This is a genomic window from Labilibaculum manganireducens, assembly GCF_963665805.2.
GTDB lineage: Bacteria > Bacteroidota > Bacteroidia > Bacteroidales > Marinifilaceae > Labilibaculum > Labilibaculum manganireducens.
On record NZ_CAXXEE010000003.1, the window covers coordinates 4,844,408 to 4,902,078 of the forward strand.

Below are 57,671 nucleotides of genomic sequence, written 5' to 3' on the forward strand. Positions count from 1 at the left end.
AAACTATTGTCTATTGGATTGTATTTCTTGAATTTTGTCATTAAGCTCTGATATTAATGGGAATAATTTATTAAGCATATATTTATCAAAATCTCGATCACTCCCATGCTTTCTTAATAATTGTTGAAAATCATCATTAATCTTATCAATACTAATGCCTTTGCGCTCAGATAATATCTCACCATTTTTTTTTAATTGCTTCTCATATTTATTCTGGAAAATATGAGAAGCATTATGTCTTCTATATTCAATGTAGTCTAATTCTTCACGTGTGAAAATAGATTTCATCTTATTCAAACTCGTTTCTATTGTATTATAGAAGTTTATTTTCTCAGTATTGGTACTGTTCTTAAGAGCCAACATGACATCATTTGTATAATTAAGGCCAGATGTAATTAGCTCATAAAATACAATGTGAAAAGTTCCGTGATATATCACATCATATTTCTTCATGAGTTCTTGTCCCATAAAAATAAACTTAGTCACCCATTGTGAAAATTGGTATTCTTGCACTAAAATTTTCAAACAATAATCTGCTTTGAACTTTTTATATTCTTGCTCTGTTAAATCCATAATTTAAGATCGTGATTAATTTACCTTTAAATACTCTCTCCAATATTTCATGTTAATCTCCCATAACAAATATGAGAGTGAAATTAACCCATTCTCATATAAGGAAAAGAAATCTTTCTCATAGTGAAATCCAAGAATCTCTTCTGACAAATCATCATCCCATTGATCTTTAGTAAGAGGATGATCTATATTTTGATTTATCTTTTCAAGGAAACTAAATAATCCATCGTTTTCAATTTGATTATCAATATCATCATTACTTACGATTTCGCCTTTGTCTATTAGCTGAAGAATAAATCTAAACTTATTCATCACATTACACTGTTTGTCTAAAATATCACTCATTATTAATATTTAAATTAACCTATAAAGTACTAAATAGTCAGGAACGAACAAAAATGGTTAAAAACATAACTATCAGCAATCTAACAAAAACGAATACTTGTAAACGGTATTTTTGGACGTCATATTTAATATAAATTTGAGAAAGTAAAGATTATTTAGCCTTAAGTAGACGTAGTTATCTCGATAACTGGATAAGCTAAATATTGAGCCAAGAAACAATGTATTTCTATTCGGGAATAAAAAACCACATCAGTTGATTAATTGGTGCACACGAGAATGAAACCTATAAATAAAGCTATTGTAAAGGGTTCTTAAGAGTTATTTATCCCAATCTCAGCGACTTTCTAACTAGATTACTTATACCGCTTCTATCCCAATCGTTTATCCTACTTAAACGATCTTTCTGATAGCAAAACAAATCAATTTGGTAGCTAAATAACGGAATGAAAATTAAGCGGGTTTTATGCAATCCTAAAAAACTTTCAGGATGAATCTATAAATTGTAAGGATTTGGCATATTTAGGCCGTCAACTAGGTGCAACATGCCTAAATTGCTTTCTAAGGAAATAATATTTTTTCGAGAAATTTGCTTGTTCAGAATGGGACTGAGACAGCATTAAAATAAAAATACCGATAATCATTTTATTATCAGTATTTTAGTAGCCCCAACAGGACTCGAACCTGTATCTAGTGTTTAGGAAACACTTGTTCTATCCCTTGAACTATGGGGCCAAAAGACATGCAAAAATATTCAAATCTTGCTAATCAACAAAACAATTGCAGAAAGCTTTTAAATAAATAAAAATTAGGTACAGATTATTCCTCTTCCAAGAACAGTTCATGGAGAACTGATAAGGACTTTAAATTGCTGAAACCATCGATTTGAAGGGCGTAAAAGTTCAAAATTGCGCGCAAAAGTACATTCACATCTTCTTTGCTCATTTTTAACTCCTTAACAAGATCAATTGAAGTAGAGAATAAAGAATAAAGCTTTCTGCTTAGGTCCTTTTCAAGACAATGCGCATGTGTCCTGTCTTCCTCCACAAAAAAGCCATTATCCATATCAAAAAAAGCTTTTCGATCCGACCAATTGAGTTGAGGGTAAAAACCAAGGAAGCGTGTCAGCTTACTTAAAAAATACAAATGAAATCGTCCAATAGATTCTTCAGTAAGATCAAGATAACGTATACTATTGTACAGAAATACAAATAGTTCCTGATTCTGTTCTTCCTCCCGAAGCACTTTAGAACACACTTCGGTAAGAAAGAGAACCATTGTGCTTTTGTAAACGTCAAAAACTAAATTGTTTAGATTCTCGCAAAGCCGAACCTCTTTTATCGACTGAATATTCTTTCCTTCTCGATGATAAACTTCCATTTCCAAAAGAAAAAACGGACGAAACAGGTTACTTTTCATACTTGATTTTTTGGATCTTCCACCTTTCACCATGTACGACTGACGACCAAACTTTTCGGTATACACCTGAACAATCAAGCTGGTTTCGCCATACTTAATCTGATTCAGAACAATTCCCTTGGTCTTATAAATCATCAGAATTTAATTTAATGAATGAATAGCAATTTAATCACCTTCGATTTAGATCCATCGGAATTGGAACAGAAAATAAGATATACGCCTGTATGAACTCGCGATCCATTGAAATTTTTTCCATCCCAAATGAACTGTCCTCCACCCGATTTTCCTTCCATCACCAAATTACCGCTAATATCAGTAATTTTTACAGTCGATTCTGCAATTAAACCGCTCACCACAACATCTCCGTGGTAGGTTTCCCGAACAGGATTCGGATAAACATAGAGATTGTTATACGATTCTGTTCCTGCTGTCACTGCACCTTTGTAAGAAACCATTCCCTTATCAGTCACAAAAAAGACTTCTCCTGTTCCTTGGTTTACCGATATTTTCTGAATTGTATTCGAAGGCAAAGGGCTGTTTTCATTTGTAAAGTGTGCCAATTGTTCATTTCCGTTCTCTGAAATCAGGAAAACGCCGGAATTCGCTGTTCCCAACCATTTTTGATTGGCTCCGTTCAAAGCAATTGTATTCACACTTTCCGTTCCTAACAAAAACTGAGTGGAACCATCAATGGTAATTATAGGCTGATAAGCAAAAAAGTTCCCTGTTCTGAAAATATTCCCCGGATTCGAATAAACAGCTATTCCGCTCGATGTTCCTACCCAAACATCCCCTTTCTCATCTTCAATTAAATCGTAAACCTTCGAACCAATGCTTGAATTGTTTTCATCCCGAACAAAGAAAGAAGCCAGCGCATCATCATCCGTATTGGAAAGAGTCTCATTCTCATTGAATGCGAAAAGAGCTTGTCCAGGCGAATTTAAAACCCATTTATCGCCATTTTTAAGACACACAATCTTTTGCATATCTGCCCGATTGGCTAAGGTCGAATAACTTAATGAAGTCCATTCTCCGGCAGTTGAAAGAATTTTTACCGGGGCAGAGGAACCTGCATCTAAAATCCAAAGCTTTCCATCCTCATCCGAATCCATTCCACTAATTCCTTTCGTGCCAAGCGGTGAATTTTCAAAATTCCAGTTGGCCTGATATTCCCTGTCTTTAAATACAAATATTCCATCGCCCCAGCTGGCTGCGTAAATTAGCGATTGATCTCTTTTATTGTTTGTGAGTCTCAACAAATCAGACTTGTTGCTGAACGAAGGGATATTTTCATTTGAATAATTAGTCCATTTCTGATTTTCGAACAAAAACAATTCGGCTTTCTCTCCTGAACCATCATAAGAAGCTGTTACATCTCCGGCCACAGCCCACGTTTGTTCTGCTGCCGAAAAAATATTGGATATATTGCGACTCTGCGGACCATCCGGTTTAATTTGATTCGGACTGCTCCCAATTATCTCCTGCAGTGATTTCTGATAATCAGCAACAAATGTTCGTCCATCAACAACCAAAGCATCGTGCATTTCAGTAATACCCGAGTATTGCAAAACTTCGTTTTCAATCCCGTTCGAATTAAAAATCCGGATTTTGTCGGCTTGTATTACCCAAAGGCTATTGTTGATATTTTGAATAGAATAAATACGATCAAAACTTCCGGAAAAGTTAGACCAGATGCCACTGCGGTAACTATACAACTCACTTGCTGTTTCGGACACAAAACGACTTACAATCACATCACCATCAATAACTTCCAGATGTCCGCATTTTCTTTGATATTCAGGAATACCCTGCTCTTGCTCCCAATTATTAAAATCGGCCAAATTACCCGAAGATAAATCTGCTTTAAAAATGCCTTGATCAGTTGCCGCCCATATTGCAGATGAATTTATTTTGATGTCATTAACAACTAACTTTTCACCTCCTGCACCAATAAAATAGGTATCAGCGACTTCCATTTTATCCAAATTAATAACCACTATTCCAAAATCAGTTCCCAAATAGACAAGCTTACCCTTTGCAGTCATTGAATTGATGGACTTGTTCTCCACCAAGTTGAAATTTTTGATATCTGAAATACTATGAATGTTTCCATCTGAAATTACATCCAAATTTCCGCTTTCATATCCAATCAAAAGACTTTGAGAACTTTCTAACCAAGCGACTGCTGAAATTTCCGATTCCGACAAGCCTTTTGTTTTACTGTAAGCTGCTATTTCATTATCGCTTAAGGAATAAGAAAACAAACCCGACTCAGTCAGGCAATACAAATTTTCACCACCAGTAATCAGGCTTTTCGCTTTTTGATATGGCAAATGTTCCCTCCATTCACCAATCTTTATCTGGCTTTGAGCACTCAAAGCAAAAATGACGAATAAAAAAGAGTAAACATATCGGATTCGCAGCTTCATACAATACTTTTATTAGCAAGAAAGTATACTTGAAATTTTTAATTAAAAGAGCAGACTTTATCTCTTATGGCTCAACAGATAATCTACCAGTTTACGCACAGCCAAACCTCTGTGGCTGATTTTGTTTTTCTCTGTCATATCCATCTCGGCAAATGAAATATCATATCCCTCCGGTTCAAAAATTGGATCGTAACCAAAACCATCAATTCCACGTTCTTTTTCAAGGATATTTCCTTCAACTATACCTTCAAACTGAATCTCCTTACCATCAATTAATAAAGAAATTACCGTTCTAAATCTTGATTTTCTATTTTCGACTCCTTTTAGGTTCTCAAGAACCTTTTTCATGTTGGATTTAGCATCCCGTTCTTCACCTGCATACCGGGCAGAATAAACACCTGGTTCATTATTTAATGATTCTATTTCCAATCCCGTATCATCGGCAAAGCAATTCACATTAAATTTATTGAAAATATACTGAGCTTTTTGACTTGCATTTTCTTCGAGAGTTTCATGATCTTCCGGAATCTCTTCGTCACAATTAATATCTGCCAGACTTAACAATTCTATTTCTTCTCCTAAAAGATTTTGCAGTTCTTTTAGTTTGTTTTGGTTATTGGTTGCAAAAACAAGCTTCATATTTACTTCTTTATCAATTCAAGGATATAAAAAAACAACGGTCATACAACCGTTGTTCAAATATATAAATTTCAAATTCATACTTTAATAAAAACTGCCGTATTTAGCCAGATCAGTTCTCGGATTCACACACATTACAGGAATATGAGCTGAATTGGCAATCACAAACTGCTCATGTGCTCCTAACATATAGTCCTGAAACGATATGTTCTTGGTAGTCATGATTAAAATGATATCTGCATCAATTTTTTTCGCAAAATCGACTGTCTCCATTGCAAAATCATTGCCACCATCAGCTGTATCAATTTCATAATCGATACCTCTGTTTTCCAAATACTTTTTCGCAAAAACAAGATTTGCCTTTGTTCTCTGAAGCATTTGACCTTCAGGAATCTTAGGAGTAATAATCCTCATTTTTGCTTTAAAGAATTTACCTAAAAATTCAGCCCAGCTTAATTTCTCCTTATTTTCCTTTTTAAAGTCGACAGGCAATACTACCGATGAATATTTCTTTTGAACAGGAGGAGCCTGCACCACAACAAAAGGTACGCGTGACCCGACAATAACCTTCAGCGCCCAGCTACCGGTAAGTTTTTGCATTCCTTTAATACCATGAGTACCCATAAGCACCAACATGGAATTCATTTCTTTAGCAATATCATTAATCGATGTAAAAATACTACCCTCGCGAACAATCACCTCAGGGCGAACTCCCCTCTCTTTTTCGATTTGCATAACTGCTTCGGCCATTTTTGCATTGGCTTCATCAAGCTGAGAACCTTTTTTGACAATGTGCAGTAATGTAACATTTGCATCAACATTTTCAGCAAATATCAAAGCGTGTTCCAATGCGTACTCTGCGACAGTCGAAAAATCCCACGCCACAAGTATTGATCTCTTAGTGTTTTCCATAGTTTATAGTAAAAGAGGATAGTCGTAAATAGTTTTAACATAACCGTGTTACAATTTAGCCATTTTCTACTAAACTAGCAAATTTTAACCAAGTCTGATATTATTCCGTATTAATTTAAGCTTAAGACGATTATTTAAAAATTCTTGGCTATTTTTATTACCATTGTTTACCGTGTATTTTAATTTCCAGCTAATGATTCAAATCTCTCTTAATGTAATGTTTTTATATTCAGTTAATTACATATCAGGATTACTTATAACTTTAAGGGAAAATGCGTTGAATTTTATTTCTGAGAACATGATTGTATTAGCTGTTTTACAGCTATTTCTTCTTGCTTTGATGTATTTATGGTACAAAAGAAAACTTAAAAAACAGAAAAAAGAGATTGAAAATGAATTTTACGATAAAAATCAAGAGATAATTCTGCAAAAAGACAAAGCGGAAAAACTTCTTTCCAACCTATTGCCTCAACAAACAGCAGAAGAATTACAATCAACCGGAAAAGTAAGCTCCAGAAGATTCCGGATGGTTACCGTTTTGTTCTCGGATATTCATGGATTCACAAAAATTGTTGAACAAATGAATCCCGAAGATCTGATTGATGAGTTAGACAAGTTTTTTATGCACTTCGATACAATCGTAGAGAAATTCAATATCGAAAAAATAAAAACAGTTGGTGATGCCTACATGTGTGCCGGCGGTATTCCCAATAAAAACAGAACAAACCCTATTGAGGTAATTTTGGCTGCTATGGAGATTCAGCAATACATGAAAAGTATGAAAATAAACTCTAAAGCAGGTAAAAAAGGCATTTGGGGATTGCGGATTGGAGTTCATACAGGTCCTGTAATTGCAGGTGTTGTTGGTACTAAAAAGGTAAGTTACGATATTTGGGGCGACACTGTAAATACGGCCAGCAGAATGGAGTCGTCAGGATCGGTTAGCGAAATAAATATTTCGGGCATGACCTATATGCTCATTAAAGATTTCTTTATCTGCGAATACAGAGGTAGGATGCCTGTGAAATACAAAGGAAATATTGATATGTACTTTGTTAAAGGATTCAAGCCCAACATGTCAGGCGATTTAAAAGGATTGGTTCCTAACCAGCATTTCCAGACTCAGTTTCAGATGCTTCGCTATGATGATTTGGAAGAAGCCATTCTTACCAAACTGGAAAATGAGCTGCCCAAGAACCTTTACTATCACAATTTAAAACATACTATTGATGTTATTACCGAAGTTGAAATAATTGGCCGGAAAGAGGGGCTTTCCGATGCTGAAATGCTTATTATTAAGACTGCCGCATTGTTTCATGACACCGGTTTTATTCTTTCCTATAATGAACATGAAGAGTGCAGTGTAAAAATGGCACGGCACATACTTCCAAAATATTCCTATTCTGAGCAGCAAATCAATGAAATTTCCAATCTGATCATGCATACCAAATTTCCGCCACAGCCTAAAACAAATCTGGAAATGATTATCTGTGACGCTGATTTGGATTACCTTGGTCGTACCGACTTTATTCCTGTTTCGGGTAATCTGTATCGGGAGCTAAAAGAGCATGGTAAAATTAAAAGCATTGATGACTGGAACCGTCTTCAGATAAAATTTATTGAAAATCATCAATATTTTACCGAAACTGCCCGCAACATGAGAGATGTAAATAAAATACGACAGCTCGATAAACTTCGGGAATTGATCTAATTAATTTTCTTCTTTTCAGACATATTGATTATAAATTACAATCAAAAAAGCCTTTTTTGTTTTCGATTTAATTGCTTTTCCCCTTAAAAAACGTAAATTTAATAGTGCGATACTCCTTGAGTATTTCATCAAATAAAACCATTTTAAAAAGGGGAAATAATGATTACAAATCTTGAAGACATTCTTTCTGATAGTGCGAAAAGCATGAAACGATCTGTTATCAGAGAATTGTTAAAGTTGACACAGAAACCGGAAATTATCTCTTTTGCCGGGGGACTTCCTGCTCCCAACACCTTTCCTATCGAAGAATTAAAACAAATAAGCAATGAAGTTTTAGAAGAAGATGGAGATGCCGCCCTGCAATATGGAGCTACCGAAGGAGATACAAAACTTCGTGAAATTTTAACTGAAAGATATCAGAAGCAAGGATTATCTATCTCTTCAGATAATCTGGTGATTCTTACCTCTTCTCAGCAAGGACTCGACTTGGCAGGTAAAATTTTTCTGAACCGAGGAGATCATTTTATTTGCGGATTACCTAGCTATCTGGGTGGACTGGGTGCCTTTTCGAGCTACGGAGCCACTCCCGTCGGAATCAAATTCGATGAATTTGGAATGCGTTCCGATTTATTAGAGAAAACTCTGGCAAAAATGCTGGAAGAAGGTGAACTACCAAAATTCATATATGTAATTCCTGATTTTCAAAACCCTGCAGGAATCACAATGCCTGAATTCAGAAGACTTGAAATCATTACAATAGCTAAAAAATACAATATCCTTATAATTGAAGATAGTCCCTACAGAGAATTACGATTCGAAGGAAAAGATCAGAAAATGATGTTCGAGCTTGATAATTCGGGACATGTAATTGCACTTGGAACCTTCTCTAAAATATTCGTTCCCGGATTTAGAATTGGCTGGGTAATCGCTCATGAGGCAATCATCGACAAATTTGTAAAAGCAAAACAATCTACAGATTTGTGCACGTCTCCTTTTGTTCAAAAAATTGCGGCTAAATATCTTGAAAAAGGACTGTTTGATAAGAATTTAAAAACTATAATTGAGATGTATCACCGCAAACGTGATGTTATGCTTAACGCTTTCGAAGAATTTATGCCGAAAGGTGTTACCTGGACAAAACCTGAGGGTGGTTTGTTTCTTTTTCTTAACTTACCGGAAAATATGGATGCCCAAGATCTGTTCGAAATTGCCATTCAGAAAAATGTTGCCTTTGTATTGGGATCTGCCTTTCACTGCGATGGCAGTGGAAAGAATACAATGAGAATTAACTTTTCGTATGTTGATGAAGAGCGCAGTAGAATTGGAGTGCAGCGTTTGGCTGAATCAATTAAAATGTTGATGAATAACAAAGTGAATGCGTAACCGTTTGATCTTTTTTGAAAGATTAAACACTTTTTTATAATAATTATAAATCCTAAATTCTCACCTTACAATGAGAAAAGAGGGAGTTCTAAATTAGAACTCCCTCTTTGTATAAAATCTGGAATAAAGCCATTTGCATTGCTTAGAATTCGATAATTGTATTCCAGTTGTGTTTGTCTTCAACAGTTCCGTACTGAATTCCACGAAGTGTATTATATAATTTAAAGCTGGTCTCTCCGGCCTCATCACCATAAAAATAGTCAACCTTATTATCGGCATCAACAATTTTACGAATTGGAGAAATTACAGCTGCTGTACCACAAGCACCTGCCTCGGTAAAATCAGCTAATTCTTCAACCGTAACTTTTCTACGCTCAACAGTCATTCCCATATCTTCGGCAATCTGGCACAAACTTTTGTTTGTAATTGATGGCAAAATAGAGTTCGATTTTGGAGTTACGTAAGTGTTGTCCTTTATTCCGAAGAAGTTGGCCGGACCACATTCGTCGATGTATTTTTTTTCTTTTGCATCCAAAAATAATACAGCCGAAAATCCTTCTTTGTGCGCGCGGGTTCCTCCTCTTAACGAAGAAGCATAGTTACCACCAACTTTAATGGTTCCTGTTCCTTGTGGAGCCGCACGATCGTATTCACGATAGATTACGTAATCAGTTGGTTTGAATCCTTCTTTAAAGTAAGGACCAACCGGCATTACAAATATGGCAAACGTATATTCAGGAGCTGGATTTACACCTACCTGCGCTCCATTTCCGAAAAGTACCGGACGGATATATAAAGAGGCTCCCGATTCGTATGGCGGAATCCATCTCTCGTTTAATTTGATGGTTTTAATTACTGCTTCTTCGAATAAATCGACAGGCATTTCAGCCATCATGATGCCATGAGATGACGATTGCATACGTTTCGCATTTTCGTCAATACGAAATACTCTCACTTTCCCATCAGGACCTTTAAACGCCTTTAAACCTTCGAATGCCTGCTGTCCGTAATGCAAACCGGTAGCTGCAATGTGCACATTTACCTGATCTGAAGAAGAAATTTCCAATTCTCCCCATTTTCCATCACGAAAGTGACAACGAACATTGTAATCGGTTTTAGTATAACCGAAACCAAATTGTTTCCAGTCTATGTTTTCCATCTTTAATTAAGAATTTTACGATTAGTAAAGAATATATAGTTGTGTTTATTGTTTTTAATCTTCTACTGAAATTTCAATCAAGTAACCGTTGTGTTTCCTGATATTAAGAACTTTTCCGTCTTCAAAGATAAGATATTGTCCTTTAATTCCTTTCAAAATTCCCGAGTATTCTTTCTCCTTTTCGAACCCAAAACTAACTATCTTTTCCGGTTGCGAACTCATAGGATAAATCATTTCAAACACCTCATCCTCATCAGAAATATATTGCTGCAATTCAGGATGCAATAAGCCTCCGGCTTTTTTCTTTTCGGATAATAAATCAACGCCTTCAGTGTGTTCCAACTTTAGCATTGCACGCCAGTTGGTTTTATCCGAGAAATGGTCTTTTAGAGCTACTTCAATAATACCGGCAATGTGACGATTGGGCGTTTTTGCCAATTTAACGGCTTTGCTCGCTCCCTGATCCATCCAACGGGTAGGCACCTGCGATTCCCGGGTAACTCCCACTTTCAGATTTCCGGAGTAAGCCAGATACACAAAATGAGGTTGAAGTGAATTCTTTTTTGCCCATTCCATATCGCGGGAAATTCCCAAATAGGAAAGATCCAGCTCCGGACGAAGAATACTTTCATCAGTCTGCGGAAGCGTAGTAAAACAAGAATAGCAATATCCCTGCGAGAAAGATGTCTTCGTTTTCTTTCCACAATGAATACAATTGATCTGTCCTAAATAAGTAAATTTTAACCTCTTACCTATCAAAAGATTCATTTGAACTACATCTTCGCCTATTGGCAGCTGATACTCAACGATCTCTTTAAGATCAGTTCTCATTTTTCTGATGTTTCCCTGCTTCTGCATTCAATTCTCTATTTATAAATTCTCTTGAATCACTTTCATCATATGCTCGAGTTCTTCCTGACTAAAGCCAACTCCCTGCCATACAATTTTACCTGTTTTATCAACAATAAAGTTACGGGGAATGTACTGACTCGCAAATTTAGCATACACCTCCCGTTTAGGATCGGGAGCGATAGGAAATGTAAAGCCTTTTTTCTCGTTGAATGCTTCCAATTGTTCCTTTGTGTGCTCTCGTCCAATAGAAACCATTGCAAAATTTTCATTTTTAAATTTAGGCCACAACTGACTTTCAACTTCCGGCAGTTCTTTCATGCAGGGTCCACACCAGGTAGCAAAAAAGTTAACCAAAACAACCTTACCCTTTAAATCACTGATAGCAAATTCTTTTCCATCCAGAGTAAGAACCGAAAAATTGGGCACCTGATCGCCGGTTTTTACCAGTGATCCTTGTTGATCCTGTGCAAAAAGATTTGCTGTAGCAACAATGGCCAATAGTGTAATGAATATTTTTTTCATGTGTTTATAATTGTAAGTTTTTGTCACATGGAACTTACCATGCCGGGATAATCATCTTCCTGTGTGCCATAATTACCTGGCATGGACGTTTCATGTTTGATTTTGTTTACATCAATACTATATTCTTTCTTATTCCGTCGCGAATAACGATATCTCATCTGTTTAAATAAAACCGCGCGACAGTTTACAACTATTACAATCACACAGGGCATTGCCCTGTGCTATATTACTTGTCCCTTTCAGGGCAAATTTTCAAACTCTTCAAAACGTTATTGACTTCAGACTTTAGACTCTCTACTGAATTAAGTCGTTGGTCACCTCTACAATCTTATACAATTTATCCGACCGGCGAATCATTGTATCCATTGAAATGGAAAAGCTATCGCCTTTAACGGCTTTTTCGACTGATTTCAGATCAACCCGAATTTCTTTTACGGTTGTTTCAATTACTCCGGTTGTTGGCCCGGTTATCAAAATCTGATCACCCACCTTTAATTCCTGCGATTCCAATAAAAATTCTGCCACTTTAATCTTGGCAAAGTAATTGGTTCCCTTACCAATCAACATCTTGCGCTTGGTTGCCCGGTTGCCGTACTCCTCACTCCATTCTCCAATCTTTTGTCCGAGATAATAACCATCCCAAAAACCACGATTAAAAACTGTTGCCAGATTCTCCATCCATTGGTCGATTTTATCACGGGTATAAGCACCTTCCAAATACGCATCAACAGCTTCGTTATAATTTGAAACCACTGTTTTTACATATTCCGGAGAGCGGGCCCGGCCTTCAAATTTCAAGACACGAACTCCTGCATCGAGCATTTTATTTAGAAAACCAATGGTGCACAAATCTTTTGGCGACATGATGTATTCATTATCGATCTCCAGCTGATTTCCAGATTCTTTTTCGGTAACTGTATAGGCTTTTCGGCATGTTTGCATGCAGGCACCACGATTCGCCGATGAATTTTTCTCATGCAGACTCAAATAGCATTTTCCTGAAACTGCCATACACAATGCTCCGTGGGCAAACATTTCAATCTGAATCAACTCCCCTTTTGGCCCGCGGATTTCCTCATCAACAATTTGCTTGTAGATAGCTGCTACCTGATTCAAATTCAATTCCCGAGCCAGAACTACCACATCGGCAAACTGAGCATAAAACTTCACTGCCTCGATGTTGGTAATGTTGCATTGGGTGGAAATGTGAACTTCCACATCAATTGTTCGGGCATACATGATTGCAGAAACATCGGCAGCAATAATTGCTGTTACGCCACCTTCTTTTGCCGCATCTACAATTTTGTGCATTACTTTGATATCATGATCGAACAAAACAGTGTTCACCGTTAGGTACGATTTGATATTGTTCTCCTGACAAATAGAAGCAATATTGTGCAAATCTTCGATGGTAAAGTTGTTCGAAGATCTTGATCTCATATTCAACTGCTCAATGCCAAAATAGATAGAATTGGCTCCTCCCTGTATGGCAGCCATCAATGATTCGTACGAACCAACCGGCGCCATTAATTCAATTTCACTTCTATTCATCTAAAAAATCCCCTTATCTGGAAAAATAAAAAATTCACTATTTAGAATGATTTCTGCTTTTTCAGGCAAAAACACCTTCTTTCTGATACTCAGCAAAAGTACTCTTTATGAGCCATTCCTGCAAAATAAATAGAACATCAAAATTGTTTTGGGTTAGCAATTAAGGCTGGTTTCCGCGAATCAATTTTATGTATTAAAAAGCATCCATTTTCTAATCCGCAAAAAAACCCACTCGCAAGAGTGGGCTCATCTAGTAAATTAGGTTCTGCTAAAAATTGAATACTGTTATTCCAAATCCTATAATCAATAATAGGAAGAATGTCTTTTCCATTTTTGATTGTAAAATATTCAATCTTATTGAAGATCTCACAATAAAGGTCATTATTTCATATTTCAATTATAAAAATATAGCAAATGGATAACCTAACCAGTTACTCTGATTATCCTTGAACATTACTTCACTTGTAGTCTTATTATTCAAATTCGCTTTGAACATTCTTTCTGTTCCATCAATATAATCACTATCATATTCTAAAAAGAAAACAATTTCATTTCCTGTTTTACAATAGCAAGCATTAGCATACCACTCTTCACCATCCTCAAATTGAATAAATAATTCATCTGTTCCTTTTTCAAGATCAATTTTCAAAAGACTTTCCTTGTTATTATCAGAACTGACACAAAAAACCTGATCCTCACCATTAGTAATTATACGGCATAAGTGTTTAGGGTAGTTTAAAGAAATCATTTTTACCGTTTTCTCTGAAAAATTCAAACTCATCAATTTATAATCATCACCATCACTTTTTCCATTTAGAAACAGCATCTTCTTTCCACCATCATAAATATCAGCACCATAAGGCATATATCCTTCAACCGTTGCTAGTAATTCAAGTTTCTTTGCGTCCATATCCACCTTATTAATAGTTGAGTATAAACCTTTATCTGTCGTAGATTCATATTTCTTCACAAGATAAACTTCACTAATACCATCCGAGATTACATCTAGATCCTCAAGCTCATCAATTTTTCCAAAGTCATATTCTTTAAGTTCCTTTGTTTCAACATTGATTTTAAGAATTTTGTATTGATCCACAGGATACTCAGGACGAACTGCAACCAATAATTCTTTCGTCTTGCTCAAATAACATAACGAAGTATACATCATGTCTACATCATTTGCAATCTTAGGTAACTCCATAAAAGGTGTTTCTTCTCCCGATACCGGATCAATGGTCACGATAAAATCACCGCCATTATCGCATATGCTTTTCATAAGAAACATCTTTTCTTCCAACACCTTAAAAACACCAAAATCAATACTTTTTTCATCGACTGCTACAGAAAGGATTCCTGTTTTAGCTTCTTTGGGAAGAATAAGCTTAAGCTGAGAAGCTGTTGCTTCTGCAACAGGAATAATCAGGTCATTCAATTTTACCAGGTTTTCTTCTTTTACAGTGCTGAATCCTTCACCCGTAATTATCAACTCATCGCCTGCTTTGGCTTCAGTAACATTAAGTTTTCCTGCTACCAATTCAATTGTATCATCACTATCGGAACAAGAGAGGTTAAGTGCTCCTGCCAAGCACATCATTAAAAATAATTTTATTTTCATAAGTTTCTTTTGTAAAAGTTAAAAAGCCTATTCTTTTGAATAAACTATGTTTTTTTAAACATTCACGAATGTAAAATAATTTGCTTAACATTAGTAACTTAACAAGCTGAAATAATACTGTTTATAATGAATTTAAGAAATGATAAACACTGCGATATAAACACAACTATTTATTTAACAGACGAATAGCCTCATCGTAGGAATATGGCAACTTTTTGTTCAGCACTTTCCCATTTCTGTCAACCAGAAAGAAAACGGGAATAGCCCGGGTAAATATCCCAGCCTTCGGAAAGGTTTTTTCCAACAGGAACTGAATGCCCAAATTCTGGAACACACCTTTGTCGGGACCAGTGAAATCGAGAAACCAGGAATTTATTTGTAAGCCCGAAGCGGAAACTAAAGAATCAACTTCTTCTTTGTTTTTACTTGCTGCAATTAGCAGTATCTGATATTCGGAAGTATCGATAGTTTCCTGAAGTCTGGGCAGCGTTTCGGCCAATGTTTTGCGGCAGCCACTGCACCATGTGGTCCAAACATATACCAAGGTTTTATCCTTTTGGGAAATGAGTTGGCTTAGTTTTTTGGAATTGATCATCCGCCCCTTTTCGGCAGAGTTTGAGCAGGATAATGTGATAAGGAATAAACAAATGGCTAGTAAGTATCTCATGGCAAGTGTTTTTGTAAAGCAGAAGATACAAATTTTATTATTGTCTTTGTTTAAATTACAACACGATTCAATCGTGTGGCCACGGGGAGTTAACCCACAGTACCTATTGGGCAGTTCCTGCCACACGAACGCTTAGTTGTTATGGGCTGGGTTTGTTATTCAAAAAAATCTGAGTAAGCGGCATTACTATCAAAATATTGTTTTGGTGTGAATCCAGTATGAATTTTAAATTCATTAATGAAATGTGCTTGGTCGTAATGTCCGCTTTCATAAGCTAAATCTGTTATATTTAGATTTTCATTCCTGCTTTTCAAATATAATGACAGTTGCAATCTTACTGTTCTTAAATATTTCTTAGGTGTTGTACCTATTAAATAAGAGAACTTTCTTTCAAATTGCTTTCTACTAAGGCAAGTTTCAGAAGCAAGATTTTCGATTGAAACTTTACCTTGCGACAGCCTGATCATATTTATTGCGTGATTAATCCTCGCAAATTCAAACCTATTATACTCTTCCTTTAGTAATTCAATGAAATAGCTTTCTATGATTTGAATTCTTTTTTCAAAAGAGTGTTCATTTGTCAACTTTGACAAAATTTCTTGCTCTAATTTTTCGTTCAGGTATTTTAATGGAATGCTCTCATTATACAACTCGGTTAACGGCAATCGAAAAAAAACCATTAATCCTTGTGGTTGAAATACAATTGAAAAAACTGACAATTTATTTTCAATTTGCAAATCATAAAATCCTTTCTGGTGTCCGCTTAGTATGAGATTGTCTTCAAAATCATTTTTGTACCCAATGATTTTAGGTCTATTACCCAGATACAATGTCAATTCTGGCAAACCACTAGGAATTACTCGCTGAATATGATGTTCTCCATTGAGCAAAACATTCTCAATACACCAATATTGTTTAATGTATGGCTGCAAAATTTGTGACGGTTTTGCTATTTCTATTGACATATACATTGCAATTTTAAAGAGGATGTCCGAAAAAGTAAAGTTTCACTCGAAAACGTCATGTTGAGCGAAGTTGAAACATCTGTTTTTCAAAGATAAAGATTCTTCGACAAGCTCAGAATGACAATAAGATTGAACTTTTTGGACATCCTCTGTTTAATCTATTTACCGTAAATGCCGATTTTGTTACCTTCTATATCGATGCAAATAGCAAAATAATCTCGTCCTTCTACTTCAATTTTTGTTTTGGGCTGTAAAACTTTTCCGCCATTGGTTTCAATCCTTTGAATTGTTGTTTCAATATTGTCAGGTGCAGTAAAGCTGACCATCACGCCATTTTCAGACGGTTTGAAATTCGGAGCATAGCTAATAGCTCCTTCATCATTAGGAAAACAAGCCATTTTTTCTTGTCCAAAATCAACTTTCGGTAAATTAAGTTTAAACACAGTATTGTAAAATTTTACAGCTCTGTCGAAATCAACTGAGGGTATCTCTACCCATGAAATTAACTTTTGCATTTTGATTGTTTTTTAATTTGAAATTAATATTATCTCTGCAAAAGTAAGTTCTCATTCATTCGCAAAATTGGAGAAATGAGACATCTTTGGGTTATGCTGTTCAACCTTGCCCAGAACGTAAGTCTGTCAAGAAACTAATTTGACTACCCATTTAGGATTTAAATATCGCGGTTTTAAGCATACATAAAAATTGAAAATACTTTTGGTTCTTGTTTGAGTTCGTTTCAACCATAAATTAACTGATATCAGAGATGGGGAAGTAACTTTCATGGCCAAAGAAATCCAAAACAAAAGAAAGCTGCAGACGGATCTACAACTTTCTATTATTCTTTGGAATTACGGCATGTAAAAGATCTTTCCTAAAAGCTTCGAAAACCAGACCATTCCCCGTAAAGTACCAATTCCGTCACCGATTCCATCAACCCACCGTAACTAATGGGCAATTCCTGCCACACGAAGGCTTAGTTGTTAGTGATTTTTATTCATCGTTATTTAGCTCAGTCAAGTTTATCATACTTTGAATAAACAAAGTTAGATCATTGCCTAAAACAGAAAAGAATTCTATATCGACATTTTCAACTGCAGTTAAAGCTCTTTGTAAAACTTTTGAACCTTCATTTGTCAATTTAATTACTTTGGCTCTCGTGTCAGTTTGGTGTTCTTGTCTGCTGACAAATTTCTTTTCCTCCAATGTTCTCAAAACTTTGGAAACCATCATTCTGTCAGCATTTCCTTGATTAGCGATGTCTACTTGTGTTACATTATCGTTTTCTCTAGAAAGCCAAGCTAATGCCGACAAAAGGATAAATTGCGTCTGAGTAAGGTTTAATGGGTCTAAAACCTTTTTCTGTTTTCGTTGCCACAATTGTGTCAATTGCCCTAAAAGATAACCAGGACTTTCATTTGGGGCTTTAAACTTAAATTCTATTGTTTTAGCCATTTCTCATCAATTGGTTATTTTGTTTCCAAAAAAGTTAATTTATAGCCATCAAGGTCTTTTACATGAAATGCTCTGCCAAAAGGCGTCTCGACAATTGGTCCTGAAGTAGTTACTCCACCTACAACAAATTTCTCTTTCAGCTCGTCAACATTTTCGGTAACGGCAAACCAAAGAGCGACACCAATTCCCAATTCTTTTTCCTCTATTGGTTCAAGTGGTGTGCGGATAGCAAAACTTGCTTGTCCTTGATTGTACTTAAAAACACAGGCTTGTGGATTCGAGTTGTCAATTTCAAATCCTAATTTTTTTGTGTAGAAGTCTTTTGATGCTTCCAAATTTTTCACTTGTAGTGATGCAAATGTCAATTGTTTCATCTTGAATAAATTTTAAATGTTGTTGCAAATATAATATACTCGACAACAATGTCCAAATAATCTTGTTTTTCAATTGTCAAAAGTCATTAATAAATATTTTGGAGCAACATCTGAGCAATACCGTTAACGTTGAGTAGTAAGAATAGTAGCCGACAGCGCAGCACTTTTATGTCAAGTTACAAGAAAGTTGCAGCGGGCTACAGTCCTTGAGTTCAATGCTATTTCGGCTATTTTGTATATACATTGTTGGGCGTCCGTTATTTATTAATCTTGCAATGAAAGCCAACAGCAGTATGTCAAGAAACTAATTTGACTACCCATTTAGGATTTAAATATCGCGGTTTTAAGCATACATAAAAATTGAAAATACTTTTGGTTCTTGTTTGAGTTCGTTTCAACCATAGATTAACTGATATCAGAGATGGGGAAGTAACTTTCATGGCCAAAGAAATCCAAAACAAAAGAAAGCTGCAGACTGATCTACAACTTTCTATTATTCTTTGGAATTACGGCATGTAAAAGAATCTTTCTATAGCAAGTTCCTTTCTTAAAAGCTTCGAAAACCAGACCATTCCCCGTAAAGTACCGATTCCATCAACCCACCGTACCTATTGGGCAATTCCTGCCACACGAAGGCTTAGTTGTTACCACCTGGTATTTGTTTTAATTCATAATTTGTACTTCTTCCACCACTTGCTTCTTTTTGCAAAATATTTTTATTTATTAAATCCTGGATGTCCCGGAGAGCAGTGTCCTGCGAGCACTTATTAATTTTTCCCCATTTTGAAGTAGTCAATTTCCCGTCAAAACCATCTAGTAGTTTATTAATCGTTTTTTGTTGTCTTTCATTCAGAATAGTTGTTGAATGTAAATTCCAGAATTCAGCTTTAAAGAGAACTCTAGATAATGTTTCTTCTGTAGAATCAATAGCATTTATTAAACACTTTAAGAACCAAACAATCCATCCAGTAATGTCCGAACTGCCTTTTTGAGTGTTTTCAAGGATTTCGTAATACTGCTTTCTTTCAATTCTGATTTGAGCAGACATACTATAAAACCTCCTGATACTATTGTCCGAACGAGCTAAAAGCATATCAGTTATTGCTCTTGTAATACGCCCATTTCCATCATCGAAAGGATGAATTGTTACAAACCATAAATGTGCAATTGCTGCTTTTAGCACTAAATCAGTTCGGTTTTCAAACTCAAACCAATGTAGGAACTTTTGCATTTCGCTTTCTATTCTCTCAGAATTTGGAGCTTGGTAATGAACTTTTTCCTTTCCCATTGGACCAGATACAACTTGCATTGGACCAGTTGCATCTTTTCTCCAGTCTGCGACTGTTATTTTGTAAAGGTTACTCCAACCAGTAGGAAATAATGATGCATGCCATCCAAAAAGTCTATCTTTTGTTAACGGTAATTGATAACGTTGTGTGGCATCAAGCATCATTTCCACTATCCCTTCAACGTTACGTTCTGATTCAACAGCACCTGCAATGTCAATGCCCAGTCTTTTTGCAATGGATGAACGGACTTGTTCTTTTTCCAAATACTCACCTTCAATTTCTGATGATTTAAGTACGTCCAGAGTAAGTGTATTTAATACTGCTTCATTCTGTAGGTCAAAACCCAGAGATTCCATTTTTCCAAGAAGTTTTCCTTGCAGGTTTCTAGCTTTTCCTAAAAGCATCATCACTTCTTGATTATTCCAAGTGAAGTATGTCCAATCGTCTTTTTCGTGTATGTAGGTTTTCATTCTCTGCAAATTTTGCGACAAATATAAAGTTTATTCGTCGCAAAAACTATATTCTCCGCAAAATATGCTCGCATTATTAAAGATAATCTCCGCATTTACTGTTTTTTTCATGCTTGGCGGTAACAGCAGTCCGTCTAAAAACTAATTTGACTACCCATTTAGGATTTAAATATCGCCGTTTTAAGCATACATAAAAATTGAAAATACTTTTGGTTCTTGTTTGGGTTCGTTTCAACCATAAATTAACTGATATCAGAGATGGGGAAGTAACTTTTATGGCCAAAGAAATCCAAAACAAAAGAAAGCTGCAGACTGATCTACAACTTTCTATTATTCTTTGTAATTACGGCATGTAAAAGATCTCTCCATAGCAAGTTCCCTTTCCTAAAAGCTTCGAAAAACAGACCATTCCCCGTAAAGTACCAATTCTGTCACCGATTCCATCAACTCACCGTAACTATTGGGCAATTCCTGCCACACGAAGGCTTAGTTGTTATGGGCTGGTTTTTTGAATTTCTGCTTATAAGGCTAAAACCAATAATATCCAGGCGCCCCAACCTAAAGCTTCCATTCCAATAAGCTGTCCTTTTGCTTTTTTCCTGTAACAACTTAAATACTCAGGGTCGCTGAATTGGTCTTTGTTTTTAGACATCATATAGGTCTGTTTCCCTTTTTCAGGAGTTGGATTGGCCAATGCAGTTCCTATTATTGCAAATGGTCCAAATAATACTCCTAAAACAAAGTGACCACCCTTTTTGCCGTGATAGTTTTCTGCATCAAGTCTTGCATTAAAACATTTGTTTTCTTCGTCAGCTTGCATTTCCAGATAGTTTGTATAAACTTTATCTTCTGCATTTTCAAATTCAATTGAATATATTTCTGATGCAGGAACAATGTATTTATTACCTTCTGATTTGAAGACAATTGCACAGTCTTTGATTCTTTTTACTTTTCCTTCAAAAACCATTTCATTGTTGAGGGTTAAAATGTCATTGGCAAAGGTGCTAAAAGCGAAGACAATTGCGGTTAAGGTCAAAATTGTTTTTTTCATAATTCGTTTTTTTACTTCCTACTCTTATGGATTTTCGGTGTCTCCCCGTTTTTTTTAATGGGCTCTGGTTTCCATTAATTGTTTTTGATTTTTTTTAAGTCTTAATTGTTAACTCAAGAACTATTAAAATTTGTTGATTTTTTCGTTTGTGTCCTTTGGTCTTATTGGTTTTAAACAAACCAATTTTAATTGGCTTGCTGGTGTTCATTAATTGTACTAAACAATCGAACTGCTCATCGACGCCCATGCAATTTAGCTTTTAGCAACCGTATTTATTTTAAATTCCATTTCATTTTTGTTTGCTTAACTAATCCATCTAAGTCAGGAAACACAGAATGATAGTCAATACCTGCCATATTTAAATCGATCAGAATATCTGATACATATTCTGTACTGATTTGAATTTTTGCAAGATTAAAATAATCGTCTCTTTGCACTAATTCTTCAATCGGAGTTTTTTCTTTCCCAAATAGAATAAATCCACTTTTTTGAGCAATTACTCTGTCATCATAAAAAGAAGGTATAACTGCAATTGGCATTTCAGGCATATTATTAATATTGTCGTTGGGTGGGTTTATAAAGCTATCGACTTTCTCATGAACCTGTTTCCCATAAAAGTCAAATATTATTCTTTCTTTATGCAGAACAGCGTTAAAGTCCCAAGGGTCAATTATCCAAACTTCAGGATGGTCGCATTCTTTTGCATTCTCAATTGCAAAGAATAACGCTGTCAATGAACTTTCAGTCCAATCGAGCAACCTTGTTGGTAAACCAAAGTGCTGCATCAAATGCAGATACTCGTAATCTGTTTCCTTTTTAATCTTACTTTTTCGTTTGAAAGATTTCAGAATGTCATATTCAGTCCGATAGGAGTAATCATCATCTATCCATGTATCTTTTCTTAAAATAGTTGGAAGGTTTTGATAGCTACCTTTAGCATGCCCTCGATACCACAAATTGTCAGTGAAAGTATGGCTTATGTAATTAACCGCACTTATATATTCACTCAGTGATTTAACAGGCTGAATATTTGTCATTACATGCTTTACCTCTCTAAATTCCATGGTTGTAGGATGTTTTTTTTATATGGTTGCTCAACGATTGTGAATGTGTATATACATTTTTTCTACTATATCAAATAAAAAGGTGCACAATACATGCCGTATGGGTGTATATTGTGCAGCTATTTACAATTCACAAGCCCAAATCTAGCAAATTATAATCACTATCGGGGTACTATTTATAAGGTTTTTAGTTGCCATAAGCGATTGAGCGGAAAGTTGAAAGCTTTGCTCTTAAATATTCAACCATAAATATATTTTCGCAGATCGCCGCCGAAGAGAATTTGCACAAATGAGTGCTAAAAACGGGAATTCTTCTTCGGCATTGATAAGTGAAGGACAAATTGGCAGATTTCTGATCAGAAATGAACTCGTTTGTGCAAATTTGAGCGTTTTCTCTTCGGCAATGAGCAATTTGAATGTAATTGTGGGCAATTCTGATGTGAAACGGGCAATTTGATGGCAAATGTGATCAAATTCTCTTCGGCAGCGGTCTTTTTAGCTCAAAAATGGCTGTCAACTCAAAATAAATGGCTTACAGGCATGACAAGCTGTCCATTTTCTCTTCGGCAATGCGAATATGAGTTCATTTTTGGCCTTTTCGTAAGAGAAAAGGCTGCAGACAATGCGAAAATCGATGTTTTTGAATGAAACAAGGCCTTATACAATTCAAAAACAAGCTTTGCATGTGAGTTGAAACTGAAACCGGAAGAATTTTTGATGCATACCTGGCGAAACATCACATAAATAGTCGTTAAATACATTTAAGCATTTAATTTTACTATATCATGGCAATAAAATCAGATAATAAAATAGATTGATGGAAATGCCGAAGCTGTAAGCACTTAAATCATGCAATTTGAAATTATCATAGTATTTTTCACTAAAAACATGCTTACTGTTAGATTGATTTTGTAGATTAGCTGTCCGATAGCCCAAAAATATCCAACACAAAACATTTTTAACACAGAAGCTCTGCACCGCTTTTTACCTATCCGGCTCAGACTTCGCTAAAATTATCAGAGAGAATGACTATAAACTATTATCATTATTGCGACAGCAATGAAGTCAGCACCGGCACAAGTGTTATTGTTGGTGAACTGGACAAAAAAGATTGGTCGGCCGACCAGATATTGAGCCATATTATTGCAGATTTGGGAACGACAAATAAAGATCTTACCCGGTCGATTGAGTACAGCCTTAGTGGTGCTTTGGCCGAGAACCTTAGAAAAGAGGATGAGATTGCCGACAACGATTTTGTGTGCTTAAAGCAGTTTGTAAAGGCAAATACGTATTTGCCCGATGCGAATCTGGTGCAGGATGCTGTTGATGTTTGGGGCTTATTAAAGTCGCATAATTTGAATCTTCATAAACAGAGCTGCGAGAAACAATTGGCGTTAAGCAAAGCGCTGCTGGGTAATTTAGACAGTGCGCAATTTAAGGCGAAAATTGCCAATCTGATTGCTGTTAGTCCCAGAGTTGAAAAGTTTAAACAATCGACCTCTGATTTAGAAACAGCTTACTCGAAAATGATGGAGGCAAATGCCGTTAAAGAGAATATTACGGCTCCTTCGGCACTAAAAAATGAGGTGAGAAAAATTGTGAATGAAAGATTACTGCCTCATCTCGAAAATGCAGTCGAAGCAATGCCGGAAATCTACCAGGAGATTCTTGGTGTAATTACCGAGACCATCGAGGCCGTGAATGCTAAGGCGCAAATCCGCAAAAGCATTCGATCGAAAGCCGCCTCAGAAGAGATTCCTGCAGAATAAAAACAATGGGCTATTTATAAGAAGAGCAAACCTGGGCGGGTTTGCTTTTTTTTTGCTTGCTGTTGAATACCCCTAAATCCCCTACAAGGGACTTGTCTGTACGAATTTGAATCAATAGTAGCTTCCCTTAAGCCCCTTTAGGGGTTTGGGGTAATACAAGAATGGCAAATTTGCATTCGCCAAGAAAAACACCCCTCTGCCTGCCGGCATCTCCCCTTAAAAAAGGAGAATTTCGGAAAGAAAACATTAGACTCTTTTTTTACTTGATACTTAGGACTTGATACTGTATTTATGAATCGCATTGCATTTTCGTCGCATGTGGGAATGCCTCCTTTATTCAAATTTTTACCTGCGACGAGTCCACTATACGTCAAAATACCTGGGGTGGAAATCGCTTCGCTCATTTACCCCAGGCTATTATATTCGAGCCCTTCAGGCTCAGTATTCACAAACAAAATACAAAGTTCGGAAAGAAAGCATTAGACTCTTTTTTTACTTGATACTTAGGACTTGATACTGTATTTATGAATCGCATTGCATTTTCGTCGCATGTGGAAACGCCTCCTTTATTCAAATTTTTACCTGCGACGAGTCCACTATACGTCAAAATACCTGGGGTGGAAATCGCTTCGCTCATTTACCCCAGGCTATTATATTCGAGCCCTTCAGGCTCAGTATTCACAAACAAAATACAAAGTCCGGAAAGAAAGCATTAGACTCTTTTTTTTTACTTGATACTTGGGACTTGATTCATGAATCGCATTGTATTTGGAGTCTTGTAAAACCTCACCCCAGCCCTCTCCTGCAAGGAGAGGGAGAAAAAAAGCAAATAGCCACTCTGGTATTCTTTGGGTACTATGCGGTAAACTTCTTGTCCAAATCAATATCCTTCAACAGTGTCTCTTGCTGACTCGACGAAACTGAATTCCGGTAGTCCTGCAAAATAGATTTTAGTTCGATATATGTCTCGGTCTCCAAAACAGGAATCTTATCGGATCCTGTACTCTCCAAAATATCAATCACTTTGTTTACCGACATGGTATTGATATCAAAAGCCGGATGGTATGCAATTTGTTTGTCTGTATCCGTTACTAATTCTGCTACCAATCTGGCATTTATCAAATCAAAAAGAATTTCCCGTACCAAACGGATAGGCATCTGTAATCGATGAGAAATATCCTGAGAAAGCATTGGCACCTGATCTTTTTTAAAATTATGGATAATTAAATGCAGAACATATATGCTTAACAAGCGTTTGTAGTCGTATGCTATTTTGGAGGTTTCTGTTTCGTACTCGTAATTTTCAACATTTTGCTCGGCAAACGAAATTTCTGCGCCCAGCAAAACCACCAACCAACTCATCTGCAACCACATTAAAAACAGCGGCAAGGCGGCAAAACTACCGTAAACAGCATTATAGGTTGTAACCATCCCCTGAAACTCGATGTATAAAACCTGAAATATTTGATAAATTGTACCGGCAATAACTCCCGCCAGCAAACCCGATTTAAATTTCACATGCGTATTCGGCATAAAAGTGTACAGCATGGTAAATAAAGTCCAAACCAAAAAATAAGGAGTTAAATTAATCAGAAAGCTGAGATACGGCCCAACTGCCTCCATTAACGTATTGCCTTGGGTTACCTGTTTAATCATGGTTTTTAAGAAAACTGTTGCGCCGCTGGAACCAATCAGTAAAATGGGTGCAAAAATCATGATCGCAGTGTAATCACTGAATCTGCGCCCCCAGGTTCTCCCTTTCTTTATTCGCCAAACGTCGTTAAATGATTCCTCGATATTGGTTAAAACCTTTAATACCGACCAAAACAGGATAACAAATCCCAATCCCGCTACCAATGATCCTTTTGTATTGATCAGCATCTTGTTCGCGAACTCAATCAGCCAGTTCAAAACTTCTTCCTGACCTGAAAGATTGGCGATAAGCTCCTTCTCTAACTTTTCTTCCAAATCGAATCCTTTGGCAATTCCAAAACCCATAGCCAAGACAGGCACCACCGATAAAATGGAGTAAAAAGTTAAGGCAGATGCCCTCAATTGACATTTGTCTTCGTAAAAGCCTTTAATAGCCAAAAGGTAAATCCGTAATTGCCGAATTAAAAAATAACGGGGACCGGACAATTCTTTTAAGCGCATGTTCCATACTCCACGACTCAAAAAATTCATTACGATATCGAAATAATTACGAAGACTCTTCATTTTTTGTTTTTTAGCAGCTGATTTATGAGTTCGAATTTACATAAAAGGCAAAGATTTACCAATAATTTCAAAATCCTGCCATTTGATTGATTCAAAAAAAGCAAAAAATCTTTTTCTATTAAGAAATCTTCTTCCCTTTTTTTAAGTTTGTAAGAACTAAGTTTACTTCTTATCTCTCATCATCATGAAAAAAGAAATTCTAATTATTGAAGATGACCTTTCGCTGCAAAAGATCTTAGCTGATTATCTTTCAAGTTGTGGATTTCAATGTACTTGTGCGGAGCTGATTAAGGACGGCAAATCTCTTTTCGATAAAAAATTTTTCCACATTGTACTTCTTGATTTGGGACTTCCAGATGGTGAAGGATTGGATTGCATCTCTTTTATCAAATCAATTTGGTCCGATACGGGTGTGATTATCATTTCGGCCCGCGATAAGCTGGAGGACCGGGTTGATGGTCTAAATTTAGGTGCTGATGATTATTTAGTAAAACCATTTCATCTTTCCGAACTCAATGCACGAATCAATGCACTTGTGCGGAGAAACTTTCAAGCAGAAAATCAGGTGTTAAGCTTTGGCGAATTGGAAATTGATACCCGTTCCCATCAAGTGAGAATCAGGAACGAACAAGTAGATTTTAGCCGAAAAGAATTTGATTTACTGCTGTATTTTATCGAAAATAAAAATAGAGTTCTTACTAAAGAGAGTTTATTTGAACATGTGTGGGGCGAAAATCCGATTTTTATGGATAACTCCGATTTTATTTACACACACATCAACCGGCTCCGAAAAAAAATCAAAAATCATACCGGAGAAAATTACATCAAAACTGTTCATGGGTTTGGCTATAAATTAGATAATCCTTAAAAAATGAAACTATTAACTAAGATTAACAGATCCTATTTCAAATATGGTATTCTGGTATTTCTAATAGCTGATGTGGTAATTATTGCCATGAGCAATTACTTTTTAAAAGAAGAAATTGACCAGCAATTAAGGCTTGAAGCTAAAGAAATTTTTGAGGTACTTAAAGAAAAAGGAGAATTTCAGAGCATTTACCCTACCGACATAATTACTCCCATTTCTTCCTCAGAAATTAAAACGAATACTGAGAAGGACACATTGATTTTGGACTTGTACCAGAATAAACTAACTCCCTACAGGGAATTCACAACCTATCAATCAATTAGTAACAAACATTATCGAATTACAACACGGCAAATGCTGATGGAATTCGATGATATTCTCACAATTTTCACTTCTTTGATATCCAGTGTACTATTATTGATTTTTATCGGCTTACTGCTATTTACACGTCGGTTAAATACCTCGCTGTGGAAAACTTTTAATGACAATATTGAGAAAATAAAATCTTATTCTTTTACTCCTCCATCAAAATTGGAATTGACAGCTACCGGAATTAATGAGTTTGATGATTTAAACCAGGTGCTTTCCATGATGTCGGGTCGTTTGGAAAAGGATTACACAGCAACTAAGGAATTCTCTGCCAATGCTGCCCACGAACTTCAAACTCCTCTTGCTGTTATCCGAAATAAATGTGAAAACTTATTCTCCGACTCCAATTTAGATGAAAAAACAATCGACACAATACGGGAAATATATCTTTCTGCAGATAAACTTTCAGGCATTTCGAAAGCACTGCTCTTGCTTGCAAAAATTGACCACGAACAATTCAATGAGAGAGATCATGTCTCCCTGAATCAAATTTTCAACTATTGGATCAATTCATTTCAGGATGTAATACAAGATAGAAACCTACTGGTTTCTCTTTCTGCTGCAGACAACTGCCAATTGTTAATGGACAAAAGATTAGCCAACTTATTGATTCAGAATGTTCTTGTAAATGCCATAAAACACAGTAAGAATGGTGAAGAAATATCGATTTATCTGGCAAATGATTATTTTACAATTGCCAATTCGGGTGAACAAGCCATTAACCAACCCGAAATGATCTTTAATCGGTTTTATACGGAAAGCCAAAATGTTGGATCAACAGGAATTGGTTTGGCTATTGTAAAAAAAATAGCAGACCATTATAAAATTGATATCAATTATTCATTTAAGGATTTTAAACACTTATTTACCTTCAAATTACAGAATTGTTAGTTTTTTGTTAGAATCAGGTTGTTTTTTTGGCTCGTATTAATTTATAAAATATGAAGTTCAAAAATATCCTGCGTAGTCGGTTTGGTGGTCTTATTTTGTTTGGTTTTATTTTCCTTGCAATCTCATTCCTGATCCGCACCATTCTATTAATTACTGATTTGCAAAATGTTGATCTTAGCTTTATTCGGTTTATCCAAATTTACAGCATAGGCTTATTTTACGATCTGGTAACCATTTCCTACTTTATCATTCCTTTTACAATCTATCTGCTGTTTGTTCCTGATAAAATATTTAACTCCAAAATCCATCGCTGGATTTCTTATGTGTTTTTTATTGTAACAATTGGAATTCTAGTTTTTTCGGGAATTGGCGAATGGTTTTTTTGGGAAGAGTTTAGTGTGCGATACAACTTTATAGCTGTTGACTATCTGGTTTACACTCACGAAGTTATTTCCAATATTCGGGAGTCTTACCCAATGCCTGCTATCCTATTAGGTATGTTATTGGTTTCAGGAGGAATCTTTGCTTTGGTTAAAAAGAATTTCGACCATAGTATCCATTCAGAATCCCGATTTGTTAAGCGTCTTACCACCTGTGTTATTTTGTGGATCTTCCCTCTTGCTGCATTTTACACAATCAATAAAAGTTCAGCAGAAATAACTAAAAACACATACTCCAATGAGCTGGCTCACAACGGAATTTATCAGATTTTCGCAGCCTTTCGAAACAATGAGCTTAACTACAATTCCTTTTATCAATCAATCGATGATAAAGAGGCTTTTACAAACCTTCGAAAGTTGATAAAAACATCAAACAGTGAATTTACAAGTGAGGATGTTTTCGATGTCAGCCGAAAAATTACTTATCCGGGCGACGATAAAAAATACAATGTAATGCTGATCACTGTTGAGAGTCTGAGCGGGTCATTTTTTACTCGTTTTGGCGGAAAAGACAATATTACTCCCAACATGGATACGATTGTTCAGCAATCGCTTTTTTTCACCAATTTCTATGCTACTGGTACCCGTACAGTTCGTGGAATGGAAGCACTAACTCTCTCCTTGCCGCCAACTCCTGGATTTTCGATCGTTAAACGACCAAAAAACGAAGGTTTGTTTACCCTTGGAAATATATTGACCTCAAAAGGTTATAATTCAAGCTTTATTTATGCCGGAAACGGTTATTTTGATAACATGAACTACTTCTTTGGAAACAACGGATACAATGTGGTTGATCGAAAAGATTTTCCGGACAGTGAAATTACATTTGAAAATGCCTGGGGTGTCTGCGACGAAGATCTGTTTGCGAAAGCATGTCAGGTGGCCGACAGCAGTTATAAAGAGGGAAAACCTTTTCATAATTTTATCATGACAACATCCAATCATCGTCCTTATACTTATCCTGATTCAAAAATTGATATTCCATCGCACACAGGAAGAAACGGTGCTGTTAAGTATACTGATTATGCCATTGCTAAATTTCTTCGTGAAGCAAAAGATCACGAATGGTTCAAGAATACTATTTTTGTAATTGTTGCAGATCATTGTGCTTCCAGTGCAGGAAAAACATCTCTTCCGGTAAATAAATACCACATTCCGCTTATTATTTATGCTCCGAATATTATTCAGCCATCCGAAAACAGTACAATGGCTTCTCAAATTGATTTTGCTCCGACTATTCTGGGTCTTTTAAATATGGATTACACATCCAAATTTTTTGGTAAAGACATTTTGCTCGAGAAACCAAACCGTGCATTAATTGGCACATATCAAAAAATTGGCTTGTTGCAAAACAATCAGCTGATTGTTCAATTGCCTGTAAAACGAACCGAATCTTTTAAAATATCCGGAGAAGAACAGGATGCAGAACAAATAAATCCGGCCGAATTAAAAGATGCAATTACTTACTATCAAACAGCCAGTTATCTTTTTCACAATAAAAAATATTCTTTTAAAAACTAAAAAACCTAATACCCAAAATTGGCGCTGTTCTGCAAAACTAATTTTGAAACGCCTTAAAGAAGACTAAATAAAAATGAAGGGATTCCCTAATAGTACAACCTCTGTGGTTGTATTATTAGCTCCTAAATTTAAAAATGTCCCGTTTCCTCTTTTTAAGTCCCGGCAAAAAATTCACTTTTGCGAGTAAAGAAACCATCTCATCCCGTTATATTTTTACTTATTTCAAACAAAAAGTACACATTCAATTCATATCTTTGAAAAAATTTATATTTAAAAAAAGTGTATTATTTGTATTGTGATTTGTTTGGCAATGCTTATAACCACTACCAATTCGTTAAACAAAACTTAATGAGCCAGCAAGAAAAAGAATTCGAATTAACGATCATTGTTCCCGTTTTTAACGAGGAAGATAATATGCAGCGTGTAAAAGAGGAATTTACAGCCTACTTTGCAAGCTCAAAATATGCCTCAAAAGTACTTTTTGTGAACGATGGTTCATCGGATGGAAGTCAAAAAATGATTGAAGATATTTGCAATAATTCTGATCGTTTTTCTTATTTGGAATTGAATAAAAATCATGGTTTAAGTGCAGCCATTAAAGCTGGTTTTGATAACACAACCACACCTTTTGTTGGATACATTGATTCTGATTTACAAACTACACCTTTCGATTTTGATTTGTTGATGGAACATCGAAATGAGTTTGCTCTGGTAACAGGTGTTCGTCAAAACCGAAAAGACAGCTTTGTGAAAAACATGAGCTCAAAAATTGCAAATGGATTTCGCCGTTATATGACTAAGGATACCGCTGAAGATACTGGCTGTCCGTTGAAAATAATGAAAACCGATTACGCTAAAAAAATGCCTTTCTTTACAGGAATGCACCGTTTTATTCCAGCCTTAATCATGTTGCAGGAAGGTGAAATAAAACAAATTCCGGTACGTCATTTTCCAAGAATTGCAGGCGAAGCCAAATACCATCTTTTCAACCGTTTGGTTGGCCCTTTTAAAGATTGTTTCGCTTATCGCTGGATGAAAAAACGTTACATTAATTACGAAATTATTTCTCGTAACTAATGGATAGCATATATATTTACGCCATTGGTTTTTTTGCACAAGCTCTGTTTTCAGCGCGGTTAATTGTGCAGTGGGTAAAATCTGAAAAAGCCGGAAAAACCTTATCTCCGGTATTATTTTGGCAAATCAGTATTTTGGCTTCGTGGATGCTGTTTATTTACGGCTTGCTGCGCGATGATTTTGCCATTATTATGGGACAAGTGATTGCTTATTCCATTTACATCCGAAATCTGCACATCCAGAACAATTGGAAAACCTTGCCCATATTAACGCGGCTAATTGCCATAATAACTCCTGTTGTTGTTTTAGCTTTCATGCTAAAAAACTGGGGATTTCACTATCAGCAATTATTTAAAAACGAAGACATTCCAACTCTTCTTTTAATTTGGGGGGTAGCTGGACAAATTACCTTTACTTTCCGTTTTGTTTACCAATGGATCTACTCTGAACGTAAAGGAGAATCGGTACTTCCTATGGGTTTTTGGGTCATCAGCATCATCGGATCAATCATGATCTTATCTTATGCTCTCTATCGAAAAGATCCTGTTCTTTTTCTTGGTCAGGGTTTTGGGATGTTGGTTTACTGCAGAAACATCGTACTTATTCGAAAACAATCTCACAAGTTAGATCACTAAACTCAACTTAAAATGATTCAACGTTATCTGTTTGAGAACAAAACTTCTGTTCATATATTATTTCTGCTAGTAGTTTGCTACTTCGCGTTCTTCTTTGCCAACAGTAGTTTTTTTGTGAATATCATGGAAGCACGAAACTTTGTGACTGCCCGTGAAATGATTGAAAAAGGAAACTGGCTGGTTCCCACAATGAACGGAGAATTGCGCTTGGCAAAACCGCCGCTTCCTACATGGATTACTGCAGTATTTGGAAGCTGGTTTGGAATCGAAAATGTAAGTATGCTTCGATTTCCGGCGGCAATGGTCAGTTCCCTAATGGTGATTTTGATGTATTTCTTCACCATATCATTAAATAAAAACAGAATAGCGGCTTTATGTAATAGTCTCGTTTTAGCATCAAGTTTCTATATCGTTTATATGGGAAGAACCGGAACCTGGGATATTTACTGTCATAGCTTTATGCTTGGTGCCATTCTCTTTTTTCATAAAGCCTGGAAAACAGAAAATAAAAACTGGAAATTATTTATTGGTGCCGGTATCTTTTTGGGTTTATCATTCCTTAGTAAAGGACCCGTAGCATTTTTTGCCGTTTTAATTCCATTTTTAATTGCCTATTCATGGGTATACGATGGAAAAGTAATTCTACAAAAATGGCAGCCGCTTTTATTAGCCATTGGAATTTTTGTTGTGATCAGCTTTTGGTGGCCTGTTTTTATCTCTTTGGTTCACGCTGATGAAGCAGCCGCAATTGCTAAGCTGGAATCCGGCTCTTGGATGAACCGTCATGTTCGTCCGTTTTATTACTATTGGAATTTCCCTATTCAATCAGGAATCTGGACACTGATCATTTTCTCTGCATTGATTTTTCCATATGCCTTTAAACGATTCGACGCCAAAAAAGAATACAAATTTGCACTAATCTGGACCATTACAGCTGTTGTACTGCTATCGCTGATACCAGAAAAAAAAGACAGATATCTACTTCCTGTACTAATTCCCAGTGCTTTACTAGCCGGGCAATTAATTCAGCACTTATTTCAGGTTTTTAAAAACAAAACGGCTGACAAATGGGACAATCTCATTTTTGGAGTTAACCTTTGGCTGATCGCCATTGTTGCTCTTGTAATGCCTGTTGGTATTTTTATCTTTTTCTATCAGGATAAGCAAATATCATTGCTCGCATTTGTTCTTTTTGCTCTTCTTTCCGAAGGAATTTTTCTGTTATTGCTGATGGCATGGAAAAACAAAAACATTCTAAACTTTGTTATTGGAATGCTTTGTTTAATGGTAATTACTGAAGTATTTATATTACCAAACACCAGTAACTTACAAAACAGAAATAAAGAATTTAAAAATATCCGGGAGGCACGAAACATCGAATCAATAAAAGATTTAAACCTATATAGTATTGGTAAAGAACAATTTCGAATTGAAATGGTTTGGGAAGTGGGCCGAGAAGTAAAATCGTGGAATACTGAAGACATAACTGAATTCCCTAAGGAGAAATCATTTGTCGTTTTCTCCTCTGAGAATCCTAAGGAATTGTTCTCTGACTTGCAGCTTCAAAATATGGAATTTGAAACCATCGATCATTACGATTACAATCGTCAACCAAAAGGAAATAAACGTTACAGTCCATATTTTCAGAAATACATGACCCTAATTAAGATCAAACAATAGGATACTATTAGTTAAAAAAAACTAAGATTTCAGATAAAACAGTCATCTTTCATGATTACAGAATAGCTTTGTTTTACTTTTAAGTTAATTCTTAAGTTGTTGAAGATAATTGATATGGATTTATCTAATTTTGATTCACTCTTTTGAATCAAATCCAAAAAACAAGTCAGGAGATATGCAAACTGTGAATAATAAATCGACAGAAAAAACCATTCTTGTAACCGGATGTGCTGGTTTTATTGGATCTCATCTTTCTGAAAAATTACTATTGCTGGGATATAAAGTTATTGGTATCGATAATTTCGATCCATTTTATCCGAGAAATATAAAAGAAGAAAATATGAATCCTTTTTTTCAGAATTCATCCTATACATTTCATGAACTGGATTTACGGATTGATTCAAGTTTGGATATCATCGAAGATCAAATTGATTTGGTGGTTCATTTGGCAGGCAAGGCAGGAGTCCGGCCTTCTATCGAAGATCCGCAAGGATACATCGACAGCAATATTACTGCAACCCGAAATGTATTGGATTTCATGCGAAAAAAGGGAATTAAAAAGTTGGCTTTTGCTTCCTCCTCATCGGTTTACGGCAACAACAAAGACGTTCCTTTTTCGGAAAATCACAATGTTGACCGGGCCATTTCGCCTTATGCTTTCTCAAAAAAATCTTGTGAGGTTTTAAACCACAGCTACCATCATTTGTACGATTTGGATATCATTAACATGAGATTTTTCACTGTTTTTGGTCCTCGTCAGCGACCCGATCTGGCCATTCATAAATTTCTGAAATTGTTCCGAAATGAACAGCCAATTCCAATGTTTGGAGATGGTTCTACGGCAAGAGATTATACTTTCGTTGATGATACTGTGGAGGGAATTGTAAAAAGCTGCAATTATCTATTCAATCACGAACAGGTTTTTGAAACCATAAACCTGGGCAACAGCTATCCAATTCTTCTTCGCGACATGATTGAGATAATAGCGAAAAACGCTGAATGCAAACCGAAAATCAATCATCTGCCAATGCAGGCAGGTGATGTGGAACAAACCTATGCTGACATTTCCCGTGCAAAAGAACTGATTGGTTACAATCCGCAAGTTAGTTTCGAAGAGGGAATTAAGCGCTTTATTACTTGGTTCGACAACAAATAGAAATCATTTCATACCCGAATTAAAACATAAAAAAGAGACTCCAAAATTAATTGAAGTCTCTTTTTCATATTTTATCTGATCCACAATCAGAATTATAACATTCCTTTTATTTCATCTTCAAAATCTTCAGGAGCGACGTTTGGTTCAATTCTTTTTACCACTTTTCCATTTCTATTGATAATAAATTTGGTAAAATTCCATTTGATGCCGTTTCCTGCATAAATCTCAGGAAATTTTTCACTGATAAATCCCTTGAATTTTTGTCCTGATTCTGAATCATCAAAACCTAAAAACGGTTTTTCTTCAGTCAGCATTTTATAAAGAGGGTGAGCATTTTCCCCACGAACTTCAATTTTCTCGAACATTGGAAAGCTTACGCCATAGTTTTTCTCACAAAAAGCAGCAATTTCTTCCGATGTTCCAGGCTCTTGTTCCAGAAACTGATTGCTCGGAAATCCTAAAATTACGAATCCCTGGTCTTTGTATTTCTGATACATTGCTTCCAAACCTTTGTATTGTGGCGTTAAACCGCATTTGCTTGCCGTATTAACAACCAAAACAACTTTTCCTTTATACTGATTCAAATCAACTTCCTCACCAGTTAAAGAGGCTGCTTTAAAGCCATACAATCCTTCTTTCATACATTTCTCTTTTTTACAATCTTTCTTTGTCTCTGTTTGTGCTATTGTCTGATAAGACATCAAACCTACAGCAAATATCAGCAGTAAGGCAATTTTTTTCATTTCGACTATTTTTATCGTTTGTGTTTGTTTTGCATTTCGAAAAAATCCATTCCAATTTACATCGTGTGCGATACAAATATATACTTTTATTTTTAATTGTTTTAAATAAGCATGTTAAATATCTGTTAAGCGATTAAAATAATTTAGGACATTCGTTGAATCACTTCCTGAGCAACCCATTCCGGAGTAATATCTACCATACATTGCTGGTAAACTTTTTGTATACACTTCCCTGAGCCATCTTTTGTACATGGCCGGCATTTCATATCCACCTCAAGGGTTTTGATGTGTTCTCCCGTTGTAAATCCAAATGCAGTTGGCCCCATTAAAGATAAAGCAGGAATACCAAATTTATCTGCAGCATGCAAAAAACCAGTATCGCCGGAAATTACCAAGTTCGATTTCTGAACCAAATAACAGGATTCCAGTAAATTGGTTTTTCCGCTAAGGTTCAGAACTCGTTCTTTTGCAACAGCCTCAATCTCTTCGCAGAACACATCATCTGGTCCGGCTAAAATTACAAAATGATAATCCGGCAATTGCTGCACCAACTTTTGCCAATGAGAAACCGGCCAACGTTTCATCATCCAGGCTGCAGAAGGAACTAAAGTGACCAATTTTGATGATTCCCCTTTTAAATTTGAAAAAACCTTCTCCTCCATTTTCTTCTTTAACTCTTCAGGAAAATACCAATTGACATTGACCTTTGAATAATCTGTTAACCCCCATTTCTCAAGAGGTTTCCGATACGAAAGCATTCCTTTAAAAGGCATTGGAAAACGATCAATACCAAACTTGAATAACAAAATTCTTTTGATTCTATCTTTGCTGCGCATGGTATACTTAGATCCAATACCGAACCAACGTTTCCATCGTGGTACCAATACTGTTTTCAGCACAATCGATCGAATATTGCTGTGAGCATCGTAAACGAAGTCGAATTTTTCTTTTTTAAGCTCTTTTGCCTGCTTTATAAGACCTTTAAATCCCTGTCCTCTATCAAAACCCCAAACTTTACAGATGCGCTGATCCATGGCCAAAAAAGAAGACATGTCCTTTCTCGCAATCCAATGTATTTCGGCATCCGGATAATGGTTTAAAATACCATCAACGGCTGTCATACATTGAATAATATCACCTATGGAAGAAAAACGAATGATTAAGAACTTTTTTGGCATTTTTTCTAGTATCTGGTATACAGTAATTAGCAGCTAGACTATTTACAGCTTTTGTTTAAACAATTGTAGGCACAAAAATAGTAAGAGTAGTTAGGAAATCCACAATGTTGGCAATAAAAAAAGAGACTTTAGAAATTCTAAAGCCTCTTTACGATAAGTTGTATTGTCAATATTAGGTACTGATTACTATTGTACTAAATACTAACTTCTATTTTCTCTAGTTATCTGCCAATACTGAAATTACATTTTTCTTACATTCAGCAACACCTCCGCTGATTTCAAAGAAAATTTCTTCACCTCCAACTGATTTAATTTTAATAGTTCCTTTCTCCAGACTGGAAACAATTGGAGCATGGTTTTTCAATATTTCAAAAGATCCGTTTTTTCCTGGCAACTGAACCAGTTCAACTTCTCCGGAATACAGACTCTTTTCGGGCGTAACAATTTCCAAATGCATATTTTCTAAGTTTAAAGTACTTAAAGGTTAAAGTTCAAAGTACTTACAGCTTCAAATAAAGTCAAAATAACTTTAGGCATCTAAAACTTTAAGTACTTAAGGCACTTTTATCCTTCAGATTCGGCTAGTAATTTCTCACCTTTTTCGATAGCTTGTTCAATTGTACCAACAAGGTTAAAAGCAGCTTCCGGATATTGATCAACTTCACCATCCATAATCATGTTAAAGCCTTTAATAGTATCCTCAATAGAAACCAAACATCCTTTTAAGCCGGTAAATTGCTCAGCAACGTGGAATGGCTGTGATAAGAATCGCTGTACACGACGAGCGCGGTGCACGACCAATTTATCTTCTTCAGAAAGCTCTTCCATACCCAAAATCGCAATAATGTCCTGCAATTCTTTGTATCTCTGTAATATTTCCTTTACATCCTGCGCACACTTATAATGGGCCTCACCAACAACATCTACGGTAAGAATACGGGAAGTCGAATCCAATGGATCCACCGCAGGATAAATTCCTAATTCAGAAATCTTACGATTCAATACAGTGGTTGCATCCAAGTGGGCAAAAGTTGTTGCCGGAGCAGGATCAGTCAAGTCATCCGCAGGAACATAAACCGCCTGAACCGATGTAATTGAACCTCTTTTTGTTGAGGTAATTCTTTCCTGCATCACACCCATCTCTGTTGACAGGGTTGGCTGGTAGCCTACTGCCGAAGGCATACGGCCAAGCAGTGCCGAAACCTCAGAACCGGCCTGAGTAAAACGGAATATATTATCTACAAAGAAAAGAATATCACGTCCACCTGATTTTTCATCACCATCACGCAAACTTTCCGCAACAGTTAGTCCCGAAAGAGCAACACGGGCACGGGCCCCTGGTGGTTCGTTCATCTGACCAAAAACAAGTGATACCTGAGAGTTATCCAAAGCTTTTTTATCTACTAAAGAAAGATCCCATCCTCCCTTTTCCATATCTTTTTCAAACGCTTCTCCGTATTGAATAACCCTTGATTCGATCATTTCACGAAGCAAGTCATTTCCTTCACGGGTACGTTCACCAACACCGGCAAATACAGATAAACCGTCCTGACCAATGGCAATGTTATTAATTAATTCCTGAATCAATACTGTTTTACCAACACCAGCACCACCAAACAAACCAATTTTACCGCCTTTTGCATATGGTTCAATAAGGTCGATTACCTTAATACCAGTATAGAAAACTTCTGATTCTGTACTAAGCTGATCGAATGCCGGAGGAGTCCGGTGAATTGTATAGCCACCTTCTTTACTAACGGAACCAATTCCATCAATGGTTTCCCCAACAACATTTAGTAATCTACCTTTAATTTTATCTCCGGGAGGCATCATAATAGGCGAACCTGTTGCAATTACATCCATTCCCCGACGCAAACCGTCAGTTGAATCCATTGCAATAGCACGAACAGTATTTTCACCAATATGCTGCTGACACTCAACAACCAAATTTTTACCATTTTCAATCACGACCTCTAAAGAATCGTAAATTTCAGGAAGCTTGGTTCCTTCCTTATCAAAACTTACATCGATAACAGGTCCGATAACCTGTACAATTTTGCCTGTATTTTGTGACATTTACATTAATTTTTTGGATCATTAATATCGCGTGACAACAAATTTAGAATTTTTTGTCAATAAAGGAGAATGTAACCTGAATTTTTAACATTCTTAAACGGAACGATCGACTAAACCTTTAACCAATAAATATAGTTCCTTTTTCTTTTCGGCATCAACATCTACTTTATCGAGATATTCGAGACATAAAGCAAAATAATTCTCAATTTTATTCTGTGAATATTCACGAACATTCAATTGCTCATAAATAGTTCCTACGGCCTTTATTTTTTCTTCCGGATTAAAAGATTTTGTTGTAATCCAAGACTTTAATTCTTTTTCGACATCTCCCGAAGCAGTTTCCAGAGCATTAATTAAAAGAAAGGTTTTCTTATTGGATAAGATATCACCACCAATTTTCTTTCCAAAAACAGCCTCATCACCAAAAACATCTAAAAGATCGTCCTGAAGTTGGAATGCCATACCTAGATTCACACCAAAATGGTATAATAACTCAGCATCTTTTGAGCTGGCATCACCCATTATTGCTCCCATTTTTAGACTTCCTCCTAATAGAACTGCTGTTTTCAATCGAATCATATTCAAATACTCTTCAATTTCAACATCATTTCTATCTTCAAATTCCATATCGAACTGCTGTCCCTCACAAACTTCCAAAGCTGTTTGATTAAACACAGTAAGAACATCGCGCAGGTATTTGTCTTCGCAGGAACCAATATACTGATATGCCTTAATAGACATGGCATCACCAGAAAGAATAGCTACGTTACTGTTCCATTTTTCGTGAACTGTTTTCTTGTTTCTGCGAATTGGAGCATTGTCCATTACATCATCGTGCAAAAGTGTGAAATTGTGAAATATTTCTATGCCGATAGCAGGCAAACAAACTTTTGAAAGATCATCCTTGTATAAATTAGCACCCAGCAGAACTAAAATTGGACGAAGCCGCTTCCCTCCAATGCCTAATATATATTTCATTGGTTCGAAAAGACCTTCCGGCGGAGCAGAAAACTCCAGTCCATCTATCTCTTTTTCAATAATTTCATGAAGTTCATTAAAACTATACATTTTTTTATAGAATTTAGATATAAGAAGTTAGATCTGAGATCGATTTACAGGAACTCAAAAAAACCTCAAATGAGATTTATGCTTTTAATCAGAAATCGCTAAAGGCAATTATAGAATAGCTTTCAGAAACAGCTCACTAAAATATAAAAAAATCAATTCACAAGGCTTTCTTTTTCCTCTTTGTTTTCCATCCGAGCAATTCTAAGATCATCCAGTTCAATATCTTCCTCTTCATCGAAAATCTGAAGCAGTGGTTCTTTGAACGATCGGTTGGTAATAAACTTCTCAAGAGTCAGCAACAATGATGGCAACAAAATTAAGTTGGAGAGCATTGCTGAAAGTAAAGTTACCGACACCAGTATCCCCAAAGAAACAGTTCCTCCAAAATCAGATAAAGCAAAAATACCGAAACCGAAAAACAAAATAATAGAGGTGTACATCATACTTTGCCCGGTTTCGCGAAGCGCAAGAACAACAGATGATCGAATACTCCAGTTGGTTGCTTTTAATTCCTGACGGTATTTAGCTAGATAGTGAATGGTATCGTCAACGGAAATACCAAATGCAATGCTAAACACCAATATGGTTGATGCCTTAATCGGAATACCGAAAAAGCCCATTAGTGCTGCTGTAATTATTAACGGCAAAAGGTTTGGCAATAATGCCACCACAACCATTCTTTTGGAAGAAAACATCCATGCCATGAATGAGGCAATCAGAAAAATTGCCAAAGCAAGACTTATGAATAGATTCTTTACCAGATATTTATTCCCTTTAAAAAAGATGATACTGGATCCTGTTACATGAACAGTATATTGATCATCAGGAAAAATATCACTTACATTGGCAAGAATTCTTTGCTCCATTTCCTCCATTCTGGTAGTGCCAATGTCCTTCATTCGAAAACTCATCCGTGTAATGGACTGAGTGGAATCCACGAAAGTGCTGAACAATTTGGAATCATCACCGGTATCAGCTTTAGCCAAATATGACATGATCACATTTCGGGTCTGATTACCAGGTAATTCATAGTATTTTTCTTTACCATTGAAATACGCCTGATTGGCAAATTTTGCCGCCTCAACAATCGAAACAGATGATGATATTTCGGGATATGATTTTAATGTATCGTTAAAAGCATTTAATCGCTTTAAGGTTGATAACTTTAAGATGCCTGCCTTTTTCTTGGTTTCTACCATCACTTCCAAAGGCATAATTCCATCCATGTTCTTTTCGAAGAACTTTAAATCCTGAAATATTACATTGTCATGTGGCAGGTCATCGACCATATAACCAGTGCTTTTCATTTTGCTGATTCCAAAAACTCCTAAAGTAAGCAAAACAAAACCTACTGTATAAACTACAGTCCGTCTATTCAATACAATATTTACTAATTTGCCCACAAACCACACTGTCATTTTATTTTCTAAATGACTTGTCGCTTTTTGATCCGGAGGATTTAAAAAACTAAAAATGATTGGGATTAGAAGTAATGAAAGGACAAAAACCACCATAATATTTAAGGCCGCAATCACACCAAACTCCTTCAATATCTGACTGGAAGTCACTATAAAAGTAGCAAAACCTGATGCTGTAGTAAGATTGGTTAAGAAAGTTGCATTTCCAATTTTAGAAACAACACGTTGCAAAGCTTTTATTTTGTTGTTGTGCCGAATGTATTCTCCGTGATATTTATTAATGAGAAAAACGGAATTCGGAATCCCTATTACCACCAGCAATGGCGGTAACATTGCGGTAAGCAAAGTAATTTTGTAATCGAACAAGACCATTGATCCAACCGCCCAGATTACACTCAAACCAACAACAAGCATGCAGAAAAACACCACTTTAAAAGAGCGGAAAAACATAAATAAAATAATCGCAGTAACCAGAAGAGAAAGGTAAATGAACATTTTCATCTCCTCTTTAATCATTTGCGCCGTAACTACCCTAATATAAGGAAGTCCCGAGTATTTCATTTCCAAATTGTATTTGGATGTAAACCGATCAGTAATTTCCCGAACCTTAACAACCATTGGCTCACGCGCTTTCGAATTAATTATTCTGGCGTTCACCGTAATTCCCATTAAAAATGTATTAGATTCTTTATTTATTAAGCTGCCTTGATAAAATGGCAATGACTCCGCAATAAGAGCAAGACTATCTAATTCTTTTTGCGAATTTAGTTTCTTTGGGAATATTGTTTGAAATTCGAACCTCTTTGCTTCGCTGTTTTTATTGATATTATAGGTATGTGCAATGGAAACCACGGCATCAATTCCATCCAAAGCTTTCAGGCTGTCTCCTAAGGCAATCCAATCGTTAAACTTCTCAAGTTCATAAAAATCAGTATCCTGAACAGCAAAAACCATAACATTTCCTTCTTGTCCAAAGGTGTTTTTAAAACGCTCATATTCCACAGATGCAGGGTCATCATCAGGCAGAAGTGCCGCATACTGATAGGACATCTCCACAAATTGAGCTTTGTACCCCATAAATATTGTGATAAGTCCAACTACCACTAAAAGTAAAATTCTATTCCTAAGAATTAATCCTGCAATTCTGTTCCACATACTATTATCCTGCTAAAGAGATCTCGTTTTTATTTTTAGATTTCGGCGAAAATACGACTTATAATCATTTTATCAAAAGATGATGATTGTATAGAATCTTAATACGCATCTGTGAATGGTATTAAGCTTCAAAATTATACAAATTCAATGAAACCAGTTGGTTTTTAACAAATTAATTGCCAAAAACAAGTGTGTTTTAGATGATTAAATCTCAATTATTCACAAATTTCATTAAAAATTAAATATGAATCCCAATTTTTCGGATGCAAGCCTGCACACAATCAACTTACTATCAAAACAATTAGTAAGCGTTAAAAATCTATAAAAAATATCGACACCATTTTATTGTAACATTTTTTTAAGCTTATTTTTACTTTTTCTTAATACTCAATTAACACGATAAAAAATTAGAGGTTTTGCAAATATCTTCTATTTTTGCGGCCTTAACAGCTACTAATCTATTGAAAAACAAATAAACTAAATAAGTTATGAATTACGGATTGACCGATATTTTAACACTTATAGGGTCTTTAGGCTTATTCCTTTATGGAATGAAATTGATGAGTGAAGCTCTTCAACAAGTTGCCGGAGACAAGATGCGAACCATTCTCGCAGCAATGACTTCCAACCGATTTAAAGGTGTAATGACCGGCGTGTTAATTACTGCCCTTATTCAGTCTTCGTCAGCAACAACTGTAATGGTGGTTAGCTTTGTAAATGCCGGATTGTTATCGCTGGTAGAATCGATAGGAGTAATTATGGGTGCCAATATCGGTACTACGGTTACTGCCTGGTTAATCTCACTTTTGGGATTTAAGGTTAGTATGAGTGCAATATCTTTGCCTTTAATAGGTTTAGGTCTTCCATTCCTGTTTTCAAAAAATCGTACAAAGAAGAATTGGGGTGAATTGATTATGGGATTTGCCTTGCTTTTTATTGGCTTGCAATTTCTTAAAACTTCAATGCCTGATATCAAAAATAATCCTGAGATACTAAATTTCCTGACCAGCTATACGGACATGGGATTTGCTTCTTCCCTGCTATTTTTGACTATCGGAACCCTTCTTACTATTTTAATTCAATCATCATCAGCTACCATGGCACTTACCTTGGTAATGTGTAATAGTGGATGGATTAGTTTCGAAATGGCTGCTGCTATGGTACTGGGAGAAAACATTGGTACTACTATTACAGCGAATCTTGCCGCAATGATTGCCAACACTTCAGCAAAAAGAGCTGCAAGAGCCCATTTAATCTTTAATACTTTTGGTGTTATGTGGATGCTGATTGCGTTGCCATTTTTCTTAAAAACGGTTGCTTGGGTTAACATGACTATTCTTGGAGGAGGCGATCCTTTTACAAACACAGCTGCCGTACCTATTTCCTTGTCTCTATTTCATACCGGATTTAATATTCTAAATGTTGTTATCCTGATTTGGTTTGCCAATTTCATAGTAAAAGTAGTTACCAAACTGGTTCCTGTTCGTGAAGATGTAGAAGAGGAATTCAAACTTCAGCACATAAAAACAGGAACTCTTTCTACTCCAGAAGCATCTTTATTTTTAGCTAAAAAAGAAATCAGTGCTTACGTAAAAAGCACGAAGAAAATGTTTAGCTATACCAAGCAGGCATTTAACGAAACCAATGATAAAACTTTCAATAAACTTTTCGAGAAAATTGACAAAAGAGAAGATGAAAGTGATGATATGGAAGTGGAAATTGCCAACTTTCTTGCTAAAGTGTCTGAAACCAGACTAAGTTCTGAAAATTCGGAAAGAGTTCGCGCCTATTTTAAAATGGTAAGTGATATTGAAAGTGTTGGTGATTCAACTCTTAACCTCGCCAAAGCAATGAAAAGGAAACGTGAACAAAAAGCATGGTTTCCTCAGGAATTGAGAGATAATATCAACAATATGTTCGCCTTGGTTGACGAAGCTCTTGATGTGATGCATGAAAACACTAAAAAAGAATTTGCGGAAGTAAAAATCAAAAAAGCCTGGGAAATTGAGCGTGAAATAAATGATTACCGAACTCTCCTAAAAACAGAACATTTAAACAATGTTGAGGAACATAAATACAAATACCAAGCTGGTATTATCTACAACGATCTGTTCTCTGAGTGTGAAAAAATAGGTGATTACTGCATCAATGTAAGTGAAGCTCTTAACGAGATAAAAGAGTAATCCGGCTATTGGCTTTTGGAATACAATTGATCCTCATCCGGAATGGATGGGGATTTTTTTGTCCTGTTTCACCATCAGAACAATCCACTGGGAATTTAATGAAGCAGTCACTTACTGTCTAAGGTAGAATAATAAACTTATATTGTAAGTTGCAATGTGTCGGAACTGCTGTTTTAAAATCAATCTATTTCCCCCACCCTGAAGCGTTGTATCCTTTTTCATTTGATTTAACACAATTGTCTGGGAAATATATCGAAACCAATTGTGAAAAGGATAAATTGCTATTGCTTGACAGTCATTGTAAATTAGAATTGTGCTCCGCTGTATAAGCTGCTATCACAGATTGGGCTAAATTCATCCTAAAAACATGTATATTCTAAAAAAAAAGCCCACCCTAAGGTGAGCTTGCAGCAAATATAAATCGTTTAAATATGGTCTTTAAAATGGCATTAGCTGGACAATGCATTTGCTCCTGATACAATCTCCAAAATTTCGTTGGTAATTGCAGCCTGGCGGGCTTTATTGTAGGTCAGATTCAAATCCTGAATTAAATCAGAAGCATTATCTGTTGCCTTATGCATTGCTGTCATTCTTGCTCCGTGTTCCGAAGCAAAGGAATCCAGCATTGCCTTATAAATTTGTGTTTTTAAAGATTTTGGAATCAATTCATCTAAAATTTCTTCCTGATTTGGTTCAAAAATATATTCTGTCAAACTGCTCATATCCGCTTCGGGCTGAACTACTGGCAAAAACTGTTCGGTGGTTAAAACTTGAACTCCTGCATTTTTAAACTGATTGTAAACTAATTCTACTCTGTCATATTTCCCTTCAACAAACTCCTTCATAACTAAAGAAGCAATAGCCGAAACACTTTCAAAGTTCAAATTATCGTACACATGATTGTATTCTCCAACAACATTGAAATGTTTACGAAGAATTTCAAATCCCTGCTTTCCAATTGCCAATATGTGAAGTGAATCTCGCTGATTTTGTTGAGCATAAGTAGTCTCAGCCAAAATAGTAACCTGCTTAATCACATTTGCATTAAATCCACCACATAAGCCCTTGTTAGAAGTTATCGCAACCAACAAAACCTTTTCAGGCTTTCTCTCCACACCGTATAAATTATCATCAGAATTAGTCAAACTTCCAGTCAGGTTCGATAAAATCTCATGAAGCTTAGCCGCGAATGGACGAATTTGCACGATAGCATCCTGAGCCTTTTTTAATTTGGCAGCAGAAACCATTTTCATCGCTGCAGTAACCTGTTTGGTTTTCTGAACCGATGAAATACGAGTACGAATTTCTTTTAAATTAGCCATTTATTCTAATTCATAATTAGCAATGATCAACTAATAATTAATGAGTTATCTTCCTCATTATTAATTACTAATTGTTAATTATTTATATTTAGCAGATAACTCAGTCACAACGGATTTCATGATATCCTGTGCTTCCTGAGTATATTTTCCCGATCCCAGCTCAGTTAACACAGCTTTGTGCTTCATAGCCATAAAATCAAGAAATTCAATTTCAAATTCTTTCACTTTATCTACCGGAACATTACGCAATAATCCTTGTGATCCACAGTATAAAATAGCTACCTGCTTATCAACGGTGTAAGGTGAATATTGTCCTTGTTTTAAGATTTCCACATTCTTTGAACCTTTATCTAAAACAGAACGGGTTGCAGCATCCATATCAGAGCCAAACTTGGAAAAAGCCTCTAATTCACGATATTGAGCCTGATCCAGCTTCAAAGTTCCTGCTACTTTCTTCATTGATTTGATCTGAGCGTTACCACCCACACGCGATACCGAGATACCTACATTAATTGCAGGACGAATACCCGCGTTAAAAAGATCTGATTCCAAGAAAATTTGACCATCGGTAATCGAAATTACATTGGTTGGAATGTATGCCGATACATCACCAGCCTGAGTCTCGATAATTGGAAGTGCAGTCAAAGAACCTCCTCCTCTGATAATCGATTCACCATTCTCATCCTTAGCATTTTTCATGCTCTCAGGTAAGTCATTCATCTTACGGGCAATCTCATCCGAATTAATGATTTTAGCCGCACGTTCTAATAATCTTGAGTGCAAATAAAATACATCACCTGGATATGCTTCACGTCCTGGTGGGCGACGAAGCAGCAGAGAAACCTCACGGTATGACACCGCTTGTTTCGATAAATCATCATAAATAATCAATGCAGGACGACCTGTATCGCGGAAAAACTCTCCAATGGAAGCTCCTGCAAAAGGGGCATAAAACTGTAATGCCGCCGGATCGGCTGCTGTTGCCATCACAATAACCGTATAGGCCATTGCTCCATGCTCCTCAAGTGTTCTGGCAATATTTGCAACAGTAGAACCTTTCTGTCCTATAGCTACATAAATACAGTAAACAGGCTCTCCCTTGTCGTAAAATTCTTTCTGATTGATAATGGTATCAATTGCGATTGCAGTTTTACCGGTCTGACGGTCACCAATGATTAACTCACGCTGTCCTCGTCCAATCGGAATCATCGCATCAATCGACTTTAATCCTGTTTGCAAAGGCTCGGTTACCGGCTGACGATAAAGTACCCCGGGAGCTTTGCGTTCCAATGGCATTTCGTATGTTACACCCTTTATTTCCCCTTTTCCATCAACAGGCTCACCAATGGTATTAATTACACGTCCTAACATTCCCTCACCAACATTGATTGAGGCAATTCGCTTGGTTCGTTTTACAACATCACCTTCTTTTATTCCTTGAGTTTCTCCCAAAAGAACAGCTCCGACATTGTCCTCTTCGAGGTTCAATACAATACCTAAAACGCCATTTTGGAATTCAATCAACTCATTGGATTCAACGTGCGATAAACCGTAGATGCGGGCGATACCATCCCCAACTTGCAATACGGTTCCGACTTCTTCCAGTTCTGCTTCGGTTTTTAATCCTTGTAATTGCTGCTTTAGGATTTCCGAAACTTCTGCAGGTTTAATACTAGCCATATTTAATTTTTATTTAGTCAGAGTTTAATCCGATTTGAAATTCTATTTCATATGATTTGAAAGCAATTCACGCTTAATTAGATTCAACTGATTGCTAACACTCGCATCCAGTTGCTGATCTTCAATTCGAAGCACAAATCCACCAATAATCTCTTTATCAACCACTTCCTGCAATTCAATTTTTGCATTGAAGGATTTTGAAAGTAATTCACTCAATTTGCGATTGCTTTCCTTTTCAATAGCTGATGCAGATGTAAGTGTTGCTGATAAAACCCCTTTATCTTTACGACACAATGACAAAAAATTTCGGGAAATATCCTTTAGATAAATTTCACGACGATTTTGCACCACCAAATCTAAAAAATTAAGACTGACCGGATTTATTTTATCACCAAATATCAGCTTAACCGAAGTTCGTTTCTGAGAAGTTTTAACAACAGGACTTTCAACCATAAGCCAAAATTCAGGCATTGTTTTACAAACCTCATCAACAAGCTGAATATCTTTAATTACGGACTCAATTAAGTTCTCCTCTTTTCCTAATTCAAAAAGAGCTTTGGCATAACGAACCGAGATTTTACTTTCGTTCATATTCTTTTAGATTATTAGATGTGAAATTTGAGATTCAACAAGATTCCCACTCTCTCATTTACTAATTCAACTTTACTTCGTCCATTAGCTTTTTGAAGTAATCCTTTTGCTGCTGATCATCAGCAAATTGCTGACGGAGAATTTTTTCTGCTATTTCAACAGAAAGAAGTGCAACCTGAGCTTTAATTTCATTCAAAGCAGCCGATTTTTCACTCTCAATGTTTATTCGCGCCGATTCTATTACTTTATCAGCCTCAAGAGTCGCTTTTTGTTTGGCTTCACTAACCAATTTACTGCCCATCTCTTTTGCCTCTTTAAGCATTGCTTCACGCTCTTTTCTTGCCTCCTGAAGAATTCTTTCGTTATCGGCCTGTAATGCCGCCATTTCTTCCTTAGCACGTTCTGCAGAACGAAGAGCTCCTTCAATAGAGTCTTCCCGTTCTTTTAATGCACTTAATATCGGTTTCCAAGCAAACTTTTTCAGGATAAACAATACAATGGCAAATGCCAAAAGCATCCATATAAAAGTTCCTAATTCAGGTGTTACCAAGCCCATGTTATTCTATTTTAATTCACTTTAAGTGATGTTAACATCCAAATAGATTCCACAATTTGCCGCAGACAATCTCTTATGGCAAATTGTGGATAATGCTATTACAATACGATAGCCAACAAACAGATGATAATCGCAAAAAATGCAGCACCTTCAATAAGAGCCGCGGCAACAATCATGTTTGAACGAATATCTCCAGAAGCTTCTGGTTGACGAGCAATACTCTCAAGAGCACTACCACCAATTTTACCGATACCAATACCAGCACCAATGGCAGCTAAACCAGCTCCAAATGCAGCACCCATTTTGGCAATGCCCATACTTGCCGCAGCCTGAAGAAGAATTGTTAATGTAATCATAGCGTTTTTAATTAATTGATAAAAAACTATTAAAGCTCCTATTTTTAGGAGTAGATAAATTCTTAATGATGTTCTTCTGTTGCCATACCAAAGTAAAGCGCAGAAAGAAGCGTAAACACATAAGCTTGAATTAAGGCTACCAACAGCTCAAGCATATCCATAAATACAACAAAAAGTACTGAGACAACTGAGGTTCCGTATCCTAATCCCGGACTAATTTGTCCAAAGATGAAAATCAAACTAACAAAAGCCAAAACAATCATATGCCCTGCAGTAATGTTGGCAAAGAGTCGAACCATTAAAACAAATGGTTTTGTGAAAACTCCCATTACCTCAACCAAAGGCATTAAAGGTACAGGAAACTTTAACCACCATGGTACACCAGGAGTGTTCACAATATGTTTCCAATACGATTTATTTGCATTCACTGATGTAATTACAAAAGTAAACAACGCCAATACCATTGTTATGGTAATATTTCCGGTGACATTTGCACCTCCCGGTAAAAATGGTACCATTCCCATTAAATTATTCAACCAAATAAAAAAGAAGATGGTTAAAAGATAAGGCATGTATTTTGCATATGTCTTTTCTCCAATGGCGGGTTTAGCAATCTCATCCCGAATAAAAATTATAATTGGCTCAACAAAAGACTGAAGACCTACTGGAGCTTTTCCTTTTCTTCTTGTATACGATTTGGCTACAGAAATAAATACCCACAGCAGAATAACCATACTTATCAGCATGGCGACAACATTCTTAGTCATTGAGATATCAAATGGACGTACTTCATGTCCGTTTACCATTTCAACTACTTTTCCTCTGTATTCACCTTCATTGGCAATCGAAAATCCTTCATAAACTGAATGTCCGTGATGAAAATTACTGGACATAAACATGTGAAATCCGGAATGCTGAGAGTAAACAATCACCGGCAAAGGCATGGTTGCATGAAAATCACCAACACTAAAAACATGCCAATCATAGGAATCAGCAATGTGATCCATTATAAAATTTCCTGGCTCAAACTTTTCTTTTTCGTGTGTTTCTTGAGAAGCAGGTTCCGCATGCTCGTCACCAGAGGCAAAAACCGGCATAACATTTAATGCTAAGAAGAAAATCAACAAAAATCGATGAATATTTTTCATACGTAAATGACTTACTTTTTACAACAGATACCAAATACCTTGGCTTGAGGCAAAATCAACTGATTTGGATTTTATTCAATCTGTTTGGTTAAAATGTTAATTCAAAACAAATTGCATTAACAATATTTTCAGGAATGATTACTCATTCGTTTACTACTTACTTTTTAAATTAAAAACCTGCAGGTTTTTAATTTGACTTCCAAATTTAATAAAAAAACTATTGCATTCGGCTTTTTAAAATCATTTAACATTTCCAGACCTTAGTGTATTGGATAAAGATACAACATCATAAGTAGTATATACTACGTAGCAAAATCCAAAAAACAGGACGAAACTCAATGCTTGTGAACGATCCAGCAAAACATAAATTATGACAAAACTTAGGTGTGCGAATAATTTTATTCCAAACCATGCCATATAATTTGTATTGAAAACCCGGGGGTTATTCTTTGCGGATTTAATCAATTTATAATGCTGAAAGGAGCTTATCAGGAAAAAGTACAATATAACAAAAGGAAACACATAATTGAACCATGGTTTTAACAGAGTCAAATACATCAGAACCGAGATGACTAACAGTGCTCCGGAAATAATTCCTAAGTTTCGAATGTACTTTTTAAATGATTTTTCCATATTCGAATTTATATGCGTCCGATTATTTTTTCAGCAAATCTTTTAACGCAAAATATAAGGATAATACCACACCTCCAAAAGCTCCAATGATTGTGAATAATGGAAATTCATTTTCCAAATACTTATCTAACTGAAACCCTCCAAATAATACCAAAAGAATGATGGCAATCATTTGAAATGCAAGACCAGAATATTTTGCCAGACTGGTGGTTTGCTGTTTTCGCTTTTCGAAGGAGTTTTTCTGATCCTCTTTACTTTTTTTCATCTTTTTTTGGAGCTGGCTCGCCCATTTTACAAGATCCGGTAAATTTGGCTCCTGGCTCAACAGAAATTTTATCAGTAGTAATATTACCTAAAATTACTGCTGTATTTTTTAAATTAACCATTTCTGAAGCAAAAATATTGCCTTCTACCATTCCTGAAACATCAATTGTTTTACAATGAACATCTCCTTGAATTTTACCGGTATTTCCGACAACAACTTTTCCATTCACCTTCATTTTCCCGTTCAGGAATCCATCAATTCGAATATCTCTTGCTGCTTGAATATCTCCGGTTATGGATGTTCCATCGCAGATCAAATTCACTGCGGTTGTCTGTACTTCATTGTTTTTGCTCATTTTATCTTTTTTGCTAAACATGTTAATATCATATTGAATTTATAAATCTGAGTGCATAAATATTGCCAATACTTGTGAAACTGATACCATCACTATAAAGCAGTTACAGATACACGAATTTCATCAGCAATAGTAAATCAACTCAATTTTATAAAAAAAAGTATTTTCGAATTAAAAAAGAGCTTACGGCTCTCTTTGCAAGCCATACAAATATAAAAATTTGGTTGAAGAAAACCACTCTTTTAAAACGATTCCAAGAAAAAAAGGCCTCCAAATTGGAGGCCTGATTGTATTTTCACTTAATTATTGTTTTATTTAGGATTGTAACCCCATTTCAAAAGAATAGAGCCCCAGGTAAAACCAGCTCCAAACCCTGAAAGAATAATGTTATCACCTTTACTCAATTGGTTTTCCCACTCCCATAAACACAAAGGAATTGTTGCAGAAGTAGTGTTTCCGTATTTTTGGATATTGATCATTACTTTCTCTTTCGCCAATCCCATTCGCTTTGCTGTAGCCTCTATAATACGGTTATTCGCCTGATGGGGTACCAACCATGCTAAATCATCCGCAGTCATGTTGTGTTTTTCCATCATTTCAACGGAAACATCTGCCATATTGGAAACGGCATGCTTAAATACATGATTTCCCTCCTGATAAATGAAATGCTCGCGGGCATCAACTGTTTCATGACTCGCCGGTTTGCAAGATCCGCCAGCTTTTTGATGCAGATGTTTTCTCCCAAATCCCTGAGTATGTAACATTTCATCAATAATACCAATATTTTCTGTAGTTGGCTCCAACATTACTGCTGCCGCGCCATCTCCAAATATCGGGCAAGTCTGACGATCTGTATAATCAACGATTGATGACATTTTTTCAGCACCAACAATTACCACTTTTTTATACATTCCCGATTGAATGTACTTTGACCCAGTAACCAATGCGAATAAGAATCCCGAACATCCTGCATTTAAATCAAAACTAAATGCATCATTAATTCCCAATTTATCGCTAATAATATTAGCCGTTGCCGGGAATTGCATGTCAGGAGTTACTGTTGCACAAATCAACAAATCAACATCCTCAGGAGAAGTATTGGTTTTTTTCAAAAGCTCTTCAACAGCTTTTGCCCCCAAATCTGAAGATCCTTTTCCTTCGCCTTTTAGAATTCTTCTTTCCTTAATACCAATACGAGTCATAATCCACTCATCGGTTGTTTCAACCATGGTGCTTAATTCCTCATTGGTAAGAACATAGTCCGGAACATAAGCTCCAACACCAGTTATTACTGCATTAATTTTTGACATTCTTCTAGCTTACTTAGTGTTTATCAGATAGATTCAGCATTCTGCCTGCACAGAAATCCCATTCTAAACAAATTAAACAGATACCGAATTATACTTCAACCAAAAAATTGATTAAAACAATTTAATAACTCCGGAATTTGCAAAATGAAACTGTATAATAAGCAAAATTGCTCCCAAGTAAGACCTGAGGAGCAAATTTACATATTGCGTTTAACCTAAATAACTTGACTTAGATTATGCTGTAACTTTCTTTTCGATCGCCAATTTACCTCTGTAATAACCGCATTCAGGGCAAACAGTATGATATTTAACAGTTGCTCCACAATTTGAGCAAGATGCTAAAGTAGCTGGAGTAGTTTTAAGATGAGTTCTTCTCTTATTTCTTCTCTGCTTCGACGTTCTGTGTTTTGGATGTGCCATTTTTCAACCTATTTAACTAATTATTATCAATCAATTTTCTTAAATCATTCCATCTTGGATCGATGATCTGTTCATCGTTCACCGAATGGTCATTCAATTTTTGAATCATTTCTTCATTACAAGTACTATCTCCATCTTCATCTTCCGGATGAACAAAGCTTAAAGGTAAGCTAAGTGAAAACAGTTCATAGATGTAATGTGCTGTTTCCAGTTCGTTTACCGCTTCTGAAATTACAATAACATCATCAGCCAATTCTTCGTTTTCCTCTCCAAATTTCACATAAACAGAGCTTTCTCCGCTCACCTCCATGTCAAATGGTTCGAGACAACGATCGCAGGCCACATTCATTTTACCTTCCAATTCAATAGTAAGAGTCATAACCAAAGTTTTCTTCTCCAGTGTTACTTTCACTGAGGCATCAACCTGATATGCATCTTCCTGCTGAAAATGCTCAAAGAATTCCTGATCGATGGTAAAATTGAATTCATGCTTACCATCTTTCAATCCTTTGAAAGGAATCGTATATTTTGCCAGATAATCCAAAATATTCTAATAAAACTTTGCAAAAGTATAAAAATTAATCATACGTTTTCATAAATCTCAACATCTTTTTTCGGCAATCTTACCCAATTATTAAACTGAATTACAGTTTCAATGATAAAACTCCCTTGAAAACGGGCTGCAAAAATAGGTAGTTATTTGTTGGTTTCAAAAAAAAATCAGCTATTTGAAAATCAAATGGTTCAATTTAAGGGTAAAATAATCCTAAACACCGCACCACTGCCCAATTCTGAGCTAACAACAAAAATTTTTCCGCGGTGATAATTTTCAATAATTCGTTTCGAAAGAGATAATCCAAGCCCCCATCCTCTCTTTTTTGAGGTAAATCCTGGCTTAAAAATAGTCTTAAATTGATTTCTTGCTATGCCTTTACCGGTATCACTGACATCGATTATTAGTTGATTTGCTTTATTCGAAACTAAAAATTTCAAACTTCCCTTGCCCTCCATCGCATCAACCGCATTCTTCGACAAATTCTCTATTACCCAAGAAAACAATTCTTTATTTAATGGAATAACTGCATTCTCCACATCAACACTATCCAAATTAAAATCAACCTTGCCCGAAGTTCTCTTTTTTAAGTATTCGATACTGCAGCTAAGTACATCCAAGATGTTTGTAAACTTTAAAACAGGCTTTGAACCAATTTTTGAAAAACGTTCAGCGATTACCTCTAACCGATTAACATCTTTCGCCATTTCGAGAGATAATTGAGGATCAATCTCACCGGATTTAATCAGCTCCATCCATGCCATTAAAGAGCTGATAGGCGTTCCCAACTGATGAGCTGTTTCTTTTGACATTCCGACCCAAACCTGATTCTGTTCAGCTGATTTTGAATACGAAAAAGCCAAAAACGCAATCAGAATAAATGTGATAATCGCTCCCAATTGAACAAATGGATACCAGGCCAATCGCTTTAGAAGACTGGAATCGTCGAAATAGATGAAGTTTTTCCCATTTACAAGCTCTATTTCAATGAAATGGTTATCATCCTTCATGTTCTGAAGTTTTTTCTTTAAAACCTCATCTTCATTCCTTTTCGGGAGTTTAATATTTCTATGATCAACGATGTTTCCATCATCATCGATAAGAATAACAGGAATGGTTTCATTCTGTTCCAAAATACGGTTAATCAGAGAAACATCCTGATCGGGATTCAACTGAAGACTCCGCATTCCTTCGGCCCACAATTCAATTTTTTTTACTTCTTCATTAGCTAGTTTTCCAACTAAATTATTGGTATAAAGAATTGAGCCAAAAACGATTATTATGGCGATCAGTAAAAAATAAAATTTCCAATGACGGTTTTTCAGATAGATATCCAAGATTTTCGAGTTCTAAGGTTTCACATAAAGATAACGACAAATCTTTTGATTTCTTATCCCCAAAAACTACTTCTTTAAGTTCGAGTAGAATTCAATTATGGCTTTCGCATTCTCTTTAGGATCATCCTTTTCGAGTGCTATAGAATAAATGGTTTGCCCTTTTCGTTTTTGCTGACCGTGCAAGTATGCTTTGTCGTAGTAGGTTAAAGTAATATCTGCAACAGTATGAAAATCGCCTTTATCAAGGCTTTCCAAAGCGTTTTTCACATTCAATCCGCCCAATCTTTTCTCAATTTTTAAAACCAGTTCCTTTAAATCAGCAATATCGAAACATGAATATTCCCTCACTAATCTTTCAATTCGCTCGATTTTCGGAATATCCATTTTAACAACATCAGCTTTTCTCATTCTAAGAAACAGCTGCTCGTTAACCCAAACAGCACCAACTGAGTTGCTTTCATCTTCAATCCAAATGGTCTTATTAAAATCGAAACCAGACCAGATATTTGCCAGTTCATTTTCAAAATTCTCATTGGTTGGTTGATCAGCTTGTCCCAAGGCTCCAAATACCGATCCTTTATGATTTGCAACTCCCTCTAAATCGAGAATCTGATGTCCCATTTTTATCATTTCATGCAAAACTTCCGTTTTGCCGCTTCCAGTCATTCCACCTAAAACGATAATCTCCGCTTTCCGGAGAAACTGCTCTCGATTATACGCTCTGTAAGCTTTATAACCGCCCTTTAACAGATAAACTGTAAATCCGGCAGTCTCGAACAACCAAGCCATGCTTCCGCTTCTCATTCCGCCTCTCCAGCAGTGAATCAATATTTTTTTTTCGGGAGCAATTTTTTTTGCCTGCTTTACAAAACGAGCCAATTTTGGCCCCACCAATTCCAAACCTAATAATACAGCTGAATCCTTTCCTGCTCTCTTGTATTTGGTTCCTACTACAACTCTTTCTTCATTGGTGAAAATTGGAAGATTCTGAGCTCCGGGAATATGACCTGTCTCAAATTCTGCAACAGTTCGAACATCAACCATAGGTATTATTTTACCCATTTCAAGAAATTCCTTAGGATCAAGTATTGTAGCCATTTATTCGTTCCATATTAATAAAAAACAGCACGTAGTAATTACGTGCTTATGTCATTAAAATCATTTTTTACAATTCCTGTATTTTCTAAATTCTGTATTTACTGTCCTCATCTTCCATGATCATCCCCAAATAACTTTCATATCTGGTAATACAGATTTCTCCAATCTCAACTGCGCCTTTTACAGCACATTTTGGTTCATGCACGTGGGTGCAATTGTTGAATTGGCAATGCTTCGAAGTTCGAAATATTTCCGGAAAAAAATGAGACATTTCCTCCTTTTCCATATCAATGGTTCCAAAACCCCTAATCCCAGGAGTATCAATAATATATCCCTCAAAATCCAACTCAAACATTTCTGAAAAAGTCGTGGTGTGCTTCCCTTGAGAATGTGCTTCAGAAATTTCACCGGTTTTTAGATCCAACCCTGGTTGTATCGCATTTATTAATGTCGATTTCCCAACACCTGAGTGTCCCGACAGTAAATTTATCTTGCCTTTTAATGCTTCTCTGATAATATCCAGATGGGTTCCCTTCTTGGCAGAAATTTCAAAACATTTATAGCCAATCTTTTCGTAAGTATATTTTAATTCACCCAAACGCTTTATGTCATTGGGGCGATATCTGTCAATTTTATTAAAAATAAGATTTACAGGAATTCTATACGCCTCGGCTGCGGCCAAAAAGCGATCGATAAAAGTTGTCGTTGTCAACGGATAGTTGACGGTAACAATTAAAAACGCCTGATCGATATTTGCCGCAATAATTTGACTGTGTTTTGACAAATTTGATGATTTACGAATAATATAATTCTTCCGATCGTGAATCTTCACAATTACATTCGCCTCATTTTCTTCTTCAAAATCTACTTTATCACCAACCGATATAGGATTGGTTGTTCGAATGCCTTCCATTCTAAACCGCCCTTTTATCCGGCAATTATGGATTTCACCATCGTTGGATTTTACGGTATACCAACTTCCTGTCGACTTGATTACTACTCCTTCTTTCAATGTTCTTATTTTTATTACAAAAGTAGTTGATTTGAAGCAATTTTAGGCAATCACATTGTATTTTCTGAATTTTTAATTTATCTCTTATCAGAAATTTATTCTTTCCGGATTTTTCTTTTTTATCTTTATTCTCTTTAAATAAAAATTCA

The 57,671-nt window shown here is 36.0% G+C and carries 54 protein-coding genes and 1 tRNA gene; 13 read left to right on the forward strand and 42 right to left on the reverse strand.

Annotated features, from left to right (window positions below; genetic code table 11):
• Positions 1–3 precede the first annotated feature (3 nt).
• From ACHZAX_RS19115 to ACHZAX_RS19145, 7 genes are all read right to left on the reverse strand, one after another.
• Positions 4–573 (reverse strand): hypothetical protein, encoded by a 570-nt coding sequence (locus ACHZAX_RS19115; RefSeq protein ID WP_320020203.1) that lies wholly within the window; start codon positions 571–573, stop codon positions 4–6.
• Between the two features lie 15 nt (positions 574–588).
• Entirely contained in the window at positions 589–885 is a 297-nt protein-coding gene (locus tag ACHZAX_RS19120) for a hypothetical protein (protein WP_320020204.1), read from the reverse strand.
• Between the two features lie 693 nt (positions 886–1,578).
• Positions 1,579–1,650, reverse strand: a tRNA-Arg gene (locus ACHZAX_RS19125).
• A gap of 84 nt (positions 1,651–1,734) precedes the next feature.
• Positions 1,735–2,469: a DNA repair protein RecO gene (gene recO, locus ACHZAX_RS19130; RefSeq protein ID WP_320020205.1), complete on the reverse strand. Its 735-nt coding sequence runs from the start codon at positions 2,467–2,469 to the stop codon at positions 1,735–1,737.
• Between the two features lie 11 nt (positions 2,470–2,480).
• Positions 2,481–4,763 (reverse strand): type IX secretion system anionic LPS delivery protein PorZ, encoded by a 2,283-nt coding sequence (gene porZ, locus ACHZAX_RS19135; RefSeq protein WP_320020206.1) that lies wholly within the window; start codon positions 4,761–4,763, stop codon positions 2,481–2,483.
• A gap of 57 nt (positions 4,764–4,820) precedes the next feature.
• Positions 4,821–5,402, reverse strand: a complete 582-nt coding sequence (locus ACHZAX_RS19140) for a non-canonical purine NTP diphosphatase (protein WP_320020207.1) — start codon at positions 5,400–5,402, stop codon at positions 4,821–4,823.
• Positions 5,403–5,486: 84 nt separating this feature from the next.
• Positions 5,487–6,314 carry a universal stress protein gene (locus ACHZAX_RS19145; RefSeq protein ID WP_320020208.1) on the reverse strand — a complete coding sequence of 276 codons (828 nt, stop codon included), beginning with the start codon at positions 6,312–6,314 and terminating at the stop codon, positions 5,487–5,489.
• Positions 6,315–6,507: 193 nt separating this feature from the next.
• Between ACHZAX_RS19145 and ACHZAX_RS19150 the strand changes: the two genes are divergently transcribed.
• Together ACHZAX_RS19150 and ACHZAX_RS19155 are read left to right on the forward strand one after the other, a co-directional pair.
• Positions 6,508–8,025: an adenylate/guanylate cyclase domain-containing protein gene (locus ACHZAX_RS19150; protein ID WP_320020209.1), complete on the forward strand. Its 1,518-nt coding sequence runs from the start codon at positions 6,508–6,510 to the stop codon at positions 8,023–8,025.
• 159 nt (positions 8,026–8,184) lie between these two features.
• The gene (locus tag ACHZAX_RS19155) at positions 8,185–9,408 is read left to right on the forward strand and encodes an aminotransferase-like domain-containing protein (protein ID WP_320020210.1); all 1,224 of its coding nucleotides are present in this window, start codon (positions 8,185–8,187) and stop codon (positions 9,406–9,408) included.
• 142 nt (positions 9,409–9,550) lie between these two features.
• Here ACHZAX_RS19155 and ACHZAX_RS19160 read toward each other — a convergent pair whose 3' ends face one another.
• From ACHZAX_RS19160 to ACHZAX_RS19225, 14 genes are all read right to left on the reverse strand, one after another.
• Positions 9,551–10,567 carry a branched-chain amino acid aminotransferase gene (locus ACHZAX_RS19160; RefSeq protein ID WP_320020211.1) on the reverse strand — a complete coding sequence of 339 codons (1,017 nt, stop codon included), beginning with the start codon at positions 10,565–10,567 and terminating at the stop codon, positions 9,551–9,553.
• Between the two features lie 54 nt (positions 10,568–10,621).
• Positions 10,622–11,425 (reverse strand): DUF2797 domain-containing protein, encoded by an 804-nt coding sequence (locus tag ACHZAX_RS19165; RefSeq protein ID WP_320020212.1) that lies wholly within the window; start codon positions 11,423–11,425, stop codon positions 10,622–10,624.
• Positions 11,426–11,437: 12 nt separating this feature from the next.
• Positions 11,438–11,941: a peroxiredoxin family protein gene (locus tag ACHZAX_RS19170; RefSeq protein WP_320020213.1), complete on the reverse strand. Its 504-nt coding sequence runs from the start codon at positions 11,939–11,941 to the stop codon at positions 11,438–11,440.
• Between the two features lie 23 nt (positions 11,942–11,964).
• Positions 11,965–12,099: a hypothetical protein gene (locus ACHZAX_RS19175; RefSeq protein ID WP_281256426.1), complete on the reverse strand. Its 135-nt coding sequence runs from the start codon at positions 12,097–12,099 to the stop codon at positions 11,965–11,967.
• A gap of 136 nt (positions 12,100–12,235) precedes the next feature.
• A complete protein-coding gene (locus ACHZAX_RS19180) occupies positions 12,236–13,492 on the reverse strand; it encodes a peptidase U32 family protein (protein WP_320020214.1) in 1,257 nt (418 codons plus the stop codon).
• Between the two features lie 397 nt (positions 13,493–13,889).
• Positions 13,890–15,107, reverse strand: a complete 1,218-nt coding sequence (locus tag ACHZAX_RS19185) for a hypothetical protein (RefSeq protein WP_320020215.1) — start codon at positions 15,105–15,107, stop codon at positions 13,890–13,892.
• Between the two features lie 166 nt (positions 15,108–15,273).
• On the reverse strand, positions 15,274–15,774 hold the full coding sequence (locus ACHZAX_RS19190) for a redoxin family protein (RefSeq protein WP_320020216.1): 501 nt from the start codon (positions 15,772–15,774) through the stop codon (positions 15,274–15,276).
• Positions 15,775–15,929: 155 nt separating this feature from the next.
• Positions 15,930–16,739, reverse strand: a complete 810-nt coding sequence (locus ACHZAX_RS19195) for an AraC family transcriptional regulator (protein ID WP_320020217.1) — start codon at positions 16,737–16,739, stop codon at positions 15,930–15,932.
• A gap of 158 nt (positions 16,740–16,897) precedes the next feature.
• Positions 16,898–17,254: a VOC family protein gene (locus ACHZAX_RS19200; protein ID WP_320020218.1), complete on the reverse strand. Its 357-nt coding sequence runs from the start codon at positions 17,252–17,254 to the stop codon at positions 16,898–16,900.
• 478 nt (positions 17,255–17,732) lie between these two features.
• A complete protein-coding gene (locus tag ACHZAX_RS19205) occupies positions 17,733–18,194 on the reverse strand; it encodes a MarR family winged helix-turn-helix transcriptional regulator (RefSeq protein ID WP_320020219.1) in 462 nt (153 codons plus the stop codon).
• 14 nt (positions 18,195–18,208) lie between these two features.
• The gene (locus ACHZAX_RS19210; protein WP_320020220.1) at positions 18,209–18,568 is read right to left on the reverse strand and encodes a VOC family protein; all 360 of its coding nucleotides are present in this window, start codon (positions 18,566–18,568) and stop codon (positions 18,209–18,211) included.
• Between the two features lie 637 nt (positions 18,569–19,205).
• On the reverse strand, positions 19,206–20,327 hold the full coding sequence (locus tag ACHZAX_RS19215; RefSeq protein ID WP_101309796.1) for a Fic family protein: 1,122 nt from the start codon (positions 20,325–20,327) through the stop codon (positions 19,206–19,208).
• A gap of 520 nt (positions 20,328–20,847) precedes the next feature.
• On the reverse strand, positions 20,848–21,378 hold the full coding sequence (locus ACHZAX_RS19220) for a hypothetical protein (protein WP_320020221.1): 531 nt from the start codon (positions 21,376–21,378) through the stop codon (positions 20,848–20,850).
• A gap of 272 nt (positions 21,379–21,650) precedes the next feature.
• A complete protein-coding gene (locus tag ACHZAX_RS19225; protein WP_394698295.1) occupies positions 21,651–22,415 on the reverse strand; it encodes an FRG domain-containing protein in 765 nt (254 codons plus the stop codon).
• A gap of 316 nt (positions 22,416–22,731) precedes the next feature.
• On the opposite strand from ACHZAX_RS19225, the gene ACHZAX_RS19230 reads away from it, so the two are divergent.
• The 3 genes from ACHZAX_RS19230 to ACHZAX_RS19240 all read left to right on the forward strand — a co-directional run bounded on the left by ACHZAX_RS19230 (position 22,732) and on the right by ACHZAX_RS19240 (position 24,211).
• Complete coding sequence (locus ACHZAX_RS19230; protein WP_320020223.1) at positions 22,732–22,899, forward strand: hypothetical protein; 168 nt, start codon at positions 22,732–22,734, stop codon at positions 22,897–22,899.
• Complete coding sequence (locus ACHZAX_RS19235; RefSeq protein ID WP_320020224.1) at positions 22,899–23,090, forward strand: hypothetical protein; 192 nt, start codon at positions 22,899–22,901, stop codon at positions 23,088–23,090. Before ACHZAX_RS19230 ends, ACHZAX_RS19235 begins: the two co-directional genes overlap by 1 nt.
• A gap of 377 nt (positions 23,091–23,467) precedes the next feature.
• Positions 23,468–24,211, forward strand: a complete 744-nt coding sequence (locus tag ACHZAX_RS19240) for a DUF6261 family protein (RefSeq protein ID WP_320020225.1) — start codon at positions 23,468–23,470, stop codon at positions 24,209–24,211.
• 855 nt (positions 24,212–25,066) lie between these two features.
• Here ACHZAX_RS19240 and ACHZAX_RS19245 read toward each other — a convergent pair.
• Positions 25,067–26,428, reverse strand: coding sequence for a YihY/virulence factor BrkB family protein (locus tag ACHZAX_RS19245; RefSeq protein WP_320020226.1), 1,362 nt, complete (start codon positions 26,426–26,428; stop codon positions 25,067–25,069).
• 184 nt (positions 26,429–26,612) lie between these two features.
• On the opposite strand from ACHZAX_RS19245, the gene ACHZAX_RS19250 reads away from it, so the two are divergent.
• From ACHZAX_RS19250 to ACHZAX_RS19280, 7 genes are all read left to right on the forward strand, one after another.
• A complete protein-coding gene (locus ACHZAX_RS19250; RefSeq protein ID WP_101311595.1) occupies positions 26,613–27,296 on the forward strand; it encodes a response regulator transcription factor in 684 nt (227 codons plus the stop codon).
• Between the two features lie 3 nt (positions 27,297–27,299).
• The gene (locus tag ACHZAX_RS19255) at positions 27,300–28,556 is read left to right on the forward strand and encodes a sensor histidine kinase (RefSeq protein WP_320020227.1); all 1,257 of its coding nucleotides are present in this window, start codon (positions 27,300–27,302) and stop codon (positions 28,554–28,556) included.
• Positions 28,557–28,606: 50 nt separating this feature from the next.
• Positions 28,607–30,517, forward strand: coding sequence for an LTA synthase family protein (locus ACHZAX_RS19260; RefSeq protein ID WP_320020228.1), 1,911 nt, complete (start codon positions 28,607–28,609; stop codon positions 30,515–30,517).
• A 348-nt stretch (positions 30,518–30,865) separates the two neighbouring features.
• Entirely contained in the window at positions 30,866–31,594 is a 729-nt protein-coding gene (locus ACHZAX_RS19265) for a glycosyltransferase (protein ID WP_101311598.1), read from the forward strand.
• A complete protein-coding gene (locus ACHZAX_RS19270; protein ID WP_101311599.1) occupies positions 31,594–32,229 on the forward strand; it encodes a lipid-A-disaccharide synthase N-terminal domain-containing protein in 636 nt (211 codons plus the stop codon). Before ACHZAX_RS19265 ends, ACHZAX_RS19270 begins: the two co-directional genes overlap by 1 nt.
• A gap of 12 nt (positions 32,230–32,241) precedes the next feature.
• On the forward strand, positions 32,242–33,909 hold the full coding sequence (locus tag ACHZAX_RS19275) for an ArnT family glycosyltransferase (RefSeq protein WP_320020229.1): 1,668 nt from the start codon (positions 32,242–32,244) through the stop codon (positions 33,907–33,909).
• A 175-nt stretch (positions 33,910–34,084) separates the two neighbouring features.
• Positions 34,085–35,065, forward strand: a complete 981-nt coding sequence (locus ACHZAX_RS19280) for a GDP-mannose 4,6-dehydratase (RefSeq protein ID WP_320020230.1) — start codon at positions 34,085–34,087, stop codon at positions 35,063–35,065.
• Between the two features lie 92 nt (positions 35,066–35,157).
• Here ACHZAX_RS19280 and ACHZAX_RS19285 read toward each other — a convergent pair whose 3' ends face one another.
• The 6 genes from ACHZAX_RS19285 to ACHZAX_RS19310 form a co-directional block, all read right to left on the reverse strand.
• The gene (locus ACHZAX_RS19285) at positions 35,158–35,808 is read right to left on the reverse strand and encodes a glutathione peroxidase (protein ID WP_462677419.1); all 651 of its coding nucleotides are present in this window, start codon (positions 35,806–35,808) and stop codon (positions 35,158–35,160) included.
• Positions 35,809–35,951: 143 nt separating this feature from the next.
• Entirely contained in the window at positions 35,952–36,986 is a 1,035-nt protein-coding gene (locus ACHZAX_RS19290) for a glycosyltransferase family 9 protein (RefSeq protein ID WP_320020231.1), read from the reverse strand.
• Positions 36,987–37,203: 217 nt separating this feature from the next.
• Positions 37,204–37,443 (reverse strand): ATP synthase F1 subunit epsilon, encoded by a 240-nt coding sequence (atpC, locus tag ACHZAX_RS19295; RefSeq protein WP_320020232.1) that lies wholly within the window; start codon positions 37,441–37,443, stop codon positions 37,204–37,206.
• A 107-nt stretch (positions 37,444–37,550) separates the two neighbouring features.
• Positions 37,551–39,062 (reverse strand): F0F1 ATP synthase subunit beta, encoded by a 1,512-nt coding sequence (gene atpD / locus ACHZAX_RS19300; RefSeq protein WP_101311604.1) that lies wholly within the window; start codon positions 39,060–39,062, stop codon positions 37,551–37,553.
• A 93-nt stretch (positions 39,063–39,155) separates the two neighbouring features.
• Complete coding sequence (locus ACHZAX_RS19305) at positions 39,156–40,130, reverse strand: polyprenyl synthetase family protein (protein ID WP_101311605.1); 975 nt, start codon at positions 40,128–40,130, stop codon at positions 39,156–39,158.
• Positions 40,131–40,282: 152 nt separating this feature from the next.
• A complete protein-coding gene (locus ACHZAX_RS19310; RefSeq protein ID WP_320020233.1) occupies positions 40,283–42,703 on the reverse strand; it encodes an efflux RND transporter permease subunit in 2,421 nt (806 codons plus the stop codon).
• Positions 42,704–43,191: 488 nt separating this feature from the next.
• On the opposite strand from ACHZAX_RS19310, the gene ACHZAX_RS19315 reads away from it, so the two are divergent.
• Positions 43,192–44,886, forward strand: a complete 1,695-nt coding sequence (locus ACHZAX_RS19315; protein ID WP_320020234.1) for a Na/Pi cotransporter family protein — start codon at positions 43,192–43,194, stop codon at positions 44,884–44,886.
• Positions 44,887–45,335: 449 nt separating this feature from the next.
• On the opposite strand, the gene atpG is transcribed toward ACHZAX_RS19315, so the two are convergent.
• The 14 genes from atpG to rsgA all read right to left on the reverse strand — a co-directional run bounded on the left by atpG (position 45,336) and on the right by rsgA (position 57,522).
• Positions 45,336–46,208, reverse strand: a complete 873-nt coding sequence (gene atpG, locus ACHZAX_RS19320; RefSeq protein WP_320020235.1) for an ATP synthase F1 subunit gamma — start codon at positions 46,206–46,208, stop codon at positions 45,336–45,338.
• A 78-nt stretch (positions 46,209–46,286) separates the two neighbouring features.
• Positions 46,287–47,888 carry a F0F1 ATP synthase subunit alpha gene (gene atpA, locus ACHZAX_RS19325; protein WP_101311681.1) on the reverse strand — a complete coding sequence of 534 codons (1,602 nt, stop codon included), beginning with the start codon at positions 47,886–47,888 and terminating at the stop codon, positions 46,287–46,289.
• 42 nt (positions 47,889–47,930) lie between these two features.
• Entirely contained in the window at positions 47,931–48,479 is a 549-nt protein-coding gene (gene atpH, locus ACHZAX_RS19330; protein WP_320020236.1) for an ATP synthase F1 subunit delta, read from the reverse strand.
• 61 nt (positions 48,480–48,540) lie between these two features.
• On the reverse strand, positions 48,541–49,035 hold the full coding sequence (locus ACHZAX_RS19335; protein ID WP_101311679.1) for a F0F1 ATP synthase subunit B: 495 nt from the start codon (positions 49,033–49,035) through the stop codon (positions 48,541–48,543).
• A 98-nt stretch (positions 49,036–49,133) separates the two neighbouring features.
• Entirely contained in the window at positions 49,134–49,391 is a 258-nt protein-coding gene (gene atpE / locus ACHZAX_RS19340; RefSeq protein ID WP_156194809.1) for an ATP synthase F0 subunit C, read from the reverse strand.
• Positions 49,392–49,453: 62 nt separating this feature from the next.
• Positions 49,454–50,539 (reverse strand): F0F1 ATP synthase subunit A, encoded by a 1,086-nt coding sequence (gene atpB / locus ACHZAX_RS19345; RefSeq protein WP_101311678.1) that lies wholly within the window; start codon positions 50,537–50,539, stop codon positions 49,454–49,456.
• 655 nt (positions 50,540–51,194) lie between these two features.
• Positions 51,195–51,437: an AtpZ/AtpI family protein gene (locus ACHZAX_RS19350; RefSeq protein ID WP_101311676.1), complete on the reverse strand. Its 243-nt coding sequence runs from the start codon at positions 51,435–51,437 to the stop codon at positions 51,195–51,197.
• Positions 51,424–51,792: a bactofilin family protein gene (locus ACHZAX_RS19355; protein ID WP_101311685.1), complete on the reverse strand. Its 369-nt coding sequence runs from the start codon at positions 51,790–51,792 to the stop codon at positions 51,424–51,426. The genes ACHZAX_RS19350 and ACHZAX_RS19355 overlap by 14 nt, the downstream gene beginning before the upstream one ends.
• Before the next feature lie 311 nt (positions 51,793–52,103).
• Positions 52,104–53,102, reverse strand: coding sequence for a beta-ketoacyl-ACP synthase III (locus tag ACHZAX_RS19360; protein WP_101311675.1), 999 nt, complete (start codon positions 53,100–53,102; stop codon positions 52,104–52,106).
• 234 nt (positions 53,103–53,336) lie between these two features.
• Entirely contained in the window at positions 53,337–53,522 is a 186-nt protein-coding gene (gene rpmF / locus ACHZAX_RS19365) for a 50S ribosomal protein L32 (protein WP_101311674.1), read from the reverse strand.
• Between the two features lie 16 nt (positions 53,523–53,538).
• Positions 53,539–54,066, reverse strand: a complete 528-nt coding sequence (locus tag ACHZAX_RS19370) for a YceD family protein (protein WP_124993343.1) — start codon at positions 54,064–54,066, stop codon at positions 53,539–53,541.
• A gap of 200 nt (positions 54,067–54,266) precedes the next feature.
• On the reverse strand, positions 54,267–55,412 hold the full coding sequence (locus ACHZAX_RS19375; RefSeq protein WP_320020237.1) for a HAMP domain-containing sensor histidine kinase: 1,146 nt from the start codon (positions 55,410–55,412) through the stop codon (positions 54,267–54,269).
• A gap of 66 nt (positions 55,413–55,478) precedes the next feature.
• Positions 55,479–56,510: a tRNA 2-selenouridine(34) synthase MnmH gene (gene mnmH / locus ACHZAX_RS19380; RefSeq protein ID WP_320020238.1), complete on the reverse strand. Its 1,032-nt coding sequence runs from the start codon at positions 56,508–56,510 to the stop codon at positions 55,479–55,481.
• Positions 56,511–56,595: 85 nt separating this feature from the next.
• Positions 56,596–57,522, reverse strand: a complete 927-nt coding sequence (gene rsgA / locus ACHZAX_RS19385; RefSeq protein ID WP_101311670.1) for a ribosome small subunit-dependent GTPase A — start codon at positions 57,520–57,522, stop codon at positions 56,596–56,598.
• Positions 57,523–57,671 lie beyond the last annotated feature (149 nt).

Coding starts and splice junctions, on each gene's coding strand:
- ACHZAX_RS19115 (WP_320020203.1), bottom strand. CDS start 573: ATGGATTTAACAGAGCAAGAATATAAAAAGTTCAAAGCAGATTATTGT.
- ACHZAX_RS19120 (WP_320020204.1), bottom strand. CDS start 885: ATGAATAAGTTTAGATTTATTCTTCAGCTAATAGACAAAGGCGAAATC.
- recO (WP_320020205.1), bottom strand. CDS start 2,469: ATGATTTATAAGACCAAGGGAATTGTTCTGAATCAGATTAAGTATGGC.
- porZ (WP_320020206.1), bottom strand. CDS start 4,763: ATGAAGCTGCGAATCCGATATGTTTACTCTTTTTTATTCGTCATTTTT.
- ACHZAX_RS19140 (WP_320020207.1), bottom strand. CDS start 5,402: ATGAAGCTTGTTTTTGCAACCAATAACCAAAACAAACTAAAAGAACTG.
- ACHZAX_RS19145 (WP_320020208.1), bottom strand. CDS start 6,314: ATGGAAAACACTAAGAGATCAATACTTGTGGCGTGGGATTTTTCGACT.
- ACHZAX_RS19150 (WP_320020209.1), top strand. CDS start 6,508: ATGATTCAAATCTCTCTTAATGTAATGTTTTTATATTCAGTTAATTAC.
- ACHZAX_RS19155 (WP_320020210.1), top strand. CDS start 8,185: ATGATTACAAATCTTGAAGACATTCTTTCTGATAGTGCGAAAAGCATG.
- ACHZAX_RS19160 (WP_320020211.1), bottom strand. CDS start 10,567: ATGGAAAACATAGACTGGAAACAATTTGGTTTCGGTTATACTAAAACC.
- ACHZAX_RS19165 (WP_320020212.1), bottom strand. CDS start 11,425: ATGCAGAAGCAGGGAAACATCAGAAAAATGAGAACTGATCTTAAAGAG.
- ACHZAX_RS19170 (WP_320020213.1), bottom strand. CDS start 11,941: ATGAAAAAAATATTCATTACACTATTGGCCATTGTTGCTACAGCAAAT.
- ACHZAX_RS19175 (WP_281256426.1), bottom strand. CDS start 12,099: ATGAGATATCGTTATTCGCGACGGAATAAGAAAGAATATAGTATTGAT.
- ACHZAX_RS19180 (WP_320020214.1), bottom strand. CDS start 13,492: ATGAATAGAAGTGAAATTGAATTAATGGCGCCGGTTGGTTCGTACGAA.
- ACHZAX_RS19185 (WP_320020215.1), bottom strand. CDS start 15,107: ATGAAAATAAAATTATTTTTAATGATGTGCTTGGCAGGAGCACTTAAC.
- ACHZAX_RS19190 (WP_320020216.1), bottom strand. CDS start 15,774: ATGAGATACTTACTAGCCATTTGTTTATTCCTTATCACATTATCCTGC.
- ACHZAX_RS19195 (WP_320020217.1), bottom strand. CDS start 16,739: ATGTCAATAGAAATAGCAAAACCGTCACAAATTTTGCAGCCATACATT.
- ACHZAX_RS19200 (WP_320020218.1), bottom strand. CDS start 17,254: ATGCAAAAGTTAATTTCATGGGTAGAGATACCCTCAGTTGATTTCGAC.
- ACHZAX_RS19205 (WP_320020219.1), bottom strand. CDS start 18,194: ATGGCTAAAACAATAGAATTTAAGTTTAAAGCCCCAAATGAAAGTCCT.
- ACHZAX_RS19210 (WP_320020220.1), bottom strand. CDS start 18,568: ATGAAACAATTGACATTTGCATCACTACAAGTGAAAAATTTGGAAGCA.
- ACHZAX_RS19215 (WP_101309796.1), bottom strand. CDS start 20,327: ATGAAAACCTACATACACGAAAAAGACGATTGGACATACTTCACTTGG.
- ACHZAX_RS19220 (WP_320020221.1), bottom strand. CDS start 21,378: ATGAAAAAAACAATTTTGACCTTAACCGCAATTGTCTTCGCTTTTAGC.
- ACHZAX_RS19225 (WP_394698295.1), bottom strand. CDS start 22,415: ATGACAAATATTCAGCCTGTTAAATCACTGAGTGAATATATAAGTGCG.
- ACHZAX_RS19230 (WP_320020223.1), top strand. CDS start 22,732: ATGAGTGCTAAAAACGGGAATTCTTCTTCGGCATTGATAAGTGAAGGA.
- ACHZAX_RS19235 (WP_320020224.1), top strand. CDS start 22,899: ATGGCAAATGTGATCAAATTCTCTTCGGCAGCGGTCTTTTTAGCTCAA.
- ACHZAX_RS19240 (WP_320020225.1), top strand. CDS start 23,468: ATGACTATAAACTATTATCATTATTGCGACAGCAATGAAGTCAGCACC.
- ACHZAX_RS19245 (WP_320020226.1), bottom strand. CDS start 26,428: ATGAAGAGTCTTCGTAATTATTTCGATATCGTAATGAATTTTTTGAGT.
- ACHZAX_RS19250 (WP_101311595.1), top strand. CDS start 26,613: ATGAAAAAAGAAATTCTAATTATTGAAGATGACCTTTCGCTGCAAAAG.
- ACHZAX_RS19255 (WP_320020227.1), top strand. CDS start 27,300: ATGAAACTATTAACTAAGATTAACAGATCCTATTTCAAATATGGTATT.
- ACHZAX_RS19260 (WP_320020228.1), top strand. CDS start 28,607: ATGAAGTTCAAAAATATCCTGCGTAGTCGGTTTGGTGGTCTTATTTTG.
- ACHZAX_RS19265 (WP_101311598.1), top strand. CDS start 30,866: ATGAGCCAGCAAGAAAAAGAATTCGAATTAACGATCATTGTTCCCGTT.
- ACHZAX_RS19270 (WP_101311599.1), top strand. CDS start 31,594: ATGGATAGCATATATATTTACGCCATTGGTTTTTTTGCACAAGCTCTG.
- ACHZAX_RS19275 (WP_320020229.1), top strand. CDS start 32,242: ATGATTCAACGTTATCTGTTTGAGAACAAAACTTCTGTTCATATATTA.
- ACHZAX_RS19280 (WP_320020230.1), top strand. CDS start 34,085: ATGCAAACTGTGAATAATAAATCGACAGAAAAAACCATTCTTGTAACC.
- ACHZAX_RS19285 (WP_462677419.1), bottom strand. CDS start 35,808: ATGAAAAAAATTGCCTTACTGCTGATATTTGCTGTAGGTTTGATGTCT.
- ACHZAX_RS19290 (WP_320020231.1), bottom strand. CDS start 36,986: ATGCCAAAAAAGTTCTTAATCATTCGTTTTTCTTCCATAGGTGATATT.
- atpC (WP_320020232.1), bottom strand. CDS start 37,443: ATGCATTTGGAAATTGTTACGCCCGAAAAGAGTCTGTATTCCGGAGAA.
- atpD (WP_101311604.1), bottom strand. CDS start 39,062: ATGTCACAAAATACAGGCAAAATTGTACAGGTTATCGGACCTGTTATC.
- ACHZAX_RS19305 (WP_101311605.1), bottom strand. CDS start 40,130: ATGTATAGTTTTAATGAACTTCATGAAATTATTGAAAAAGAGATAGAT.
- ACHZAX_RS19310 (WP_320020233.1), bottom strand. CDS start 42,703: ATGTGGAACAGAATTGCAGGATTAATTCTTAGGAATAGAATTTTACTT.
- ACHZAX_RS19315 (WP_320020234.1), top strand. CDS start 43,192: ATGAATTACGGATTGACCGATATTTTAACACTTATAGGGTCTTTAGGC.
- atpG (WP_320020235.1), bottom strand. CDS start 46,208: ATGGCTAATTTAAAAGAAATTCGTACTCGTATTTCATCGGTTCAGAAA.
- atpA (WP_101311681.1), bottom strand. CDS start 47,888: ATGGCTAGTATTAAACCTGCAGAAGTTTCGGAAATCCTAAAGCAGCAA.
- atpH (WP_320020236.1), bottom strand. CDS start 48,479: ATGAACGAAAGTAAAATCTCGGTTCGTTATGCCAAAGCTCTTTTTGAA.
- ACHZAX_RS19335 (WP_101311679.1), bottom strand. CDS start 49,035: ATGGGCTTGGTAACACCTGAATTAGGAACTTTTATATGGATGCTTTTG.
- atpE (WP_156194809.1), bottom strand. CDS start 49,391: ATGATTACATTAACAATTCTTCTTCAGGCTGCGGCAAGTATGGGCATT.
- atpB (WP_101311678.1), bottom strand. CDS start 50,539: ATGAAAAATATTCATCGATTTTTGTTGATTTTCTTCTTAGCATTAAAT.
- ACHZAX_RS19350 (WP_101311676.1), bottom strand. CDS start 51,437: ATGAAAAAAAGTAAAGAGGATCAGAAAAACTCCTTCGAAAAGCGAAAA.
- ACHZAX_RS19355 (WP_101311685.1), bottom strand. CDS start 51,792: ATGAGCAAAAACAATGAAGTACAGACAACCGCAGTGAATTTGATCTGC.
- ACHZAX_RS19360 (WP_101311675.1), bottom strand. CDS start 53,102: ATGTCAAAAATTAATGCAGTAATAACTGGTGTTGGAGCTTATGTTCCG.
- rpmF (WP_101311674.1), bottom strand. CDS start 53,522: ATGGCACATCCAAAACACAGAACGTCGAAGCAGAGAAGAAATAAGAGA.
- mnmH (WP_320020238.1), bottom strand. CDS start 56,510: ATGGCTACAATACTTGATCCTAAGGAATTTCTTGAAATGGGTAAAATA.